We start from the raw sequence: 44,419 nt of genomic DNA on the forward strand, positions 1-44,419 counted from the left end.
AGATGCTCTGCAAGGCCATGCGCGAGCGCTGGGACCTGGTCGCCATCACCAACGACATTTACACCAAGGAAGATCAGCGACTGCTGACCGTCAGCGGCGCGCTGCCGGCCGAGCGCATCCTGGGCGTGGAGACCGGCGGCTGCCCGCATACGGCCATCCGTGAAGATTGCTCGATCAACCTCGAAGCGATTGACCGCATGCTGGCCGAGTTCCCGGATGCCGATGTCGTGTTCATCGAATCCGGCGGCGACAACCTGGCCGCCACCTTCAGCCCCGAGTTGAGCGATCTGACGATTTATGTGATCGACGTCGCGGCCGGTGAAAAGATCCCGCGCAAGGGCGGCCCCGGCATCACCAAGAGCGACCTGTTCGTCATCAACAAGACCGATCTGGCCCCCTATGTGGGCGCAAATCTGGACGTGATGGAGGCCGACACCAAGCGCATGCGCGCAGCCAAGCCCTATGTGATGACGAACCTGAAGACGCAAGCCGGCGTGGCCGAGGTGGTGGACTTCATCAAGCAGCGTGGCATGTTGGCCTGATCGCGCTGAACTTCATCGCTGTCCGAGCGCATCAGAGTTCCGGCAAACCGAAGCGGCCGGCGCAGTTTATTCGTCGGCCAGCCGAATGATCAGCTTGCCAAAGTTCTTGCCCTCCAGCAGGCCGATGAAGGCTTCGGGCGCATGCTCCAGACCGAAGACGATGTCCTCACGAACTTTGACCTTGCCTTCTTGCACCCATGCGCCCATGGCGCCGGCGAACTCGCTCCAGCGCGCGCCGTAGTCATCGAAGATGATGAAGCCCTGCATCTTGATGCGCTGGCGCAGCAGCGTGCCGACCAGCATACTCAAGCGGTCCGGGCCGGGCGGCAAGTCGGTGTTGTTGTAGGCCGCGATCAGCCCGCAGACCGGAATGCGGGCTTTGGCATTCAGCAGCGGCAGCACGGCGTCGAACACGGCACCACCAACGCTTTCGAAGTAGACGTCGATGCCGCTCGGGCAGGCGGCGGCCAGGTGGCCGGGCAGATCCTCGACGTGGTGGTCAACGCAGAAGTCAAAGCCCAGCTCCTCCATCACATAACGGCATTTATCCTTGCCGCCGGCAATGCCGATGACGGTGCAGCCCTTGAGCTTGGCGATCTGGCCGACCACGGAGCCCACGGCGCCGCTGGCTGCGGCAACGACAACGGTTTCGCCGGCGACGGGTTTGCCAATGTCCAGCAAGCCCATATAGGCGGTAAAGCCTGTCATACCCAGCACGCCCAGGGCCCGCGAGACATGGGGGTCGTCCGGATAGAGAGGGGTCAGACCGATGCCGTCGGACAGCGCATAGTCCTGCCAGCCGCTGTAGCCCAGCACCAGCGCGCCGACCTTGAAGTCGGGATGCTTAGACACCTCGACCCGCGAGACCGTGCCGCCGACCATCACCGCGCCTAGCTCCACCGGCGCGGCGTAGGACGGGCCCGCGCTCATGCGGCCGCGCATATAGGGGTCGAGCGACAGGTAGAGGGTGCGCAGCAGCAGCTGGCCGTGTTCGGCTTGCGGGACGGCACCTTGTTCGATGCGGAAGTCGTCGACGGTCGGCGCGCCAAGCGGCCTCGCGTTCAGGACGATGCGGCGATTGACGGTGGGGGATTGCGGCATGGTGCAGGTTCCTCGGCGACAAGTCAGCTGGTTTTCAACGCGGCCAGCAGGTCTGCCGGGCGCATCGGTAAGTGGCGCAGGCGCACGCCCACGGCGGCGAAGATCGCGTTGGCGATGGCCGGCGCAATGACGGTGGTGGCCGGTTCGCCCAAACCGGTGGGCGGCTCGGTGCTGGCAATGAACTCGATCTCCAGCGGCGGCACGTCGCGCATGCGCAGCGGCGTGTAGGTGTTGAGATTGCTGTCCCGCACCTGACCATTGACGAATTCTGTGCCCTCATGCAAGGCCATGCTCAGGCCCCACAGCGAGGCACCCTCGACTTGCGCGAGCGCGCCGTCCGGGTGAACGATGGTGCCGGCATCGACAACGACGGTGAGCTGCTCGACCTTGATGACACCGCTGCGGCGATCAACCCGCACGCGCGCCACGCAGGCGCACCAGGTCGGCATGTCGCGCTCCTGGCCAAAGCTGGTGGCCAGACCCAAGCCCGTGTCTGTCGGCATCTTGCTGCCCCAGCCGGCCTTGGCGGCGGCGCGCTGCAAGACTTGCGCTTGGCGTTGCGCACTGTCCACGCCATTCTTGTCGACGCCGTTCTTGCCCACGCTTTGACCATTGCCGGCGAGCAGGTGCAAGCGGAAGGCGAGCGGGTCCACGCCCGCCGCGCGGGCCGCTTCGTCCATGAAGGATTCCAGCGCCCAGTTGGTCCAGCCCGGCCCCACCGAGCGCAGCCAGCCGGGGCGGAACGTGCTGTTGGCCAGATCGTTGGAGACGGCCCGCACGCGCTGTGCGCCGACCGTGTACCAATGGTCCGCGCCGGAGATCGCGAAGGGGTCATAGGGCGCGCCATTCTTGCCTTTGGGCATGAAGGTCGGCACCATCACCTGCGTGGGCCAGCCAGCGCTGGCATGGTGCTGCATGCCGGTGACTTCGCCGACGGGGCCAAAGGCCATGCGCAGGCGCTGCATCGAGGGTGAGCGCGGCGAGTCGAAGCGCATATCATCGGCGCGTGTCCACACCAGCTTCACCGGGCGGCCCAGGGCCTGGGCAGCCAGCGCCGCCGGCACCGCGTAGTCACCGTTCAGGCGCCGCCCGAAGCCGCCGCCGATCAAATAGGTGCGCATCAGCACCTGCTTTTCCTCCACGCCCAGCGCCTTGGCCAGGGTCGGCAGGATCAGCGACTGCCATTGGTTGCCGGTGTGGATCTCCCAGCGCCCGTCTTTGTGCAGGGCCAGCGCGTTCAGCGGCTCAAGCTGGAAGTGCAGCACGGTGGCAGTCGTGTAGTCGCGCTCCAGCGTTGATGTGGCCGCCGTGAAGGCGGCATCGACACCCGCGTCCTCGACCACCAGCGATCCAGCGGCTTTGTCGGTAATCAGCTTGAGTCCATGGGCTTGGATGTCGGCTTCGGACACGCTGGCGGCGGCACTGCTGCTCCAAGTGACCTTGACCAGATCGGCGGCGCGGCTGGCGGCGACGAAGGACTCGGCACATACCACCACCCAACCCGGCACGGTGCCCGAGGGGTCCTTGAGCACCAGGCTTTTCAGGTAGCCAGGGATGGCGCGCGCCGCGCTGTCATCGATCGCCGTCACTGTGCAACCGTTGCGCGTCGGCGGCAGCTTGGGCCGCGCATAGACCATGCCCGGCACCTCGGCATCGAGACCATAGCGTGCCGCGCCAGTGGTCTTGGCCGGGATGTCGATGGCCGAGGTCGGCTGGCCGATCAAGCGCCGCTCGGCCGCCGGCTTGATGGGCATCGCCTTCAGTTCCTCGGCGCTGTAGCTGCGTGCGAGTTGGCCGCGCCGCACGATCTCGGCATAGCTGATTGAGCGGCCGCCACCGCTGACGACGCCCAGGCGCGCCGTGCACGCGGCCCGCCCGACGCGCAGCAACTTGGCGCCCTCATCGAGCAAGGCCATGCGCCCGGCCGCGCCGGCTTGGCTGAGATAAGGGAAGCTTTGCCATACCGACCAGCTGCCGCCGGTGACCATGGTGCCCCATTTGGGGTCGGTGTCGACATAGCGCAGCCGTACCGAGCCCCAATCAAGCTCCAACTCCTCGGCCACGATGCGCGCCAGCGCCGTGCCCACATGCTGCCCCATCTCGGCACGGATGATGTTGACGGTGACGATGCCTTCGCGGTCGATGTCATACCAGATGGTGGGCTCAAAGCCTGCCGCTGCGCCGTTTGCCGCGCCCTTCGCAGCGCCGTTCGCAGCGTCAGCTGCCAGCGCAGGCTCCGCCAACGTGTAGGCCATCGCGAAGCCGGCGCTGGTGGCGCTGATCAGAAAACCGCGCCTGGTCGGGCCTGGCGCGGGCGACGGTGCTGACGCTGTTGGAGCTTCACGCATGGGGCGCTCCCGCTTGCACTTCGGCCGCCGCAATCTTGATCGCCTGGCGGATGCGCACATAGGCCATGCAACGGCAGAGGTTGCCGTTCATCACCGAGTCAATGTCTGCGTCGCTGGGCTTGGGGAAGCGCCGGATCAAGGCCGCCGCCTGCATGATCTGGCCCGACTGGCAGTAGCCGCATTGCGGCGCTTGGGTCTGCACCCAGGCCTTTTGCAGCGGGTGCTGCCCGTCGGCTGACAGGCCTTCGATGGTGGTGATCTGGGCTCCGGCGACGGCGCTGATCGGGGTGATGCAGGAACGCACCGCGCGCCGGCCCATGTGCACCGTGCAGGCACCGCACAGGCCAATGCCGCAGCCGAACTTGGTGCCGGTCAGCTTGGCCATGTCGCGGATCACCCAGAGCAGCGGGGTGTCGGGGCTGACGTCGACGCTCAAGGCTTGACCGTTCAATTTGAAGCTTATGTTTGCTGTATTCATGGCGTCGTGGTGTTCGGTGGGCGGCGTGCCGCAATGGCTGCGGGCAGATTGGCCCAGGCGGGTTGGTCGCTGCGCGTGCGGCGCAGGTAAGTGGCCAGTTGGGCAATGTCGGCATCGGTGAGGGCCTGGGCAAAGCCGGGCATATAGGGCCCGGGCAAGCCGGTGCCACCAACGCCATGCATCACGGTCTGGATGAAGTTGCTCGGGTCGTCCGATGTGATGGCGGTGCTCAAGGCCAGGCTGCCCTGGACGGCCGGCGGCTGAGCGGCGGGGCTGTAGTGGCAGGCTGCACAGGCGGCCAGATAGAGATTGGCACCCGGCTCGGTCTCCCGGCCTGCGTCGACCAAGCGGCGCGACATCGCCAGGCTCAGGGCCGCCGCCGCAGTGGGCGCCCGGGCGGCCGAGCCGTTGTTGTCGGCAAAATAGGTCGCCAAGGCCTGTAGGTCGGCATCGGGCAACTTGGCCAGGCCGTCGTGCACGACGCTGGCCATCACGCCCGCCGCTACACCATGCGCCTCGGACTCGCCGCTGCGCAGATAGTCGTACAGATCCTGCTGTGTCCACGGCATCGGTGCCGGATTGGCCGCATTCAGCGGCGGCGCGAACCAGCCATCGAAAGGCGCGCCCGCATAGGCCGCCTTGGCTTGCTCGGCACCGAAGCGGTTGCGCGGCGTGTGGCAGGCCGCGCAATGGGTGATGCCTTCGGCAAGATAGGCGCCGCGGTTCCATGTGACGCTCTTGGCGGCGCCGGTTTGGTACACACCGGCGTCGAAGTACAGCAACTTCCAGCCGCCCTGCAAGGCGCGCACGTTGTAGGGGAAGCCTATCGTGTTCACCCGGTCCTCAGCGACCACGGCAGGGCGCGTCATGAAGAAGGCGTAGAGCGCGCGCACATCGTCGTCGCTCAGCTTGGTGAAGTGGGTGTAGGGGAAAACCGGCAGCAGGTGCGAGCCGTCGCGGGCCACGCCCTCGCGCATCGCACGGCTGAATGCAGCCTCCGACCAATTGCCTATGCCGGTTGCCGGATCCGGCGAAATATTCGTGCTGTAGGCCAGGCCGAAACCGGTCTCAAAGCCCAGACCGCCTCCGTAAGCCGGGCCACCCGGGGCGCTGTGGCAACTGGCGCAATTGCCGGCAGCGGCGAGTAGCGCGCCTTGCGCCACTTGCGTGGGCGTAAAGCTATCGGCCTTTGGCGGCGCGATCGGCGTCACGGCCGGCCGCCAGCTCAGGCCAAAGCAGCCCGCCAGCAGCAGCACGGCCAAGCCGATCAAGATACGTTTGATCATCAAGTGCCTTCTCCTGCTACTTCAAGGCCTTGACCAAGGCTTCGAACTGCGCATGCAGCGACTTGTCGTGCGGGGTCACGGCGGGAATCGGCTTGCTCAGGCCGAGCAACTGATAGACCGCCAACTGCGCGGCGCGCACCGAGAACTCCACCGTGAAAACGGTATCCTGCGGGATCTCGACGAACTGGCTGATGAAGGCGAAATGCTTGGTGTCGGGGGGCACCGGCAGCGGCCGATCACCGGGCGCACGCGGCATGAACATGCTGGTGATGTAAGGCATGCGGCAGGGGATGCAGTTGGCGCTGGCCACGCTCTCCGGGTCGAAGCGCAGATGGCCGCAAAGTTCTAGCAGCAGTTCCGCCCCGTTGCAATCGGCCATCGCCTTGGGCACGAAGTTGCCGATGCGGTCGGGGAACAGGCCGTAGCCCCAGAACACCTGCACATCGGCCGGCTGGTTGGCAAAGTGTGGCTGATGCGCCAAGACGATGGACATCAGCCAGTTCGAGTCCTTGAAGGTCACCAGCCCGCCGGTGCCGGCCTCGTTGCCGCTGAATTTCTCCATCAGGTCGAAGAAGAGCGGGTCCTTCAGCGTGACCGTGAACGAGGCCCAGTCCGATTGCGCGACGCAGCTGTTGAAGGCGCCCGGCTTGCCAAACGAGGGGCGCCCTTCAGCCAACTTCTCCCACAGCGTCCAGCTGCCATGGGCTGTCTTTTTCAACTTGGCCGGCGCCATGCTCATCGAGCCCAGGCTGGAGGCATCGGTCATCGAGCCGTTTTGCAGAAAGACCAGGTCGCCGTCTTCCAATTGCAGGATCTCGGCTTGCCCCTTGCGGGTGCAGTGCAGCGCGATCACTTCGAAAATGCCGTCCACGGTTTTGTGGTCGAGGTCGGTCACCGTGCAGTCGGTGAGCAGGCGAACGCCTTGCCCCTCCAACCAGCGCTGCAAGGGCACGACCAGCGAGTCGTACTGGTTCAGCACGGTGCGCTTGACGCCGGCCAGCGTTTCGATGCGCGAGAACTCCAGCATGAAGCGGTGCAGGTAACGCCTGAATTCGACGGCGCTGTGCCAGGGCTGGAAGGCAAAGGTGGTGACCCACATGAACCAGAACTCGGTCTGGAAGAAGGCCGGCGACAGGTGATCGGTGATGCAACTCGCGCCCAGCGTGTCCTCGTCGGCATTGGCGAGTTTGAGCAACTCCACCCGGTCATGCATGGTGAAGCCCATCGAGGCCACCGGCACCTTGGCGCGCCGGCTGTCGACCAGGCGTGCCATCGCCTTGGAGACATGCTTTTCGTTGAAGGCCAGCGTCTCCTCGAAGACGCTCAAGCCGGGCTGGGCCAGCGAGGGGATGGACTTGAACAGATCCCAGGTGCACTCGTAGTTGTCGGTGGTCAGCATGCGGCCACCGCGCATCGAATAGCCGCGCTCGGCATCCCCCGCGCCGTCCAGGCTGCCGCCCATCACCAGGCCCGCATCCAGGATGCTGATCTGGGCGCCGGGCATGCCACCATCGCGGATCAGGAAGGCGGCGCCGGCCAAAGAGCCTATGCCCCCGCCGATGAAATAGGCCTTGTGTGCTGAAGTCATATGGAAGCTTTCTGATGAGTTGCGCTCGCTGCTGAGGAACCCCCGATCACGTGAATGGCGACCGTGCATCGGCGGACTGATGCGTCGAAATTACGCGGAGGATGCTGTGCGGTCTGTGCGCTAGGCCACAGTGGGGCTTCACTCAAAGCCCGTGGCGATTGAATGGGGCTTCGGATGTGCGGCAGGAGACAGACAAGGCTGCTGCGAGCTGCCAGTCTCAAGGCTTGATCCAATCCCAGGAGCTCCTCATGTTTGCTCAAACGACCCAAGCGCGGCCCTCGGCCTTGGCCCCCTGCATCAGCACCGCTCAGGTGCCGAACTCTGCGGGCCAGGCCTTCCTCGCCATGCCCTTCGACGCCATGCGCTTTCACTACGCCAGCGTCGTTGCCGCGGGCTTGGCGCAGCGCTCCCTCCTCGCTTCGGGCCAGTTCGAGCGTGCGCTGGACACCTTGGAGAAACTCATCTTGGGGCCGCTGGCCCGCCAACGTTGACGCGTCCGGGGCGGCCGCTCGATGCAAGTTTTGAGTGCGCTATCCAACAGACGCGGCACACCCTGCCGCGCAGGCTCAGCGTTCGCGCAAATCAGGTCTTGCTGGCAGCGCCTTGTTCAAGCAAGCCGCAGCATTGCTTGTTTCCAATTTTCCAAAGGAAATCCCATGAATTCATCCCCTAGCAAATCCCTCATCACCGAGCCGCCGGTCTGGTTCATCACCGGTTGTTCCACCGGCTTTGGCCAAGAGCTCGCCAAGCAAGCCATCCAACACGGTTATCGCACGGTGGTGACCGCACGCGATCCGTCCAAGCTGGAAGGCTTCGGCGCGACCGACAATGTGCTGGTGCTCGAGCTCGACGTGACCCAGCCGGAGCAGGTCGGCGCTGCCGTCGAGGCGGCCGAGGCCCGCTTTGGTGGCATCGATGTGTTGGTCAACAACGCCGGCATCGGCTACTTTGCCGCCATTGAAGAAGGCGAAGTGGCCGAAGTACGCAAGATGTTCGAGGTCAATGTGTTTGGCCTCACGGCCATGATCCAGGCGGTGCTGCCGGGCATGCGCAAACGCCGCAGCGGCTGCATCGTCAACTTCGCCTCGCTGGCAGGCATTCGCGGCATGCCGGCGCTGGGCCAGTACAACGCCACCAAGTTTGCGGTCGAAGGGCTGTCGGAGGCTTTGTGGCGAGAGGTCGAGCCGCTGGGTCTGCGGGTGATGGTGGTCGAGCCCAGTGGCTTTCGCACCGATTGGGCCGGACGCTCAGCTCATGAGAGTGCAAAGCAGATCGACGACTACATGGCAAGCGCGGGCGCGGTGCGCAATGCGGTGCGGGCCTCGTCCGGCAAACAGCCGGGGGATCCCGTGCGTGCGGTCCAGGCCATCATCAAGGCCGTCGCGTCCGGCACCCCGCCGCATCACCTGCTGCTTGGCAACGATGCCTTCGAAGGTGCGATGGCCAAGCTGGAAGACTTGCGCCGGGACTTCACGGCGGCCGAAGCCGTCGCTCGCGGCGCTGATTTCCCCAAACCCTAGCCGACCCGCCCGTTGACAGGCAAATCCTAAGTTCGCTTTCGCACAGACCCTGCGACGGGCCATGACTCAAGATCAGCTCCAGCAATCGACCCACTTCAAGGACAAGACCATGACTTCATCACGACGCGGTATTCACAAGTTGCTGCTGGCGACGGCAGCGACATTGCTGCTTGGCGGCCTGGGCGGCCAGGCCAGCGCGGCGACTGCCGAAGACCTCGACCATGACGCTGCACAGGCCTTGCAGGCGCTGTACAAGCTCAACCCCACGGCCGAGCTGATCTCGAAGACAGCCAAGGCCATCCTTGTCTTCCCGCGGGTGGTGAAGGCCGGCTTGGTTTTCGGCGGCAGCTACGGGGAGGGTGTGCTGATGCGGGGGACCAAGGTCAGCGAGTATTACAACTCGGTGTCGGCCTCCTGGGGCTGGCAGGCGGGCGCGGAGAGCTACGCCTATGTCGTCTTCCTGATGAGCGACAAGGCCGTCAGCTACCTGGAAAAGTCCAAGGGCTGGGAATTCGGTGTCGGCCCGACCGTGGTCGCAGTCAACGAAGGCCTCGCCAAAAATCTGTCCACCTCCACGCTGAAGGACGATGCCTATGCCTTCATTACCGATCAGCAAGGTCTGATGGCCAGCCTGAGCATCGAGGGCACGAAGATCAGTCGTATCAAGCGATAAAGACGCCGGCTTGAGCTGAATGACGCCGCCAGCAACGCAGACTCTGTCTCTTCAACGCAGCATCGACCTCGCAAGGATCAAGCATGCCCATGCCGGCGCTCGAAGGCCCACTGCTGATTCAGCAGGCGATACAGCTGTCGGTGGCGCCTGTGTTTCTGTTGACGGGCATCGCCAGCCTGCTCGGCGTGATGGCGACCCGACTGGCCCGCATCATCGACCGGGCACGCGAGGTCGGCAGGGGCAGGGGAGCGTTGGATGCAGAAGCCGTCGCCTTGGCACGTTTGGAGCTCGCCGGCCTCGAACGCCGGCGCCACTTGGCCAGCTGGGCTATCAACTGCTGCGCCGGCGCCGCGCTGCTGGTCTGCACGGTCATCGTGACCTTGTTCATCGAGGAGTTCTTGGGCGCCGATCTGAAGTGGCTGGCCGGCGTGCTGTTCATCGCCACCATGATGTCGGTGATTGCCGGCCTGTCCTGCTTCTTGGCCGAGGTCTATATCGCCACGCACAGCTTGTTCATCGATGCTCAATCCTTCGATGGCCAGGCAGCGCAGCTGAGCATGTTCGGCACGCCACAGTCGAAGCTTGCGCGTCACGAGAAAATGCCCTGATGCAGATCCAAGCCCTGCGCAAGCTTCACCGTCCCAGCATGGCCCTCAGTGCGGTGCTGTTCTCAACCCTGATGCTGAGTACCTTTGCCATGCCCAGTCACGCCACCGAAGAGCCCGAGTACCAGGTCGTTCGCGAACTCGACGGTATCGAGTTGCGCCAGTACGCCGCCTATGCGGTGGCAGAAGTCATCGTCGCCGGCCCTGCCAGCGAGGCCGGCAACCAGGCCTTCCCGATTCTGGCGGGCTATATCTTTGGCAAGAACAAAGGCGAGCGCAAGTTCGCCATGACGGCCCCGGTGACGCAGGTTGCCGTGCCGGTGAAGCTGGAGATGAGCGCGCCGGTCACCCAGAGCGCCGCGCCTGGCGGCTTCCTGGTGCAATTCGTCTTGCCCAATGGCATCACGGCGGCCAGCGCGCCCGAACCACTGGACGCACGCGTGCAGGTTCGCGATTTGCCGCCCAGCCGGTTGGCCGTGATCCGCTACTCGGGCCTATGGTCAGAGTCGAACTACGCGGAGCATCTGGCGAAGCTGCAGGCAGCCTTGCTTGCCGCCCACTTGAAATGGGAGGGCGAAGCGGTGTATTCGCGCTACAACGCGCCCTACACGCCCTGGTTCATGCGGCGCAACGAGATCTGGTTGCGGCTGGTCAAGCAATCTTGAATCAGCATCACCGATAGACGCGGCATTGGGCCGCTGTGCTTGTGTACGGCAAGTAACAGACTCCAAAGGGCGCGCCGGCGCATATTGACCGATGAACTTGCGCCCGAGATTCAAAGTCTGCGCTGGTTTTCGACTGCGGCCCGCGCCGCAAAGATGCGGGCCACCCTATTCAATCTAAAAGAGGAGCCAGACCATGACTTACCAAGGTGAACGTGCTCGTTCGATGGAAAGCGAAAACGGCCGATTTTTCGAAGTCTCAAAGGTGCGCATCGGCCCCGACGGTCACGTCAGTGATGTGCTCTGGGGCGAAGTCAAGGCCGACGCGGACAAGGCGGTCGGCACGAGCGTGCTGGCAACGGCGCTTGAGGTGGTGGACGCGATCCATGCCGGAGCGCATGTGGCGGCGGTGTTCCCGTCCAAGGACAGGCGTGCAGAGCGCGCCTTGGTGGTTGTCGAGCATCTGGACGGCAGGCAATGCATCGCCTTTGACGGCCAGCCGTCACCGGGTCGAAACCTCAGCGATCTGGACCGCCTGGCTGATTGATTCATTGATTTTTTGAATTGGCCAGACTCTGGCTCGGTGCTTTCTCTGCGTGCTGCTTGCCGGCGCTACGCCAGCTTCTTGCTGTCGTAGCGTTGCTGCGCGCCAAGGCCATGTTTGTCGATGCGGGCCTCGGGCTTGCGTGCGCTATCGAACAGTCAAGCCTGCGGCTGAGGCCTACAACGAGGGGGTACAGACACCCGCCGCCACTGACTTGGCGGCACCACTTCCAAAGGATCCAAATCATGAAGCACAAGGCTCTTTCAAACCTGTCGGTCGCCGCCCTTATTCTGTTCGGCGCGCTGTGCAGCGCTGGCCCGGCGGCGGCCCAGATCGCTGGCGGCACCACCACCGTGGAAGCCAGCGTCACCGAATCCACGTTGCTGGCGATGGGCTGGAGCGTCAAGAAGACGCTGCTGGGCAAGACCATTTACAACGACGCCGGCCAAAAAGTGGGCAAGGTGGAAGACCTGATCATCTCCCCAGACAAGAACCTGTCCTACGTCATTGTCGGCGCCGGCGGCTTCGTCGGCATCGGCAGGCATGACGTGGCCATTGCGGTCAACCAGATCCAGGACAAGGGGGGCAAGCTGGTGATGGCAGGGGCGAGCAAGGAGATGATGAAAGCCATGCCCGAGTTCACCTACGCCACCGACACCAGCAAGCGCGATGCCTTCGTCGCCACGGCGGACGCGGACATCGCCAAGGGCAAAGTTGCGCTGGCCGGTCTGGAGAAGAAGGCCGGTGCTGCCGCTGCCGATGCCAAAGCCAAAATCGACGCCGACGTCACCACCCTGCGGTCGGACCTGAAATCGGCCGAGACCAAGCTGGCCGAGCTCAAGCAGGCCAGCGCCGCACGCTGGCGCGAGTTTGAGGGCGACGTCAGCTCGGCCACAGCGCGTCTGCGCAAGTCGGTCGAGAAGGCCGCCGGTTGAATCTGGGGTGGGGCCCGGCTACCGCCCAAGCCTGATGCGCCGCACACACTTATGGGTCAATTGCAGGCGCCGGGTGTTCCGCAGTCGATCCATGGGGCTGTGCATGAAGCAGGCCTATCGGATCGGCAAACATCGTCACGGATTGCCCCTTGGCCGCACCACCCAGCATGAGTAAGACCAGCAGTAGGGCACGGCACATCGAATCATTCGACCATAACTGCGCTAGTTCGCGCAAGCTTCCGGCGCCAAAGTCTGGCATCGAGCAAAGTCAGATATCCGCTCCAGTGAACTTGCAGCCCGCAGCCACAGTCGGGATCGTGCCCGAAGCCGAGTTTCGCGGGTTGGCCAAATTGCTGTCACGGGGGCAATGTGAAGTGGAACTTGGAGCCCTCGCCCAGCACACTGTTCAGGCTAATGCTGCCGTCGTGCGCTTCGATGAAGGACCTCACGATGGCCAAGCCCAGGCCAAGGCCAGATCCGGAATCGGCCTCGCCGCCGGATTCACCCTTGTCGAAGACCCTTTCAATCATGTCGGCGGCAATGCCTTGGCCGTTGTCGCTGACCCAGCATTCAACGATTCCCTGGCCCGCCGCGACCTGCGCGCCGACAATCACTTCGCCACCCGGCGAGAACTGGATCGCATTTGCGATCAGATTTTGAAACGCTCTCCTGAGCAATCTGGCGTCTGCAAACACGACCAGATCGACGGGCACCTGATTGACTAGCTTCGTATTTGCTTGGGCCGCTATCGTCCCAAGATCGTCGAGAAGGGACTCCACCAGCGGCCACAGGTCGAATCGGCGCCGTTCGACCTTGACGCCGACGACCTCGAGCAAATTCGTGTTCTCTTCGAGCACTCTGCCAATCAAGTCCTGGAGCTGCTGCACGTTGCGGCGCAACGATTGCAAGATACGCTGGGAATCAGCGCCGAGAACTTGCCCGGACAGACTCTTCTCGAGCGACCGACCCGTGAGCGAGATCGCAAACAGCGGCGTGCGCAGATCGTGCGCAACGAAGGAGAGGTACTCCTCCCTGCGCTGCTTCACCTCGAGTGCTTGCTGGGCTGCAAATGTCTGCACGGCTTGGCCGATTGCATGGTCGAAGATGCGATTGATCACATGGAATGGCCGGCCTTGAAGCGCAACGTCATGCTCGGTCGCCAGGTCGTGGATGCATCCACGCATGATGTTGTACTCTGCCACCACCTCCTCGATATCGAATTCATCCTTCAGCCGCTGCAGCCCGTGGGCCGCTGGGCTGGCCTCGGCAAGCGCCTCGGGAATCGTCTGTCGGGGATTGGTTTCGAGCGCTGCCGCCAACTCTTTGAGCAGATCCGGGATGTGGTCGTTGAGTACCGGTGTGGCGAGATGGCTCGCCGAAGGCAGATTCCTGACCTGCGTTCGCCAAGCAAGCAAAAGCACCTCGCCGTTCGCTCTGACCAGATTGGCCAGTAGCTGCAAATTACTCACTGTCATTTGATATGTCTCATCGTTTGTGTGCAAAACACGGCTGAGTTTGCAAAAGCGTGCGCCCGCTAGGCACGGTGACAGCCGCGAGTCGAGCATGGTGCTCTGCGCAGAGCCGGACGGTAGCATGGCCGCCGAGCGCCGATTCGATCACCAGGCAACTCGTGATGACACGTCATGAAGAGTCTCCCATCTGCGGGTTTGCTCTTCCCCAGTCGCATGCGTGACCCACCGCATTTTGGGACGCGCCAGTACGCCCGGATCCATGCGGGCTGGGTGGAGGAGTTTGGCCTTGACCCCGCCTATTGCGGTACGCACTCCATGCGACGCACCAAGGTAACGTTGATCTACAGGCGAACCAAGAACTTGCGTGCGGTGCAGCTGTTGCTTGGCCACGCCAAGTTGGAGGCGACAGTGCGCCACCTGGGTATCGAGGTAGAAGTTGCTTTGGAAATTGCGGAGCAAACTGAAGTCTGATCGATGTGAATGGCGCTTGGCGTCTGTCCAAGAGAAGGAGTTGTCGGGCGACGGTTCCAGCAATACAACTGGGACCGTCGTCATGCCGAGTCGATGCCGAGATCGACCGAGCGGCAACTTTATGGCAAAGGAGTGATCTCACGGTCGACGCCATGTTCTACATGTGCAGGGGCACATACGGCGAGTCGGGTCGGTGGCCGGAAAGTAAGTTCACCAAAATTCAGTTTTCGGCTGAGCTACAGACGCTCCTTTTCGCCTATCTAGTGCGGCAACATCAACATCAGCTTGTCATGCGCTCTGCCTACAGTCGCCTGTCCCTACCCATACTAGGAGTTGATCCATGACCGTCTACAAATATCAGGCGCTTGCCCTGGCCCTCGCCGCTTGCTTCGCACAACAGGCGGATGCGACCACCCTCAACACATTGAATGGGCAGGCCCCGCTGGTGATCGCCCACCGCGGCGCCAGTGGTTACCTACCCGAGCACACACTGGCGGGCTACGAGCTGGCGGTCAAATTGGGCGCCGACTACATCGAGCCCGACCTGCAATTGACCAAGGACGGTTTCCTGGTCGCGATGCATGACACCACGCTGAACCGCACGACCAACGTCGCTGCGGTGCTGGGCAAGCGCAACAACAGCTACAACGTCTCCGGCTACACGCTGGCCGAGATCAAGCAACTGACCGTGCTGCCCACCGGAACCGGCCAGACCAGCTACCCAGGCTTCACACCCTCGTCACCCAACGCGATGCGCGTGCCGACGTTCGACGAGGTCATCGCGCTAGCTCAGGCCCAAAGCGCACTGACCGGCCGCACAGTCGGCATCTACCCTGAGGCGAAGATCTCCGACCCGATGATGGAGGACAAGATACTTTCCACGTTGGCGGCGTTCGGCTACGGAAAGTCCAGCGACAAGGTCTTCATCCAGTCGTTCAGCCTAGACACGCTGAAAAGCATTCGCGACAAGCAGAACCTGCTGGGCATGACGATCCAAGAAGTGTTCCTGGGCAACTCGGCCGCAGGTTCGTTTGCCGATATTGCCAAGACCGTCAACGGCATCGGCCCGTCGATTTCTGGTGGCGGCGCCAATGCCGTGACTGCCGCGTACATCCAGGCCGCCCACACGGCCGGCCTGCTGGTCCACGGCTACACCTTCGCCCAACCGGACCCCGCGCTCGCTGCCGTCCAGTTCGACAAGTACTTTGGCTGGGGCATGGATGGTGTGTTCACCAACTACTCCGACCTGGGCGCGACCGCACGCGACGTTTTGATGGCCGCTGTTCCGGAACCGAGCAGCTATGCGCTGATGCTGGGTGGGCTGGCGCTGCTGGGCGGCCTGGCTCGCAAGCGTCGAGCTTGAACCGGGTGCGATGGCGCCGCTCACAGCAGCGCCATTCCCCGTTCCGCCTTTGAGAGTGAAGCAAACCGTGGGAGGGCAGTTTAGGCAACAATCGCTTCCCCCCCTCGCTCTTGTTTGCTCAGGCTGCTGCGCACGGTTTTACGGTCAATTGCCGTTCAGGTCGAAGGACTTCAAGCAAGCCAGTGCTTAGCTGAACATCACGCATCGCATCATGCGAGCCTACCGTCCACAAACGAACGGCAAGGCCGAGCGGCTCATGCAATCGACGCGGCGAGAGTGGGCGTACAGCCAGACCTACCAGCACTCCCGCGACAGAATCAGCGCGCTGGCGCGATGGATCCATCACTACAACTGGCATCGCATCGCGGCATCGGATGCCTCCCGCCCATATCCCGTCTTACTGAGTCAGGCAACAACGTCTTGACTCTTCACAACTAGGCAGCGGCTCTCGTCCGGCAGCAATATGCACCGCAACACGCAGCCCAGCATCAATGCGAGCCGGGTGGCGCGCTACTGAGTGCCCTTGCGGCACTTCCTCAACTCATTGACGGCAAGACGACTGGGTACGCAGTTACCATGCGGGCTGCCAATTCAGTCAAAAGCCGCCCATGAAAACAAGCCCCGCTTTCTGCCTCGCCTTGTCTGTCTTGCTTGGGGCGTTCGCGCCGGCCGGCTTCGCTCAGAGTCCGGGCTCCATGCTGCGCGTCGGCTGCGAAGGCGCTGATGCCGGGGCCGAGGTCTCCATCAACGGCAAGTTCAAGGGCGAATGCCCGCTCGATATCCAGGTTGAGGAAGGCAGCCTGCAGTTGCGCCTGGTGAAGGCGGTGGACGCGACGCACGAACGCATCTTCGAGCAAACCGTGCGCATTGGCGACGGTGTGGTGAAGCGGGTCGACGCGCGCCTGGGGCAGGCGCAGTTGACGCAGGCGGGCCGAGAGTTGGTAGCACAAGCCCAGGCGGCTGCCAAGCTGCGCGAAGAAGCTCGGCTGCGCGACCTCGCCTTGGCCGCTCAGCAAAAAGCAGCAGCCATCGCGTTCAGCCTGGCCGAACTGAAGGCACAAGGCTTTGTGCCGGGCGACGGCAAGTCCTTTCGCGACTGCCCGGACTGCCCCGAGATGGTGTGGGTGCCGCCGGGTCGTCCGCCGCAGCGCCCGGACGACAACAACATCGTCGGTTGGTTGAACCGCGTCCGCATCGACTACCCGTTCGCCGTCGGCAAATTTGAAGTTACTTTTGCAGAATGGGATCAATGTGTGGCCGAGGGCGGCTGCAGCAAAGGCCCCACCGGTAAGGGGCCGGCCGAGGGCGTCACCCCTGGCTTCATTGTCGACACCCCATGGGGCCGCGGCCGCCAACCGGTGATCAATGTCAATATGGTCGATGTAAAAGAATATCTGGCCTGGCTTTCCAAGAGGACAGGCCAGACCTACCGGCTGTTGTCGCTGGCCGAATTCACCTACGCGGCACGCGGCGGGCGAAGTTCCAAACTGCCTTGGGGCGACGAGGTGGGGCGCAACAACGCCAATTGCGCGAATTGCGGGTCCAGCGCGGACGGTAAGCAAGCCATGGTGGTGGGCAGCTTCAAGGCCAATGACTGGGGCCTGCACGATATGGTCGGCAATGTGGCGGAAATGGTCGCCGATTGCGCGGTCGACGCGCGCGCCCTGGGCGATGCGCCGACGGATGGCAGTCCGTTTACTCAAAAATGCCTGACCCCGCCGGCTGAATATCAAAACATCCTCGGCAACCAGCGCTACACCATGGGCGGCCATTGGTTAGGCGCCATCAACCCCGGGATCAACATCGACCCCTCTTGGGATCGCGCAGCCAGTTTCTTGATCGGCCTGCGCGTCGCCCGCCCTCTGACGCCGCGCGCAAGTGATGCCAGCGCCGCCAGCAACGCCAGCCCTGCGGCGAACTGATATGTCTCGACTGCTGAGCTTCTGGGTCTTGCTGCTCGCCCTGATAGCCCAGGCGCCGGCGCAGGCACAAAGCCCCAAGGACGGGCCGCCCACCCTGGGTTTCGCGCTACAGCCCAGCGGCCAGCTCTACATCAGCAGCCAGCATCAAGGCAAGGCCGTGCACTGGGTACGCGATGGCAGTCTGGGCAGCGGAAAGTGGACGCTGTTTGTCGGTGCGGCCAATGATCGCCTGCGGCTGATCTTCGACGACAAGCTCGGCCTGCAGGACATTCTTGCGATGGACAAAGGCCAACGCATCAGCGTGAACAAGGTGGGCCAAGAGCGCATCGAATATCGGCTGTACGGTCCCGATCGCAGCTTCATTCTTGGCTCAGTGCTGTACCTCAAGGACGGCCGCTGGCTGCAGGGTCTGATGCGGAGCGAAGCCTTTGCGGGCTATGCCGCGCTCAGCGACGTCGTCGACGTCAGCAGCAAATTCAGCGCGCAGGCGGGCGGCCCTGAGTCCTTCGGTCGCCAAACGCTGGCTTGGCTGCAGGCACGCTGGCAGGGCATCAGCCTGATCCCGGCCGCACAGGCACAGACCTCGGCCGGTGATGACATCGTCAAGAGTTTTTTTGGCCGCCCGGCGCAGGAACTGCAAGGCTTTTTTGGTGCGCCCCTGCATGAAATGTGGAAAGGCGCGCTGGTCGGCGCCGCCGCGTTCACCGTCACCCTGGCATCGCAGACCTTTGTTGCCGGCGAAACCGTCGTTATCGGCACGGCCTTGACCGCCGCGGCCCCGTTTCTCGTTGCCGCCGGAGCCGGTGTGGCGGTCGGCGTCGCCGCCGAACGAAGCTATGAATGGGCACGCGCCAAGAATCTAGGCGGCAGCCAGTCGATGCGGGACTTGTTCAACCGCCTACAGGCAGACACCCGCTACAGCCAGGAGCCCGCACCGGTGGCGCCAGCCCCTCTGTTCGCCCCGGCCGCTAGACCGAATCCGTCATCGCGCGGTTTGCTCGACATGGCCGACAAACTGGACCGCCTAGATCAGCAGGATGTCTCTATCGCAATTGAACGTGCCGACCAATGCACGCGAAAACGCGATTTTGATTGCAGCAATGCCCAGCTTGCCAAAGCGGCCAAGCTGGTCACCGGCAAGGACGACAAACTGGCACTCGCGAACTCGCAGCAAAACATGGCGGACGAAAAGTCGCGCATGGCCGAAGAAGCGCGCCGCGCCGCCGCAGAGGCGCAAGCTCTGGCATTGGCCCGCCAGCAAGAACAGGCACGACTCGCCCAGGCCGAGCAGCGGCGCGAAGCGGAGGGCGGTTTTCAATGGGGCAAGGCGCTCGCCATGGGCGGCGGCGCCCTGCTCGGTGGTGTGGGCAAACTGAGCGCCGAGATGCAAGGAAAGATTTTGACCGGCATCGTCAAGGACAGCCTTGAAGGCCAATCCGGTGTCTCCAATTTCCAGGCCAGCGTCAACAGCCCAAAGAACGCTGGTGCTGGCCCTGGTGCAGGTACTGCGGGCAACGGCAATGCGGGTTCGACTGCTGGCGGCGCAGTCTCCAAGGCCGCCTTTAACGCCGGAGAACTCGCTTGCCAGCAAGAAGCGGATCGCGACGGCCGGCCCTACCAGGAGGCCCAGCTCGACACCTTCTGTGTCCTGGCCAGCAGCAATGCCTGTGTGAAGCGCAAATTCGGCTTCAACGGCTATGAGGCTGAGCGGATCGAATCCTGTGTGCGGATGAAACAATCGGCGCGGGCCTTGAAGCTGAATCCCGAGCTCTGCGGAGCCTGCCAATAAGCAACGGGGAACATGCCGTACTGCCTTCCCCCAGCAGGTGTTGGCGATTGCATCGAACTGACCCACCGCGATCACGCAATACTGACCCACTGCTAGACGCTATCGATACGTTCGGATTTCAAGACTCGACCGGTTCCTACTAACCGCGCAGAAACACCCTTTGTGTGGACGTGCAATTTGAGGGGTAGGAAAGCCGTCGCGGCTTTAACCTGAAGCCACTAATTTTTCCGAACTCTATTCTTTTCGTCAGGTCAGAATTGCCTCAATTTTTCCGAACTCTATTCCATGTTTCCGAACTCTATTCCGTCGTACCAAGTCCAGCCGCAGGCCTTCATCATCGATCTTGATGGCACCATGGTGGACACCCTGGGTGACTTTGTGGCGGTGCTGGAGCGAGTCTTGACTGGCTTGGGTTTGCCCAGGGTCGACCGCGCTTTTGTGGAAAAGACGGTGGGTCGAGGCAGCGAGCATTTGATCCGCAGTTGCTTGGCAAAGGTGGGCGGCGACGCGGCTTTGTATGAGCAGGCCTGGCAGCAGTATCAGCAGCAGTACCGAGCCCTCAACGGCCAATTCTCTGCGGTCTACCCGGGCGTGCGCGAGGGCTTGCAGCGGCTGCGAGCGCTGGGCATGCCGATGGCCTGCCTGACCAATAAACCGGGCTCGTTTGCGCGCGAGTTGCTGGCACTCAAGGGCTTGGCTGGCTATTTCGACAAGGTCTTCGGCGGTGATGACTTCGAACGCAAAAAGCCCGATCCTTTGCCGCTGCTGAAGACTTGCGAGGCGCTGGGCTCTGAGCCCGCCCGGACCTGGATGATTGGCGACTCCAGCAATGATGCGCAAGCGGCGCATGCGGCCGGCTGTCCCGTCGTTCTGGTCAGTTATGGCTACAACCATGGTGAGCCGATCCGCAATGTGCCGGCTATGCAATATGTGGATAGCTTGGACCGGATCAGCCTGAGCAATGAAGATTGATGCAGTGCGCACTTTGGGACGCGCTTAAGTCCGTCCTCGTTGCTCTTTGGCGATGCCCAGTAGCGCGTCCTTGAGTTGTTCATCGGCTGGAGATTTGCCCAACCAGATGCGCAACAGCGCCGAGTAGAACTCGGGCTCCTTGATCGGCGTGCCTTGTGGCTTGCCGTTCAGCAGCACGACCGAGCCGGTGCCGGGGATGAAATCGATAGAGAAATGCTCTCCGGCCGTCAGGCTCTTGCGGCTGGAGAAGATTTCGGCCACGCGCAGCACACCGTTGATGGCCTTGCTGAACTCCTCGCGCGAAGCGTTCTGCTCGATGCCCTTGGTGAACAGGCGGCCGAGCTCATTGCCGTCAACTTCTCGCAGCATCACGATGTGCAGGCGCTTCGGGCCGGCGGCGCTCAGCACAGCCTCGGGCGTAGAGGCCTTGGCGCTCAGGTAAAGCCCAGCTGTGTAGACCTGGAAGACGGCCTTGTAGCGTGTGCCGGCACCATTGAGCAGCAGCGGCTGTCCGCCGAGATTGAGAGTTTGCTCATACTTGACACCGGAGACTTCGATTGTCTGAGCTTGGGCGGGCAGCGGCTGGTGCAGGGCCAGGGTCAGGGCCAAGAGTGCCGTATAAAAGAATCCTCGCATTGAATTGCTCCGTTCTTGTCGTCATTGAAGGTGCCCAGATTCAAGGCAGGGCGGAACCAGTATGCCGCGAAGGCGTGAGTCTGTCCGTCTGCGCGGCACGTCACATTGGGCTGATACACTGAAACCATCATGTTCATCACGCGCAACTTCATCAAGGGGTCTCACGACCGGGGAGCCTGGCCCTGGCGTCGCCGGCCTGTGTTCGTTTGATGACGCTTGTTGCTGTGCCTTTGATCGCTCGATAGACAGATAGTTAGGTCGAGCCCGGTCAGCCCAAGCGAGCTGTTTCTGCGGCGTGCCCAAAATAGACGGCGCGCTTTTGCAAGGGTTTGACTTGATGATTACCGAACTTGAATTCAAGAGCCTGGCTGCCCTGGGCTTTAACCGCATCCCCTTGATCAGCGAAGCCTTCGCTGATCTGGAAACCCCGCTCTCGCTCTACCTCAAACTCTGCTCGGGCTCAGGCGCCTACGGGGGCAAAGGCGGCAGCAACAGCTTTTTGCTGGAGTCGGTGGTCGGTGGTGAGCGCTTTGGGCGTTACTCCTATATCGGTCTGCCGGCCCGCACCGTGCTCAAGAGCCGCGGCCTGCTGACCGAAGTGATCTGCGACGGCCAAGTGGTCGAAAGCCATAACGGCAACCCGCTCGATTTCATCGCCGCCTATCAGCAGCGTTTCAAGGTGGCGCTGCGCCCCGGCATGCCAAGGTTTTGCGGTGGCCTGGCCGGCTACTTCGGCTATGACGCGGTGCGCTATATCGAGCCCAAGCTGGCTCAAACAGAGATGCCCGGCGGCGTCGACACGCCCGATGTGATGCTCTTGCAGTGCGAGGAGCTGGCGGTCATCGACAACCTCAGCGGCAAGCTCTATTTGATTGTCTATGCCGACCCGAGCCAACCCGAGGCCTTTTTCAAGGCTCAAAAGCGCCTGACCGAATTGCGCGACAAGCTGGCCTATAGCGTCTCGGCGCCCGTGGTCAAGCGCGGTCAGGCGCATCCAGTCGAGCGCGAATTCGCCAAGGCCGACTATCTGAGCGCGGTCTTGCGGGCCAAGGAGTACATCGCTGCCGGCGACATGATGCAGGTGCAGATCGGCCAGCGCCTGCGCAAGCGTTACACCGAATCGCCACTGAGCCTGTACCGGGCGCTGCGTTCGCTGAACCCCAGTCCGTATATGTATTTCTACGATATGGGCGACTTCCAGATCGTCGGTGCCTCGCCCGAGATTCTGGTCCGCCAGGAGCATTCGGCCGAGGGCGATAAGGTCACTATCCGCCCCTTGGCCGGCACTCGTCCGCGCGGTGGCACCACGGAGCAAGACCTGGCCCTGGAGCGCGAACTGAAGGCCGACCCCAAGGAGTTGGCCGAGCATCTGATGCTGATCGACCTGGCCCGCAATGACATCGGCCGTATCGTCAAGACCGGTTCGGTCAAGGTGACCGATGCTTTTGTGGTCGAGCGCTACTCGCATGTGATGCATCTGGTCAGCAATGTCGAAGGGCTGCTGAAAGACGGCATGAGCAATCTGGACGTGTTCCGCGCCAGCTTCCCGGCAGGCACGCTGAGCGGCGCGCCAAAGATTCGTGCGATGCAAATCATCGATGAGCTGGAGCCCGTCAAGCGCGGTATCTATGGTGGCGCGGTCGGTTGTCTGAGCTTTGCCGGCGATATGGATCTGGCCATCGCCATCCGCACCGGCATCATCAAGGACGAAACGCTTTACGTGCAGGCAGCGGCCGGCGTGGTGGCCGACTCGGTGCCGGAGTTGGAATGGGCCGAAACGGAAGCCAAGGCCAGAGCCTTGATCCGTGCGGCTGAACTGGTTGAAGAGGGGTTCTGATCATGTTGTTAATGATTGATAACTACGACAGCTTCACCTTCAACTTGGTGCAGTATTTTGGGGAACTGGGCGCCGAGGTGCGCGTGGCCCGTAACGACGAGATCACGCTGGCCGAGATCGAGGCGATGAAGCCCGATCATCTGGTGCTGTCACCCGGCCCTTGTTCGCCGGCCGAGGCCGGCATCTGCGTCAGTGCGATCCAGGCCTTCATGGGCAAGCTGCCGATTCTGGGCGTTTGTCTGGGGCACCAGAGCATGGGCGCGGCGGTGGGCGGCAAGATCATCCGCGCGCAGCGCCAGATGCATGGCAAGGCCAGCACGATCACGACGGATCAAAAGGGCGTGTTCAAGGGATTGCCCAAGGACTTCAGCGTCATCCGTTATCACTCGCTGGTGATTGAAGAGGCCAGCATGCCCGAGGTGCTGGAGATCAGCGCGCGCAGCGAAGACGGCGAGATCATGGGTGTGCGCCACCGCGAACTGGCCGGTACGGCAACACCATTGGAAGGCGTGCAGTTCCACCCGGAATCGATACTCAGCGAGCATGGCCACGCGATGCTGAAGAACTTTTTGACGCTGGCGCTGTAGCTCATGAAAGTTGTAGATTTCCGTAGCGATACGGTGACGCAGCCGACGCCGGCCATGCGTGAGGCGATGGCTGCGGCCAAGCTGGGCGACGATGTGTTTGGCGATGACCCCAGCGTCAATGCATTGCAGCAGGCAGTTGCCGAGCGGCTGGGCTTTGAGGCGGCGCTCTTTATGCCCACCGGCACGCAGAGCAATCTGGCCGCGCTGCTCAGCCATTGCCAACGCGGGGATGAATACATCGTCGGCCAGTTTGCGCACACCTTCCGCTGGGAGGGTGGTGGCGCGGCCGTGCTGGGCTCGATCCAGCCGCAGCCGCTGAATCATCAGCCCGATGGCACTTTGTCGCTGGCCGAGGTCGAAGCGAATATCAAACCCGACGATGTGCATTTCGCCCGCACCAAGCTGCTGACGCTAGAAAACACCATCGGCGGCAAGGTGCTGCCTTTGGCTTACCTGGCGCAAGCGTCGGCTTTGGCCTTGAAACATGGGCTGGCGCGCCATCTGGACGGCGCTCGGCTGTTCAACGCTGCGATGGCGGCTGGTGGTGAACCCTATGCCGCCGCCCGCGAGATAACGCAGCATTTCGACAGCGTCTCGGTCTGCTTCTCGAAAGGCTTGGGCGCCCCTGTCGGCTCGGTCTTGTGCGGCTCGGCAGGCTTCATCCAGCAGGCCAAGCGTTGGCGCAAGATGCTGGGCGGCGGTATGCGCCAGGGCGGCATCTTGGCGTCTGCCGCACATTACGCCCTGGACCATCATGTCGCTCGCTTGGCCGACGATCATGCCTTGGCCCGTCGGCTGGCGGTCGGCTTGCAAGGCCTTGACGGGGTGACGGTGGAGGCGCCGCAGACCAATATCGTGTTTGTCGATGTGGCTGGACCCCAGGCCGTCGGCGTGCTGGCCCATCTCAAGTCGCGTGGGGTGCTGGCGACCGGGCTCTACAAGCTGCGCTTTGTCACTCATCTCGATGTGAGCGAAGCGGATGTGGATCAGGCCATTGCCGCAATGCGCGAATTTTTCGCTGGATAACAGGATTGGAATCGTGATGCCTTTTACCGACCAAGAAGCGCTGACCCGCGTCATCGAACACCGCGAAATCTTCCACGACGAAATGCTGACGCTGATGCGCCGCATCATGGCCGGCGAGATGTCGCCGGTGATGGCTGCGGCCTTGCTGACCGGCCTGCGCGTCAAGAAGGAAACCATCGGCGAGATCACCGCCGCCGCGCAGGTGATGCGTGAGTTGTCGACCAAAGTGCCTTTGGAGGCGGCGGCCCACCCCCATCTGGTGGACGTGGTCGGCACCGGCGGCGACGGTGCGCACACCTTCAATATCTCGACCTGCTCGATGTTTGTGGCCGCTGCGGCCGGCGCACAGGTCGCCAAGCACGGCAATCGCAGCGTTTCCAGCAAGACCGGCAGCGCCGATGTCTTGGAGGCACTCGGCGCCAACATCATGCTGACGCCGGCTCAGGTGGCGGCCTCGGTGGCGCAGATCGGCATCGGCTTTATGTTCGCGCCCAATCATCACCCGGCGATGAAAAACATCGCGCCGGTGCGGCGTGAATTGGGCGTGCGCACCATCTTCAACATCCTGGGCCCACTGACCAACCCGGCCGGCGCACCGAACATCCTGATGGGCGTGTTTCACCCCGATTTGGTCGGTATTCAGGTGCGCGTGATGCAGCGCCTGGGTGCCGAACATGCACTGGTCGTTTACGGCAAGGACGGCATGGATGAAATCTCGCTTGGCGCCGCGACCTTGGTCGGCGAATTGAAAAACGGCGAGGTGCGCGAATACGAGATTCACCCCGAGGATTTCGGCATGGCGATGGCCTCGAACCGCACGCTCAAGGTGGCCGGCCCGGAGGACTCGCGGCTGATGTTGATTGGCGCTTTGAACAACGAAGAAGGCCCCGCGCGCGATATCGTGATCCTGAACGCTGGTGCAACGCTGTACGCTGCCAATGTGGCCGATTCGATTGCCGCAGGCATTCAACTGGCTCGCGCGGCGATCGCTTCAGGCGCTGCGCGCGCGAAGCTGGATCAATTCGTCAGCAGCACGCAAACCCTGGGTCGAGGCTGATATGTCCGATATCCTGCGCCGCATCGTCGCGGTCAAACATGAAGAGTTGTTACGCGCTCGCAAGCAGCGTTCGCTGATCAGCTTGCGCGAAGAGGCTGAGGCAAGGCAGGACCGGCGTGGCTTCGCGGCCGCACTGCGCGCCAAAGTGGCGGCGGGCCAAAGCGCGGTGATCGCCGAGATCAAAAAGGCCTCGCCCAGCAAAGGTGTGTTGCGCGCCGATTTTCAACCCGCTGCGATCGCCGAGAGTTATGCCAAACACGGCGCGGCTTGCTTGAGTGTGCTGACCGACGAGCAGTTTTTTCAAGGCTCGGTCGCTTACCTGCAACAGGCGCGGGCGGCCTGCGACTTGCCGGTCTTGCGCAAGGATTTCATGGTCGATGAGTACCAAGTTTTCGAGGCTGGCGCGATGGGCGCTGATTGCATCTTGCTGATCGCCGCCTGCCTGGATGATGCACAAATGGCGGACCTCGAGGCGGTGGCACTCAGCCTCAATCTTGACGTGCTGGTGGAAGTGCATGACGGCGCGGAGCTTGAGCGTGCGCTGCGTTTGAAGACGCCGCTGGTCGGCATCAATAACCGCAATCTGCGCACCTTCGATGTGACCTTGGACACCACGCTGGGCTTGCTGGACCGGGTGCCGGCGGATCGCTTGTTGGTGACCGAGTCTGGCATCCTGGGCGCTGCCGATGTGCAGCGCATGCGGGCCGCGAATGTGCATGCTTTCTTGGTCGGAGAGGCCTTTATGCGGGCGCCGGACCCGGGTGCGGCCTTGGCGGCTGTGTTCGCCTGAGATGGACTTTTCAAGGCTTGACAGGGACTGGCGGCTGGTTGTCGAGGCCTGGGCCCTGAGTCCGGCCGGCCAGCAGCTACAAGCGTTTTGGGCGCGGCGCCGCGCCGCTGGCGCGGTTATTTTTCCGCCGGAGCCCATGCGGGCCTTGCGCCTAACGCCACTTTCACAGACCCGCGTGGTGATTCTCGGCCAAGACCCCTATCACGCTGCGGGCCAGGCCGAGGGCTTGGCGTTTTCGGTCCCGGAGGGCGTCAAAGCGCCGCCCAGCCTGCGCAATATTTTCAAGGAGCTGCAGCGCGACCTGGGCCAGCAGCCGCCGATGTCGGCCAGCCTTCTGCCTTGGGCTGAGCGCGGCGTTTTGCTGCTGAACTCGGTCTTGACGGTGGAAGAGGGCGCGCCGGCCAGTCATGCCGGTCAAGGCTGGGAAGCGCTCACCGATGCCTTGATCGCGGCGGCCGCCGAAGCCGCCGCGCCCAAGGTTTTCATGCTCTGGGGCGCCTATGCGCAGGCCAAGGCGGCGCTGATCGCTGCTGCCGGCCCGCAACACTTGATTCTGCGGGCCAATCACCCTTCGCCCTTGTCGGCGCTGCGACCGCCAGTCCCCTTCATGGGTTGCGGGCATTTTTCGCAGGCGGCAGCCTGGTTGGCCGCGCGGGAGCGGGCGATCGACTGGACGCTGTGATCAGGCCAGGGCCAACTCGAACAGCCGTGCCAAATGGCTGGCCTGCAACTGATCCTGGCGGCTCCATAAATGCTTTTGCTGGCAATGCGCCAGCCACAAGACGGCCACCATTTCGCCCTTGACGTACAGCGGCAGTTCGATGCGGGACAGCGTGCCTGCCGCTTCGGGCAGCGCGCTGAGTTCGGCTTTGAAGGGATGGTTGCTGACGGTACCCAAGGCTTGCGGCTTGCCCGCGGCGTTGAGCCAATCCAGGTACTGGCTTTGTTCGGCCTGGCGCAAACTTGGGAAGCCGCCCGCTTGGGCGGCCGGCTTGGCCCCGACCCACCAGAATTGCACCCGGCCGAGGCGCAGAATCTGCTGCGCCTCGGCGCACAGCTGCGCAAGCGCGTTCAGTCTGTCGCCCTGGTGGTTGATCTTCCAGCGCCGGTTCGACAGACTCAGCAGCTGGGCTTCGGCGGCTTGCCGGGCGGGGTCGAAAAAGCTTGCCAGCCCGGGGCGCACCGGGCTGCTCAGGCGTTCGATCTCGGCCTGCAAATTCAAATGTTGCCAAAGATGCGGAATAGCGGCGTCTTTATCGCCTTGTTGATCATGCAATTTGGCCAAGAGCAGATGGGCCTGGCTTTGCTGTGGGCGCGAGTGAATGCGATTGGCCAGCAGCAGGCCATGCTCGGTGCTGCGGATGGCGCCGGCGCGGTCGCCGCGCGCCAGGGAGATATCGGTCCAGGTGCGGCTGGCGGCGGCCTCGAGCCAGCTGTGGCCGAGCTTGGCGGCAATGCTCAAGGCCAGCCGGCAGTCCACCGTCGCCCAATCAAGCCGGCCGCGCGCGAGTGCCGCGCGCGCCAATTGCCAATGCGCCTCGGCTTCGTATTCCCGATGTTGGCCGCGCCGCGCTGCAGCCAGGCCGTGGCTGAAATGGCGTTCGGCGTCGTCGAGCTGATGGGTTTCGAAATGGCCGACACCGATATTCAAGGCCAGCTTGGCCGCCAGATAGCTGTCATCGGCTGCGCCCAGTAGTTGGGCGGCCTCGCCATGCACCTCGCGCCCACGTGCCCAGGCGCCGAAAGCGTAATGAATTTGACCCAGCCCGATTCGCGCCGCGGCCCCGGCACGTGCGTCGGGCACGGCGGCGGCCAATTCGGCCGACTGATTCCAGTGCTCGGTGGCTTCGAAGTACTCGCCTTGCTGGTAGGCGATGCGGCCCAAGGCCTCGTGCAAGCGCGCCCCTTGCAAGGGATGGGCGTCCACGTCCAAGTCGGCCTGAGCCTGCAGCAGCGCCGCTTGCAACTCCAAAGCGCGCCCGCGATGTTCAAGCAGATAGAAGTGTGCGTACAGCGCATCGCTGGCTGCTGCGTGTTGGCCCGCAGTCTTGGCCGAATGCTCAAGTGCCGCCAGGCGCAGCAAGGCGCTGTTGGGGTGGCGCTGCGCTACCCTTGAGAGGCGCTTCAGGACTTCGGGGGGCAGGGCGTCGGCTTCGGTCACGGCTGGCTAAATCAAGGCTTGGGGGGTGTAGGTGCAGGCTTTGCGGCTGGCGCGGCTCGGCCCAAAACCGCAAGGATAGCCGCTGCGCTCAGCGGCCTCGGCAAAACCCGACGAGGCAGCATTTGGCAAGCGCCCAAAAGGAGCCGGCGCGCGGGCTTGAACGAAGGTTCACCTAAGGTAAACACCAATGCCAGTTTCATTGACTGGCATTATTTTTGGTATTAGACTGGTATCGCTATGACATCCAAGCCCGACTCTTCTCGCACCCACATTCTCGTCCAGCCTGACAGCGCTGCGCGCTTTCTGATTGGCGTTGACGGCGGCGGCACTGGCACGCGGGTCAGACTGACTGATTTGCAGGGACGGGTGCTGGGTCAAGGCGATGCCGGCCCGTCTGCTTTGGGGCAGGGTGCCGAGCAGGCTTGGTTGCATATTCAACAGGCCGTGGCGGTGGCGGCGGCACAGGCGGGTTTGGTGAATTTGGCGCCCGCCGACTGTGCCATCGGACTTGGTTTGTCTGGCGCCGGCGTGCCAACGCAGGCGGCCGAATTTTTGGCGCGCCAGCCCGGCTATGCCGCGCTGGCGCTGGATAACGACGGGTTCACCACCGTTTTGGGCGCGCATGCCGGCCAGCCGGGTGCGGTGGTGGCCTCGGGCACCGGCTCGGTCGGCGAGGTCTTGCGCCGTGACGGCTCGCGCGGCTTGGCCGGCGGTTGGGGCTGGATCGCCGGCGACGAAGGCAGCGGCGCCTGGTTGGGCTTGAAGGCCATGCGCCATGCCTGTCAGGCGCTGGACGGCCGCGTGCCGGTCGGCCCCCTGGCGCAGGCGATTTGGGCTGTGGCGGGGTCGCACACCGAGGCGATGCTCGCCTGGGGTGCCGTGGCTGGGCAACATGCCTATGCCAGCTTGGCGCCCTTGGTGTTTGATTGCGCGGGCAGTGACCCCGTGGCGGCGGGCTTTGTGGCCGAGGCGGTGTTGGAGCTGGAAAAGCTGGCGCATGCCTTGGACCCCGACGCAAGCCTGCCCTTGGCCCTGTGCGGCAGTGTTGCGCTGCGCTTGGCTCCCGACTTCTCTGCCGCCCTGCGCGCCCGTTGTGTGCCCCCCCAGGGTGACTCGGCCGACGGCGGCGTGCATCTGGTGCGCGGCGCACTCCAACAACAGTAGAGCCCAGCGATATGACCTTCCAATTCAAAGCCGACCCGGACGCCGCGTCGCCGCTGTACATGCAGTTGGCGCACAAGCTGGCGCAGGCGATTCGCCAGGGCGAGTACCACGCCGAAGAGGCGCTGCCGTCCGAGCGGGTGTTGGCGGAATCGCTGGAGTTGTCGCGCGTCACCGCGCGCAAGGCGATCGACCGTTTGGTCGAGCAGGGCCTGATCATTCGCAAGCGCGGTTCGGGCAACTACATTGCACCCAAGCTTGAGCAGCCACTGTCGCGGCTGACCAGTTTCTCTGAAGAGTTGCACCAGCGCGGCTTCAAGCCCAGTTCGCGTTGGTTGGCGCGCAGCTTCACGCCGGCCGCGCCCGATGAGCAGCTCAGCTTGGGGTTGGGTACCGGCGAACGCGTGGCGCGCCTGGAGCGCTTGCGCTTGGCCGATGCGGTGGTGATGAATTACGAAGTCACGGTGATGCCGGAGGCGGTCTTGCCCGATCCGATGGCGGTGCAGGCCTCGCTGTACGAGCATCTGGCCACCTTGGGTGTGGCGCCGGTGCGGGCTCTGCAACATATCCGTGCCATCAACGCCGACGCGAAATTGGCCGGCTTGCTGGAAGTGCCGGTCGGGCAGGCGGTCTTGTTCATCACGCGGGTCGGCTATCTGGAGTCGGGTTTGGCTGTCGAGCTGACGCATTCGTATTGCCGCAGCGACTACTACGATTTTGTTGCCGAGATGCGGCGCGAGGGGTAAAGCTTTGGCTCAGCTAATAGACGGCTACGTGCTGACACCGCAGGGCTTTGTGCGCGGTTTTATCGAGATCAGCGAAGGTCGCATCATCCGCATTGAGGGCGAGGCCGTCACTGAAGCCCAAGTCCGCCACGACAAGCTGGCCTTGCCCATCGTGCTGCCGGGTTTCATCGACGTGCATGTGCACGGCGGCGGTGGCCATGACACGATGGAAGGCGGCGACGCCGCGCTGCAGATGTCGCGCCTGCATGTCAAGCATGGCACGACGGCGATGCTGGCCACCACCATGACCGCACCGCTGGCCGATATCGAAGCGGCCTTGACGGCCTTGGGTCCGGTTTGTCGTGCGCGTGCGCCCAATGCGGCCCGCATCCTGGGCGTGCATCTCGAAGGCCCCTACATCAACCCCGGCAAGCTGGGCGCACAGCCCGACTTCGCCAAGCCGGCCAGCATGGCCGAAATCCAGGCGCTGAATGCGCTGGCACCGATCAAGCTGATCACCTTGGCGCCCGAGATGGCCGGCACGCTGGAACTGATTGGCGAGTTGCGCGCGGCCGGCTTCCAGGTGCAGATCGGCCACACCGCCGGCACCTATGAAGACGGCGTGGCGGCGATCAATAAAGGCGCCGGTGGTTTCACGCATTTGTTCAATGCGATGACCGGCCTGCACCACCGCGAGCCCGGCATGGTCGGCGCGGCCTTGGCCCATGCCCGTTACGCCGAAATCATCCCCGACCTGCTGCATGTGCATCCGGGCGCGATCCGGGTTGCGATGCGCTCGATTCCCTGCACCTTTTGCGTTACCGATTCGACCGCCGCGGCCGGCATGCCCGATGGCGACTACAAACTCGGCAGCCACACCGTCACCAAGTGCATGGGCGGCGTGCGTCTGCCCGATGGCACCTTGGCCGGCAGTACGCTGACCATGGACCAAGCGCTGCGCAATCTGGTCTGGTTGGGCCTGGAGATCGAAGACGCGTCCAAACGCGTCTCGACCTATGCGGCTGACTACCTGGGCTTGAGTGACCGAGGTCAGTTGACGGTCGGTGCCTGGGCTGATGTGGTCGTGCTGGACCGTCAGCTGCAATTGCAGCGCGTGTTTGTCGAGGGGGAAGAAATTGAACTCGCGTGAGTGCTTGCCGGCGCGCGTTTACGCCTCCCGCATGCAAGAAGAGGCGCTGGGCGCCCCGGCCGCCGTGGCGTACCAGCTGGCTCATGACCGCAACGCCTATGCCGAACTCGGCGAGGCACTGCGCGAGCAGCCTCCCAGCAGCTTGTTGACCGTGGCGCGCGGCAGCTCCGACCATGCGGCGCATTACATGGCCTATCTGATGATGGCGCGCATGGGTCGGCTGGTGACTTCGCTGCCGATGTCGCTGGTGACGCTGTACCAAAGCAAGATCCGCTGCGAGGGACTGGTGTCGTTCGCATTTTCGCAGTCGGGCCAAAGCCCGGATCTGATCGCGCCGACCGGGTTCTTCCGCGCCGGCGGTGCTCGCACGGTGGCTTTTGTCAACGCCGAGGGCTCGCCGCTGGCCGAAGCCGCGCAGTTCGTCTTCCCGCTGCACAGCGGCCCCGAGCTGAGCGTGGCCGCGACCAAGAGCTATATCTGCCAGCTGGTGGCCGGCGCCCGTGTGGTGGCTGCCTGGAGCGCTGATGATGATTTGCAGGCCGCGCTGGAACAGTTGCCGGCTGCTTTGGAGCAAGCCGCGCAGCAGCGCTGGGATGTGGCCGTCGAGGTTTTGAAGGATGTCGACAAGCTGTTGGTCATTGGCCGCGGCACCGGCTACGCCGTGGCGATGGAAGCGGCGCTGAAATTCAAGGAAACCTGCGGCATCCAGGCCGAGGCTTTCTCCGGCGCCGAGGTCAAGCATGGCCCGATGGCGCTGATTGAAGAGGGCTATCCGATGCTGGTATTCGCGCCGCGCGGCCCAGCTCAAGCCGGCTTGCTGGCCTTGGCCGAGGAGATGCGCGGCCGGGGTGCGCGCGTGCTGCTGGCCGCACCTGCGGGTACGCCGGGCGCTGAACTCACTTTGAGCTGCACCGGCAATGAGGACCTGGATCCGATCGCCGTGGTGCAGAGTTTCTATCCAATGGTGGAAGCGCTGGCTCGCGCACGCGGCCGCAATCCCGACTCGCCGCCGCATCTGGCCAAAGTCACCAAGACCAACTGATCGCCCCCGTTATGACTGCATTCCACCCCGGCCAACTCGTGATGGTCGACATCCAGGGCAAGACACTGGACGCCGCCACCGCCGCCTTTTTGCGTGACAACCAGGTACGGGCCGTGTGCCTGTTTCGTAAAAACCTCGGCACCGAAGCCGAAGTGCGCCAACTGACCCGCGATTTGCGCGCAGTGATGGGCCCGACCGCCTTGATCGGCCTCGATCAAGAAGGTGGTTCGGTGGTGCGCGCGACCTTCTTGCCACAAGCCCCTTCGGCGATGGCCTTGGGCGCGGCCGATGATGCGAGCTTGGCCGAGCAGGTTGGCGCGGGCGTTGCGCGCGGCTTGGCCAGCATCGGCGTGAACTGGAACTTCGCGCCGGTTCTGGACATCAATAACAACCCGGCCAATCCGGTCATCGCCGAGCGCAGCTTCTCCGAAGATGCCGATGATGTGACCCGTTTGGCCGGCGCCTGGATGCGCGGCTCGCTCAAGGAAGGCGTGGCCTGCTGCGTCAAGCATTTCCCAGGTCACGGCGACACCCATGTGGATTCGCACCTCGCCCTGCCGACCGTGGACAAGAGCCGCGCCGAGCTGGACGCGCTGGAGTTGCGCCCCTTCAAGGCCTTGCGTGATGAAGCGCCGGCAGTGATGACGGCTCACATCGTCTACCCGCAGATCGATCCCGAGCATCCGGCCACGCTGTCGACCAAGATTTTGCGCGACATCTTGCGCGTCGAATGGGGTTACGACGGTGTCGTGATCACCGATGCCTTGATGATGAAGGCGATCTTCGAGCGCTATGGCTATGCGCGTGCGGCGGTGATGGCCATCCAAGCCGGCGCCGACATGATCCTGGCCCAGGGCGATCTGGAAGAGCAGGGCAAGTCGATTCAAGCGCTGGTGGATGCCTTCGCCAGCGGCGAGTTGACGGCCGAGCAAGGCCGCATTGCTTGCGCCCGCTTGGACAAGCTGGCGCTGGCCTACCCGGTGCGCCATGACGATTACCTTGGTGCGCCGCGCGAGGCCGATGATGTCTTGATGCGCAAGGCCTGGGCCGCTGGCCTGACCGCGCTGCGTGGCGCCGCGCCGCCGGCACTGAATGCGGCCTTGCGTGTGTTCGTGCAGCCCGAAGTGCCGACCGACGGCGTGTCGGAAGCCGGCCCGCTGGGCCAGCAGATCGTGGAGCTGTTCAGCGCCTTTCCGAATGCACAGATTCAGTATGTCGACGACATCCTCAATCTGGACTGGGCCGAGGTGCCGCAGGACGGGCGCCTCAATATCGTCGCCTCCACGCATCGCATGCGTTATGGCGCAAATGCACAGACTTGGCGGCCCGATCTGCATCTGGTGCTGTGGAACCCGTTCCAGGCCCACGATGTACCCGCGCCAACCGTTGTGACCTGGGGTTATGCCGATGGCGCCCTGGCGGGCTTGAAGGCCTGGCTGGAAGGGCGCGCCAGCGCCACGGCAACATCGCCCGTCAACTTGGACTGAACCCGGACACCCCATGAGCTCATCCACCCTGACCGCCAAGACCTCATTGAATCCGGCTGCTACACAAGCGCGCACCCCGGCGACCTGGGTATTGAGCCTGTACTTTCTGCAGGGCCTGCCATTTTTCATGGTGAATGTGGTGGCCGGGCTGATGCTCAAAAGCCTGGGGGTCTCTAACGAGGACATCACCCGTTGGACCGGCCTGCTGGGCTTGGCGTGGGTGTTCAAGCCGCTGTGGAGCCCCTTGCTGGAATTGGCGCCGAGCAAGAAGTGGATGGTGATTGTGTTTCAGGCCGTCGGCGCGGTCGCGCTCGGCTTGATTGCCTTGTCATTGAATTTACCGAACTTTTTCGTGCTGTGTATCGCGATGTTGGCCGTGGCCTCGATCGCCTCGGCCTCACATGACATCGTCTGCGACGGCCTCTACATCGCCACCCTGAATGGCAAACAGCGCGCCGTCTGGGCCGGTTGGCTGGGTACTTGCTTCAACGGCTCCAAGCTGTTTGCGATGGGCGGCTTGGTGATTTTGGCCGGACATCTGGAGAAGACAGCCGGCCCGGTGGTCGCGTGGGCGACGGTGTTCGCGATTGCCGCGCTGACCATGGCGGTGCTGGCCGGCTATCACGTCTGGGCCTTGCCGGACACGCGCAAGAGCGTCGCGGTCGACGCAGCCGGCGAGGTCGCAGGCACCTTGGGCGATGTGATCCGCAGCTTCTTTCAGTTGAAGGGCGTTTGGACGGCGATCGCTTTTATTCTGCTGTTTCGCGCCGGTGAGTCGCAGGTGCAGGCCTTGGGGCCGCTGTTCATGAAGGATGCGCGCGAGCTGGGTGGTCTGGGCATGGCGACCACCGATGTGGGCCTGTCCTACGGCACGGCCGGCACCTTGGCTTTCCTGGCGGGCAGTATTGCTTCGGGCTACTTCACTGCCTGGTTGGGCCTGCGCCGAGCGATGTTGTGGCTGCTGCTGGCGATGAATCTGCCGAACCTGGCCTTCTACCTGTTGGCGATGTTCCAGCCTACTGATCTGTGGGCGATTTCGCTGGCGGTGAGCCTGGAGACTTTTGGCTATGGCTTTGGCTTCGTTGCGGTGATTCTGTTCATGATGCAGTTCGTCGCCAAGAGCAAATACCAGACGGCGCATTACGCGATTGCGACCGGTTTCATGGCCTTGGGTTATGTGATCTTCAAATCGGTCAGCGGTGATATTCAGAAGTTCCTGGGCTATCAAAACTTCTTCCTGTGGGTCTTACTCTCGGCTGTGCCGGTATTCTTGATGATGCGTATCCTGCCCATCCGCGAGGATGAAGAGGCGCAAGAAGGCAAGTCAGCAGCATGAACCGGCACGTGGTCAAGACCTTGCTGAGTTTGCTGACGCTCTGGGCTTCGGCTGTGCCTGCTGCTGCGCCTGAGCGCTTCTTTGATGACTTCAGCTATGCGGACGCAGCCGCGATGGCGGCCAAGGGTTGGACGCCGCGCGAAAAGGCGGGCCACCCCGGCGTCGAGGGTGCGACCTGGAGCGCCTCTCAGTTCCGCCTGCTGGATGATCCGCTGAGCCAGGGCAATCGGATCTTGCGCCTAACAGCCAGCACCGACGGTACGGGAGTCGGCACCACACAGACCCAGCTTTGCCACGCCCGCAAGTATCTCGAAGGCACCTACGCCGCCCGCATCCGCTTCAGCGATCAACCGGTGGCCGGCGTTGATGGCGACCCGGTGATCCAGACTTTTTATGCGGTCACGCCGCTCAAGCATGACTTCGACCCTGATTTTTCAGAGATGGACTGGGAGTATTTGCCCAATGGCGGTTGGGGCAGCGAGAAGACGCGGCTCTACGGCATCGCTTGGCAGACTGTGCAGCTCAACCCCTGGCAGGCGCATAACCAGCAGCACGAGGAATTCGGCAGTTTGGACGGTTGGCATCAGCTGATGATGCAGGTCAGCGAAGGCAAGGTAAAGCTGTTCCTGGATGGGCGTCAAATCGCCACACATGGCGGGAGAACCTATCCGGTCTCGCCGATGTCGATCAACTTCAATCTCTGGTTCTCCCCGGGCGGGCTTTTGGCCAAGACCGAGCAGGCACGCCGTTACGAGCAGGATGTTGATTGGGTCTTCCATGCCCGCAACGAAGTGCTGAGCCCGGCGCAGGTGAATGCCGAGGTGGCCAAGTTCAGGACTGCCGGTATCGCCCAAACCGATAACGTGCCTGCAGCCACGCCGGCCTTGAGCAGTCTTTGCGACTTCTGATTCGTCCACAGAAAACTTTGAGATGAGCGCCAACAAACGTTTTGCGTCGGTTGACGCGCTGCGCGGTCTGACGGTCGCGGCCATGCTGTTGGTCAACAATCCCGGCAGCTGGAGTTTTGTCTATGCGCCGCTGGAGCATTCTGAGTGGCATGGCTGCACGCCCACCGACCTGATATTTCCCTTCTTCTTGTTCATCGTTGGCGTGTCGATTGCGTTGGCTTTTGGCGGCAGGATTGAGGCCGGAGCGCCGACAGCGCCGATGGTGCGGACTGTTTTCAAGCGCGCCTTGCGCATCATCGGGCTCGGCTTGATCCTGCATGCGCTGGCTTGGTGGCTGATGAGTAAACCCGAGTACCGTATTCCTGGCGTCTTGCAACGAATCGGTCTTTGTTTTGCCTTTGTCGGACTGGTCGCCATTTATCTGCGGGCTCGCGCGCAATGGCTGCTGCTGGCGGCGCTGTTGATCGGCTATGCCGGCCTGCTGACTTGGGGTGGTTCGCTCGAGAAAGCTGGCAATATTGCCTCGCGCTGGGATGCCTTGCTGCTGGGCCGTTTTGGCTACGAATGGGTGGCCGCGACGGGGATCGGGCATGATCCGGAAGGCTTGGTCAGCACGCTCGGCGCTATGTCAACAGCCTTGCTGGGCTTGTTGGCGGGCCAGTACCTGCGTCGCGCTCAGATCCTCAACTTGCTCGCACTTGGCTTGGGTTGTGCGATGTTGGGCCTGATCTGGGCCGAATGGTTGCCGCTGAATAAGCAGTTATGGACCTCCAGCTTTGTGCTTTGGACCGGCGGTCTTGGCGCCCTGGCCTTGGCGCTGGCGCACCAGTTGATTGACAAAGCCGGCTGGCCGCCGATCGGGCGCAGCTTTGGCGTCAACGCCATTGCAGCTTACGCCGGTGCCTGGATGTGCACGGTCATATTGGAAGGCTTTGGCCTGATGAAGCCGCTTTATGCCGGCGCGTTTGGCTGGCTTGAGCCGCTGGTCGGGCCGTTCGGGCAGTCCTTGGCGTTTGCGCTTGCCTTTGTGGGCGTTTGGGCGCTGATCGTGCGGGCGCTGGACCGGCGCAAGATCTACTTCAAGGTGTGAAGGCAAGACCAGGCCGCTTTTGTTTTCACCAGTTTGTCCAAAGCAGGGAGTGCAGCCATGAAGCAGCAAGCCAACAATATTCGTGAGATCGTCATCGTCGGCGGCGGGACCGCCGGCTGGATGGCTGCGGCCTACTTGGCCAAGATGGTCGCAGGGGCAAAGATCAGTTTGGTCGAGTCCGAGGAGATCGGCACGGTCGGTGTTGGCGAGGCCACCATTCCCTACTTGAAGGCCTTTCACGTAGAACTCGGCATTGACGAGAACGAGTTCATGAGTGCCACCAATGCGACTTTCAAACTGGGCATTGACTTCGTCAACTGGGGGCAAATAGGAGAGTCCTATATCCACGGCTTTGGCGGGATAGGCCAGGATGTGGGCAATATCAAGTTCAGCCAGTATTGGTTGCGCCAAAAGCAGCTGGGCCGCGCGTCGAACTTGGAAAACTATGCGATCAATCTGGCCGCTTCGCGGGCGGACAAATTTGTCCGTGCGCGAGTCGATATGCCGGATTCACCGCTAGGCAAGATTGCTCATGCCTTTCATTTTGACGCCATGCTGTACGCGAAGTTCTTGCGCAAATATGCGGAACAAATGGGTGTGCAGCGGATCGAAGGAAGAGTCGTCGGCGCGACACAAAGGCCGGCCGATGGTTTTGTCGACGAACTGGTTTTTGAAGACGGGCGTCGCGTCGCGGGCGATCTCTTCATCGATTGCTCGGGTTTTCGCGGCCTCTTGATCGAGGAGGTTTTGAAAACCGGCTATGAAGATTGGAGTCACTGGTTGCCCATGGACCGAGCTTGGGCTGTGCCATGCGAATCGGCCGGTGCACTTTTGCCCTATACGAGATCAACCGCCCATGAGGCGGGTTGGCAGTGGCGCATTCCTTTGCAGAGTCGCATCGGCAATGGTCATGTCTTCAGTTCGCGCTTTATCTCGGAGTCAGCGGCGGCCGAAACCCTGATGGGCAATCTGGACGGCAAGGCCTTGGCGGAGCCGCGGCTGTTGAAGTTCATTACCGGCAAGCGCAAGAAGGTGTGGAACAAGAATGTGGTGAGTTTGGGTTTGGCCAGCGGTTTCATGGAGCCGTTGGAGTCGACCAGTATTCACTTGGTGGAATCGACCCTGGTGCGCTTGATCAGCCTGTTCCCTGACCAAGAATTTAGCCAAATCGACACCGATGAATTCAACGCCCAAGCTGATTTCGACTATGTCTCGATCCGCGACTTCTTGATCGCGCATTACAAAATTACGCGGCGCAATGACAGCGAGTTCTGGAATTATGTCCGTACGATGGATGTGCCTGACTCGCTGCAGGCTCGAATGGACTTGTTCGCCAGCAAGGGGCGCTTCTTCAAGAATGGCACCGAGCTGTTCAGCGATGACAGCTGGTTTGCCGTCATGTATGGGCAGGGCTTGCACCCCAATGGCTATCACCCCTTGCTTGATTCGATCGGCGATGAGCGCATTGATGGGTTTTTGGCCCACGTTGAGCGCATCACCAAGAAATGCGTGGAAGCGATGCCCCTGCATTCGGACTATGTGTCCGCCACTTGCCCTGCCAAGCCGATGTAGAAATCAGCCTGGCTTGGGGCGACGCTTTCAAAGCGATCTGGCGACGCGCAGACCGAAGAAGACGTAGCCTTCGTCCGGCGCATTGGGATTGCGCTTGCTGACGCTGAGGTCTTTGGCGTTGTTGTACCAGGAGCCGCCGCGCAGCACCCGCAGGTCCTTGTTTCCAGCTTCTTGTGGCGGCTTGCCGTCTGCACTGGCCCGGTTGTAGTCCTCATGGAAAGCATCTTCGACCCATTCCCAGACATTGCCATGCATATCGTGCAGGCCAAAGGGATTGGCTTGTTTGAGCCCAACCGGATGAACGCCGCCCTTGCTGTTGTCGTTGAACCAGGCGTACTGACCGAGCTTGCCCGCATCGTTCCCGAAGCTCCAGGCTGATCGGCTGCCGGCACGTGCCGCATATTCCCACTCGGCTTCCGTTGGCAGGCGGTAATGTTTGCCGGTGCGTTCGCTGAGTTTCTTGACGAATGCTTGGGCGTCGTGCCAATTGATGCGGTCGACCGGACATTCGGCGCCGCAGGTCTTGCTGGCGCTCGGGTTGCTGCCCATGATTGCTATCCACTCAGCCTGTGTGACTTCGAACCGGCCCAGGAAAAATCCATTCAGCGAGACCCGGTGCGAAGGCTGTTCTTCTGGGGCGTTTGCGCCCCCCATCGTGAAGCTTCCCGGCGCTATCATCACCAAGGCAGGGCAAAGCTCGCAGTCTTTGAGCCATTGGCCCGGGCGCGCGGTGCTTTCATCGCTTGCCCGTTCGCTGGCCAGCAACGCCGCCCGTTCCCGCCGTTGCCCTTTGGCGTTGACATCGCCGACCACCAAATCTGCGGCGCTATCCGCGAATTCAGCATCTGAAACACGTGATGGCGGCACATAGTGCATCGCCAGCATGCAGGCATGAAAGGCCTCGGCTCGGGGCTTTATATTGGCGTCAGCCTCGGTCGCTGGAATGGTGAAGCCGGGTGTCTGAGCGCATTCCATGCGCTCGCCTCGTTGCTGGCAGTCGACCTTGCCGGGGACGGTCTTGGCGGGTATCTTCACCCACATCAGCGGGGGGACATTGGCCAGCGCGATGGCCTCGCAATGTTCCTTGTCATGCTTCATTTGAGCGGAATTTGTGCCTTGCCGGCTCCAGTCCTGGGCGCAAGCACTGAGCAGCAAAGCTGCCAGTACTACGGCCACGCGTTGAATTGTCGACATGCTTCCCCCGAAGAAACTGATAAGCAGAAATACCTGCTTGAGTAACGAATTATGCAAACGAATTATTTCGGCATTTTATGCCAGGCACAAGCTTTTGAGGCCTGCCACAAGTCAGCTTGCTACCAACCCAAAACGCAAAAAAAGGGGCCCTTTCACAAGGACCCCTTTGGTGAGATAGAGGCAAGAGACAGCGTTCGTCATCTCTTGCTCAAACTAGCCCAATCTCAGTACTTCAGGCGTGCTGTCAGATAGTACTGACGGCCGTTCGTGTAGATCGAACGTGGCTGATCTTCCGACGCACCGCGGTACTTCAGGGTCGGGTTGTTCAAGTTCTGAGCGTCGAAGCTGAACGCGATGTTGTCGCTCAACTTGTAGCCCAAGGAAGCCGACACCGTTGCACCAGGCAGTTGGTAGAAAGGCTGGCCGCGATCCAAACCGATGTACATCTCCGAGCGATAGCCGTAGTTCAGACGTGCGCTGAATGTGTCATTCTCGAAGAAGCCGCCCAGATTGAAGGTGTGCTTGGAGGCACCTGTCATAGGACGACCGGTTGAGTCTGTCGAGTCGGAGTAGGTGTAGTTCGAATTCACACCGAAGTTGCCGGCGACTGGCACTTCACCAGCAAGCTCGATACCCTTGGCCTTGGCCGAGAGGTTCACCGGAGCGTTCAACAAGTAAGTCGCCAAATAGGTTTCTTGCGAGTTTGGCTTGGTGGTGATGTACTGAGCCTTCACTTGACCTGTGGCCACATAGGTGCCGATGTCCATATAGAACACGCCGGCCGATGCGAACGCACGTGGAGCGAAGTACCACTCGTAGTTCAGGTCGAAGTTATTGGAGCGAACTGGGTTCAGGTAAGGATTGCCCGACTCGCCGCTACCGACTTCACCCACGACCTTCGGTGGAACCAGGCTGACTTGACCGGCCAAAGCCGTGTAGTCAGCGCGGGTCATGGTCTTGGACACCGATGTACGCAGCACCATGTCGCGGTTCAGATCGAAACGTACGCTGGCGCTTGGCAGGTAGTCGGTGTAAGTACGGTCTACAGTCGTTGGCACAAACGGTCCGAACGCCGAAGTGTCAATCACGCCAGGCGCGTTTGCTGGTGCTGGCACGTTGAAGCCGGCTGTCGACTTGGTACGGACAGCACGCAGGCCGACGTTACCGGACCAACCTTGGCCTTCCAGTTGACCTTGCAAGTAGCCGGCGGTCGTGTCTTCCTTAACCGAATACTCGGAAGTCCAGTCGCGGCGGCCAGGCAGATCGCGGCGGGTGAATTTGGCGTTGTGTTCAGCCAGCTGGGCTGGTGTGAACATGGCCAGACCAGTCGGGAAACCCGAGCCCAGACCGGACGCGAAGTTGCTTGGGTAAGCCGCGCCGAAGCCTGGCAGGTTGGCTGGGTTCCACGGAGATGCAGCACCGTTCTTGCAGTTGTAACCTGGCGCGTTGCCATCACCAGCCCAATCGACCACATGGGTATCCGAGCAAGCAGGACCTTGGCCAATGTTTTGGCCGGTGTAGCGCTTGTGGTTGGCTTGACGCACGCCGAACTTCAGCGCTTGCAGCACGCCCATGTCCATCACGTACTCGCCGTCCAGATTCAGCCAATCTTCCTTGTCCGTCACGACAATGCCTTGACCGCCCCATGACCAGCCGTATACCCAACCCTTGTTCTGGTCGCTGCCCTTAGGCCCAATGCTGAACGCTGGTGCGTTGCCGGTGCCGTTGAAGGTGTAGGAGCCGCCCTGGCCGGGTTTGTCCAATTGCAACACGTCCTGGCTCAGGGTCTTGCCCTTGCCGGTCGAGGTGCCGATTTGGCCCAACAGGTTCAGCTTGTCGCTGACTTTCCAGCTACCTTCGAAGTTGACGAACTGAGTTTCAGCGGAGGAGCCGGGGCGTGAAATTGGATCGGTTTCGCCGGAGGCGATGTCCTTGTTAGGCGCGAAGGTGGCTGAAGTCAGCGTCTTGATGCCATTCTTGGTGCCGATGGTGTAGCCGGGTTCTGGCGCTTGGCCGCCGGCAATGATGCGGTCACCGACCATCAACAATACGTTGTTGTTGTAGTTGACAGCGTCCATCTTGGACTTGAAGCCGGTCAGGACCAGATCGATGTCCTTGGTGGGCTTGAATTCAGCAGAGATCAGGCCGCCTTCGCGCTTGCGCTCTTGCGTAAACAAAGCGGCACCGATCGACTTTGGAACGTAAACGCCGGCCAAGGCCGGGTCTTTCTTGGCCACGGCGCTGTCTGCAGCGATCTGAGAGTAGCTCAGTGTTTCAATACCGTCCCGACGCAAGTGACGCTTTTCAGAGAACGCTTGCACCATCACGCCGAAGGTGTTGTCGTCGCTGCGGTAGTTGAACAAGGCGCTCAGCTGCGGGTCAGTCTTTTCAGCCAAGTCAGAGTAGACGGCGCCAATGCCGGCTTCGGCAGTGATGCCCTTCTTGAATTCCAGGGGCTTGCGGGTGTTGATGTCCACCGAGCCAGCAGTACCGCCTTCAGGCAGGGAGGCTTCCGAGCTCTTGCGCACGACAACCTTGCCGACCACTTCGGAGGGCAGCAGCGAGAAGCTGACGCTGCGGCCAACGCCGGCGCCGGTCTGGCTCAAAACAAACCAGTCACCATTGGCGATGGTGTGGCCATTGACCAGAGTTTGGGTCAGGCTTGGGTTGGTGCCGCGCAGACCAACACGGTCGCGCTCGTCAAAACCGCCTTCGCCGGCCACGGCATTGCTGGCATTGACGCCAGGGATGCGCGCCAAGGAGTCGGCAACGTTCTTGTCGGGCATCTTGCCGATGTCTTCGGCCGAGATCACGTCAACGTGGGCGTCGGAATTGCGCTTGACGCTCAAAGATTTTTCTTGCGAGGCGCGAATACCAGTCACAACCACTTGTTCGAGTTGAGCGGTGTCCTGTTTAGCGGCTGGCTTTGTTTCCGCCTGCTGCGCCTGTGCCGCCAAGGTAACGCTCAGCAGCGTCATGGTGACGGCAGCTGCGATAGGGCTCTGTTTGACCTTCATTTCTTTTCCTTAAATTGGCCAAGAGACAATTTATTACTCGGCCTGTTTCCACTTGGCGCTCAATCCATGCGGCCCTGGCTGGGGCTTTGATGAACCGGGCACCGCTTAAGACATACGAATGCAACCAATGCCATGCCACTATACGGCGCGCTAGTGCCACTTTGCTACCACTTTTATGTCCGTGTTTTCCCTGCTGTGGCGGCGCCACCACCGAAAAATTTTCAACTTGCATCAGCGGCTTGGTCGCCCTTGGTTCGGAGTCTGCTTGCTATTGCTGGACCGGCAAAGATCAAGGGGAGAGGGTCCAGTGTTGAGCGAGGCGCCCTGTTCATGCGGTGTGTCGAGCGCTCACGCCAGGGTAAATACTGCTCCGCTGTGAGGCAATTTGAAAGCGAGTGGATGCGGAAATTGGACTGTCGCCGCCGTTTTGTAGCCTTCCTGCGACGGCCTCTCGATCGCGGCTTGCTGCTCGAAATGAATTTGCTGGGCTTGTGTTAGGTAGTTGATTGGTATCCGGCGTGGAGTAAGGTGGTACTGATTGGTGATCGGGCATGAATCGAGTTGAGGGGGTGGGCGTGCGATGCTTGGCAGGAGGAGGCCTTCGCGAGAATTAAAGAAAGTTGTTTGCGGCAAGAAAATGCTGTGCTATAGTTGCGGGCTTGCCTCGGAGGGGTGGCCGAGTGGTTAAAGGCAGCAGACTGTAAATCTGCCCGCTAACGCGTACGCTGGTTCGAATCCAGCCTCCTCCACCAAGGCAAACGCTTTTCTTGATTCGAGTCGCTGGCCGGTCCGGCGACTCGATCCCAGGAGGGCTGTTAGAAGTAGGGCAAGCAAGGCTCCCGGGCGGGAGTAGTTCAATGGTAGAACTCCAGCCTTCCAAGCTGATCACGCGGGTTCGATTCCCGTCTCCCGCTCCAGTGTTGTTGGTGTCGGTTTGTGTTGTTTGTAAGTCGTCGATACTGGTTTGCGGTTTTGAGTCAAGTCTCCAAACCTGTGTCGATGCCCATGTGGCTCAGTGGTAGAGCACTCCCTTGGTAAGGGAGAGGTCACGCGTTCGATCCGCGTCATGGGCACCACCTGTTTTCTTCTTCTAGTCTGTACTGATACTCTCTCGGAGCGCAGAAATGGCAAAAAGCAAATTTGAACGTACCAAGCCGCACGTCAATGTGGGCACGATCGGTCACGTTGACCATGGCAAGACCACGCTGACGGCTGCGATCGCAACCGTGCTGTCGAAGAAGTTCGGCGGCGAGGCCAAGGCTTACGACCAGATCGATGCAGCACCGGAAGAAAAAGCCCGCGGCATCACGATCAACACCGCTCACGTTGAGTACGAGACGGCTGGCCGTCACTACGCTCACGTGGACTGCCC

The 44,419-nt window shown here is 62.2% G+C and carries 38 protein-coding genes, 3 tRNA genes and 2 pseudogenes (1 of these 43 only partly in view); 33 read left to right on the top strand and 10 right to left on the bottom strand.

What is annotated here, in order from left to right; all coding sequences use genetic code 11:
- Positions 1 to 542, top strand: partial view of an urease accessory protein UreG gene (gene ureG, locus LNV09_RS03830; protein ID WP_263555730.1) — the 3' portion only. The gene continues 103 nt to the left of window position 1, outside the view; the window shows 542 of its 645 coding nt (coding positions 104–645); its start codon lies off the left edge, out of view; the stop codon is at positions 540 to 542.
- 66 nt (positions 543 to 608) lie between these two features.
- On the opposite strand, the gene curA is transcribed toward ureG, so the two are convergent.
- The 5 genes from curA to LNV09_RS03855 are packed head-to-tail and all read right to left on the bottom strand — an operon-like array spanning position 609 to position 7,343.
- A complete protein-coding gene (gene curA / locus LNV09_RS03835; RefSeq protein WP_263555731.1) occupies positions 609 to 1,643 on the bottom strand; it encodes an NADPH-dependent curcumin/dihydrocurcumin reductase in 1,035 nt (344 codons plus the stop codon).
- Positions 1,644 to 1,666: 23 nt separating this feature from the next.
- Positions 1,667 to 3,991, bottom strand: coding sequence for a xanthine dehydrogenase family protein molybdopterin-binding subunit (locus LNV09_RS03840; RefSeq protein ID WP_263555732.1), 2,325 nt, complete (start codon positions 3,989 to 3,991; stop codon positions 1,667 to 1,669).
- Entirely contained in the window at positions 3,984 to 4,469 is a 486-nt protein-coding gene (locus tag LNV09_RS03845; RefSeq protein ID WP_263555733.1) for a (2Fe-2S)-binding protein, read from the bottom strand. The genes LNV09_RS03840 and LNV09_RS03845 overlap by 8 nt, the downstream gene beginning before the upstream one ends.
- Positions 4,466 to 5,755: a cytochrome c gene (locus LNV09_RS03850; RefSeq protein ID WP_263555734.1), complete on the bottom strand. Its 1,290-nt coding sequence runs from the start codon at positions 5,753 to 5,755 to the stop codon at positions 4,466 to 4,468. Before LNV09_RS03850 ends, LNV09_RS03845 begins: the two co-directional genes overlap by 4 nt.
- Before the next feature lie 16 nt (positions 5,756 to 5,771).
- Positions 5,772 to 7,343 carry an oleate hydratase gene (locus LNV09_RS03855; RefSeq protein ID WP_263555735.1) on the bottom strand — a complete coding sequence of 524 codons (1,572 nt, stop codon included), beginning with the start codon at positions 7,341 to 7,343 and terminating at the stop codon, positions 5,772 to 5,774.
- Between the two features lie 248 nt (positions 7,344 to 7,591).
- Between LNV09_RS03855 and LNV09_RS03860 the strand changes: the two genes are divergently transcribed.
- The 7 genes from LNV09_RS03860 to LNV09_RS03890 all read left to right on the top strand — a co-directional run bounded on the left by LNV09_RS03860 (position 7,592) and on the right by LNV09_RS03890 (position 12,282).
- Positions 7,592 to 7,834, top strand: coding sequence for a hypothetical protein (locus LNV09_RS03860; RefSeq protein WP_263555736.1), 243 nt, complete (start codon positions 7,592 to 7,594; stop codon positions 7,832 to 7,834).
- Between the two features lie 165 nt (positions 7,835 to 7,999).
- Positions 8,000 to 8,863 (top strand): oxidoreductase, encoded by an 864-nt coding sequence (locus LNV09_RS03865; RefSeq protein WP_263555737.1) that lies wholly within the window; start codon positions 8,000 to 8,002, stop codon positions 8,861 to 8,863.
- Between the two features lie 109 nt (positions 8,864 to 8,972).
- On the top strand, positions 8,973 to 9,536 hold the full coding sequence (locus tag LNV09_RS03870; protein ID WP_263555738.1) for a lipid-binding SYLF domain-containing protein: 564 nt from the start codon (positions 8,973 to 8,975) through the stop codon (positions 9,534 to 9,536).
- A gap of 83 nt (positions 9,537 to 9,619) precedes the next feature.
- Positions 9,620 to 10,144 carry a DUF2721 domain-containing protein gene (locus LNV09_RS03875; RefSeq protein WP_263555739.1) on the top strand — a complete coding sequence of 175 codons (525 nt, stop codon included), beginning with the start codon at positions 9,620 to 9,622 and terminating at the stop codon, positions 10,142 to 10,144.
- On the top strand, positions 10,144 to 10,806 hold the full coding sequence (locus tag LNV09_RS03880; RefSeq protein ID WP_263555740.1) for an SOUL family heme-binding protein: 663 nt from the start codon (positions 10,144 to 10,146) through the stop codon (positions 10,804 to 10,806). The genes LNV09_RS03875 and LNV09_RS03880 overlap by 1 nt, the downstream gene beginning before the upstream one ends.
- Before the next feature lie 193 nt (positions 10,807 to 10,999).
- Entirely contained in the window at positions 11,000 to 11,350 is a 351-nt protein-coding gene (locus LNV09_RS03885) for a hypothetical protein (RefSeq protein ID WP_263555741.1), read from the top strand.
- A gap of 242 nt (positions 11,351 to 11,592) precedes the next feature.
- Positions 11,593 to 12,282, top strand: a complete 690-nt coding sequence (locus LNV09_RS03890; RefSeq protein WP_263555742.1) for a PRC-barrel domain-containing protein — start codon at positions 11,593 to 11,595, stop codon at positions 12,280 to 12,282.
- 356 nt (positions 12,283 to 12,638) lie between these two features.
- Here LNV09_RS03890 and LNV09_RS03895 read toward each other — a convergent pair whose 3' ends face one another.
- Positions 12,639 to 13,757, bottom strand: a complete 1,119-nt coding sequence (locus LNV09_RS03895; RefSeq protein ID WP_263555743.1) for a sensor histidine kinase — start codon at positions 13,755 to 13,757, stop codon at positions 12,639 to 12,641.
- Between the two features lie 177 nt (positions 13,758 to 13,934).
- On the opposite strand from LNV09_RS03895, the pseudogene LNV09_RS03900 reads away from it, so the two are divergent.
- From LNV09_RS03900 to gph, 6 genes and pseudogenes are all read left to right on the top strand, one after another.
- Positions 13,935 to 14,225, top strand: a pseudogene (locus tag LNV09_RS03900) (tyrosine-type recombinase/integrase); the annotation flags it as partial.
- Positions 14,226 to 14,565: 340 nt separating this feature from the next.
- Positions 14,566 to 15,588, top strand: a complete 1,023-nt coding sequence (locus LNV09_RS03905; RefSeq protein ID WP_263555744.1) for a glycerophosphodiester phosphodiesterase family protein — start codon at positions 14,566 to 14,568, stop codon at positions 15,586 to 15,588.
- Positions 15,589 to 15,742: 154 nt separating this feature from the next.
- Positions 15,743 to 16,026: pseudogene (locus tag LNV09_RS03910) on the top strand (integrase core domain-containing protein); the annotation flags it as partial.
- Between the two features lie 170 nt (positions 16,027 to 16,196).
- The gene (locus LNV09_RS03915; protein WP_263555745.1) at positions 16,197 to 17,510 is read left to right on the top strand and encodes an SUMF1/EgtB/PvdO family nonheme iron enzyme; all 1,314 of its coding nucleotides are present in this window, start codon (positions 16,197 to 16,199) and stop codon (positions 17,508 to 17,510) included.
- A 1-nt stretch (position 17,511) separates the two neighbouring features.
- The gene (locus tag LNV09_RS03920; protein ID WP_263555746.1) at positions 17,512 to 19,299 is read left to right on the top strand and encodes a hypothetical protein; all 1,788 of its coding nucleotides are present in this window, start codon (positions 17,512 to 17,514) and stop codon (positions 19,297 to 19,299) included.
- Positions 19,300 to 19,584: 285 nt separating this feature from the next.
- Entirely contained in the window at positions 19,585 to 20,271 is a 687-nt protein-coding gene (gph, locus tag LNV09_RS03925; protein ID WP_263555747.1) for a phosphoglycolate phosphatase, read from the top strand.
- A 24-nt stretch (positions 20,272 to 20,295) separates the two neighbouring features.
- On the opposite strand, the gene LNV09_RS03930 is transcribed toward gph, so the two are convergent.
- On the bottom strand, positions 20,296 to 20,907 hold the full coding sequence (locus tag LNV09_RS03930) for a chalcone isomerase family protein (RefSeq protein ID WP_263555748.1): 612 nt from the start codon (positions 20,905 to 20,907) through the stop codon (positions 20,296 to 20,298).
- 337 nt (positions 20,908 to 21,244) lie between these two features.
- On the opposite strand from LNV09_RS03930, the gene trpE reads away from it, so the two are divergent.
- From trpE to LNV09_RS03960, 6 genes are read left to right on the top strand one after another with little or no spacing between them, the layout of a single operon-like run.
- Positions 21,245 to 22,744 carry an anthranilate synthase component I gene (gene trpE, locus LNV09_RS03935; RefSeq protein ID WP_263555749.1) on the top strand — a complete coding sequence of 500 codons (1,500 nt, stop codon included), beginning with the start codon at positions 21,245 to 21,247 and terminating at the stop codon, positions 22,742 to 22,744.
- Positions 22,745 to 22,746: 2 nt separating this feature from the next.
- Complete coding sequence (locus tag LNV09_RS03940) at positions 22,747 to 23,331, top strand: anthranilate synthase component II (RefSeq protein ID WP_263555750.1); 585 nt, start codon at positions 22,747 to 22,749, stop codon at positions 23,329 to 23,331.
- A gap of 3 nt (positions 23,332 to 23,334) precedes the next feature.
- On the top strand, positions 23,335 to 24,357 hold the full coding sequence (ltaE, locus tag LNV09_RS03945) for a low-specificity L-threonine aldolase (RefSeq protein WP_263555751.1): 1,023 nt from the start codon (positions 23,335 to 23,337) through the stop codon (positions 24,355 to 24,357).
- Between the two features lie 16 nt (positions 24,358 to 24,373).
- Entirely contained in the window at positions 24,374 to 25,414 is a 1,041-nt protein-coding gene (gene trpD / locus LNV09_RS03950; protein ID WP_263555752.1) for an anthranilate phosphoribosyltransferase, read from the top strand.
- Between the two features lies 1 nt (position 25,415).
- Positions 25,416 to 26,204 (top strand): indole-3-glycerol phosphate synthase TrpC, encoded by a 789-nt coding sequence (trpC, locus tag LNV09_RS03955; protein WP_263555753.1) that lies wholly within the window; start codon positions 25,416 to 25,418, stop codon positions 26,202 to 26,204.
- Between the two features lies 1 nt (position 26,205).
- Positions 26,206 to 26,886 (top strand): uracil-DNA glycosylase, encoded by a 681-nt coding sequence (locus LNV09_RS03960; RefSeq protein WP_263555754.1) that lies wholly within the window; start codon positions 26,206 to 26,208, stop codon positions 26,884 to 26,886.
- Here LNV09_RS03960 and LNV09_RS03965 read toward each other — a convergent pair whose 3' ends face one another.
- A complete protein-coding gene (locus LNV09_RS03965) occupies positions 26,887 to 28,365 on the bottom strand; it encodes a GAF domain-containing protein (protein ID WP_263555755.1) in 1,479 nt (492 codons plus the stop codon). It abuts the gene before it with no gap.
- 237 nt (positions 28,366 to 28,602) lie between these two features.
- Between LNV09_RS03965 and LNV09_RS03970 the strand changes: the two genes are divergently transcribed.
- Genes LNV09_RS03970 through LNV09_RS04010 form a run of 9 tightly spaced genes read left to right on the top strand, consistent with a single transcriptional unit; the run spans position 28,603 to position 38,836 of the window.
- Positions 28,603 to 29,529 (top strand): glucosamine kinase nucleotide-binding domain-containing protein, encoded by a 927-nt coding sequence (locus LNV09_RS03970; RefSeq protein WP_263555756.1) that lies wholly within the window; start codon positions 28,603 to 28,605, stop codon positions 29,527 to 29,529.
- Between the two features lie 11 nt (positions 29,530 to 29,540).
- Positions 29,541 to 30,272: a GntR family transcriptional regulator gene (locus LNV09_RS03975; protein ID WP_263555757.1), complete on the top strand. Its 732-nt coding sequence runs from the start codon at positions 29,541 to 29,543 to the stop codon at positions 30,270 to 30,272.
- Positions 30,273 to 30,276: 4 nt separating this feature from the next.
- Complete coding sequence (gene nagA, locus LNV09_RS03980; RefSeq protein ID WP_263555758.1) at positions 30,277 to 31,401, top strand: N-acetylglucosamine-6-phosphate deacetylase; 1,125 nt, start codon at positions 30,277 to 30,279, stop codon at positions 31,399 to 31,401.
- 31 nt (positions 31,402 to 31,432) lie between these two features.
- On the top strand, positions 31,433 to 32,443 hold the full coding sequence (locus tag LNV09_RS03985) for an SIS domain-containing protein (RefSeq protein WP_263555797.1): 1,011 nt from the start codon (positions 31,433 to 31,435) through the stop codon (positions 32,441 to 32,443).
- 11 nt (positions 32,444 to 32,454) lie between these two features.
- The gene (nagZ, locus tag LNV09_RS03990) at positions 32,455 to 33,930 is read left to right on the top strand and encodes a beta-N-acetylhexosaminidase (RefSeq protein WP_263555759.1); all 1,476 of its coding nucleotides are present in this window, start codon (positions 32,455 to 32,457) and stop codon (positions 33,928 to 33,930) included.
- Between the two features lie 13 nt (positions 33,931 to 33,943).
- Positions 33,944 to 35,266 carry an MFS transporter gene (locus LNV09_RS03995; RefSeq protein WP_263555760.1) on the top strand — a complete coding sequence of 441 codons (1,323 nt, stop codon included), beginning with the start codon at positions 33,944 to 33,946 and terminating at the stop codon, positions 35,264 to 35,266.
- Positions 35,263 to 36,174: a glycoside hydrolase family 16 protein gene (locus LNV09_RS04000; RefSeq protein WP_263555761.1), complete on the top strand. Its 912-nt coding sequence runs from the start codon at positions 35,263 to 35,265 to the stop codon at positions 36,172 to 36,174. The genes LNV09_RS03995 and LNV09_RS04000 overlap by 4 nt, the downstream gene beginning before the upstream one ends.
- A 22-nt stretch (positions 36,175 to 36,196) precedes the next feature.
- Entirely contained in the window at positions 36,197 to 37,264 is a 1,068-nt protein-coding gene (locus tag LNV09_RS04005) for an acyltransferase family protein (protein WP_263555762.1), read from the top strand.
- 57 nt (positions 37,265 to 37,321) lie between these two features.
- Positions 37,322 to 38,836, top strand: coding sequence for a tryptophan halogenase family protein (locus LNV09_RS04010; protein ID WP_263555763.1), 1,515 nt, complete (start codon positions 37,322 to 37,324; stop codon positions 38,834 to 38,836).
- 27 nt (positions 38,837 to 38,863) lie between these two features.
- Here the strand turns inward: LNV09_RS04010 and LNV09_RS04015 are convergent, their stop codons facing one another.
- Both LNV09_RS04015 and LNV09_RS04020 read right to left on the bottom strand, forming a co-directional pair.
- Positions 38,864 to 40,030, bottom strand: coding sequence for a formylglycine-generating enzyme family protein (locus LNV09_RS04015; RefSeq protein ID WP_263555764.1), 1,167 nt, complete (start codon positions 40,028 to 40,030; stop codon positions 38,864 to 38,866).
- Between the two features lie 224 nt (positions 40,031 to 40,254).
- Positions 40,255 to 43,047 (bottom strand): TonB-dependent receptor, encoded by a 2,793-nt coding sequence (locus LNV09_RS04020; protein ID WP_263555765.1) that lies wholly within the window; start codon positions 43,045 to 43,047, stop codon positions 40,255 to 40,257.
- A gap of 666 nt (positions 43,048 to 43,713) precedes the next feature.
- Here LNV09_RS04020 and LNV09_RS04025 point away from each other — a divergent pair.
- The 4 genes from LNV09_RS04025 to LNV09_RS04040 form a co-directional block, all read left to right on the top strand.
- Positions 43,714 to 43,799: transfer RNA gene (locus LNV09_RS04025), tRNA-Tyr, on the top strand.
- Positions 43,800 to 43,890: 91 nt separating this feature from the next.
- Positions 43,891 to 43,964: transfer RNA gene (locus LNV09_RS04030), tRNA-Gly, on the top strand.
- Between the two features lie 84 nt (positions 43,965 to 44,048).
- A tRNA-Thr gene (locus tag LNV09_RS04035) sits at positions 44,049 to 44,123 on the top strand.
- 48 nt (positions 44,124 to 44,171) lie between these two features.
- A partial coding sequence (locus LNV09_RS04040) for a GTP-binding protein (protein WP_263555766.1) occupies positions 44,172 to 44,419 on the top strand: 248 nt, incomplete at its 3' end.

This window comes from Paucibacter sp. B2R-40, from assembly GCF_025717555.1.
Lineage (GTDB): Bacteria > Pseudomonadota > Gammaproteobacteria > Burkholderiales > Burkholderiaceae_C > Paucibacter_A.

Coding starts and splice junctions, on each gene's coding strand:
- curA (WP_263555731.1), bottom strand. CDS start 1,643: ATGCCGCAATCCCCCACCGTCAATCGCCGCATCGTCCTGAACGCGAGG.
- LNV09_RS03840 (WP_263555732.1), bottom strand. CDS start 3,991: ATGCGTGAAGCTCCAACAGCGTCAGCACCGTCGCCCGCGCCAGGCCCG.
- LNV09_RS03845 (WP_263555733.1), bottom strand. CDS start 4,469: ATGAATACAGCAAACATAAGCTTCAAATTGAACGGTCAAGCCTTGAGC.
- LNV09_RS03850 (WP_263555734.1), bottom strand. CDS start 5,755: ATGATCAAACGTATCTTGATCGGCTTGGCCGTGCTGCTGCTGGCGGGC.
- LNV09_RS03855 (WP_263555735.1), bottom strand. CDS start 7,343: ATGACTTCAGCACACAAGGCCTATTTCATCGGCGGGGGCATAGGCTCT.
- LNV09_RS03860 (WP_263555736.1), top strand. CDS start 7,592: ATGTTTGCTCAAACGACCCAAGCGCGGCCCTCGGCCTTGGCCCCCTGC.
- LNV09_RS03865 (WP_263555737.1), top strand. CDS start 8,000: ATGAATTCATCCCCTAGCAAATCCCTCATCACCGAGCCGCCGGTCTGG.
- LNV09_RS03870 (WP_263555738.1), top strand. CDS start 8,973: ATGACTTCATCACGACGCGGTATTCACAAGTTGCTGCTGGCGACGGCA.
- LNV09_RS03875 (WP_263555739.1), top strand. CDS start 9,620: ATGCCCATGCCGGCGCTCGAAGGCCCACTGCTGATTCAGCAGGCGATA.
- LNV09_RS03880 (WP_263555740.1), top strand. CDS start 10,144: ATGCAGATCCAAGCCCTGCGCAAGCTTCACCGTCCCAGCATGGCCCTC.
- LNV09_RS03885 (WP_263555741.1), top strand. CDS start 11,000: ATGACTTACCAAGGTGAACGTGCTCGTTCGATGGAAAGCGAAAACGGC.
- LNV09_RS03890 (WP_263555742.1), top strand. CDS start 11,593: ATGAAGCACAAGGCTCTTTCAAACCTGTCGGTCGCCGCCCTTATTCTG.
- LNV09_RS03895 (WP_263555743.1), bottom strand. CDS start 13,757: ATGACAGTGAGTAATTTGCAGCTACTGGCCAATCTGGTCAGAGCGAAC.
- LNV09_RS03905 (WP_263555744.1), top strand. CDS start 14,566: ATGACCGTCTACAAATATCAGGCGCTTGCCCTGGCCCTCGCCGCTTGC.
- LNV09_RS03915 (WP_263555745.1), top strand. CDS start 16,197: ATGAAAACAAGCCCCGCTTTCTGCCTCGCCTTGTCTGTCTTGCTTGGG.
- LNV09_RS03920 (WP_263555746.1), top strand. CDS start 17,512: ATGTCTCGACTGCTGAGCTTCTGGGTCTTGCTGCTCGCCCTGATAGCC.
- gph (WP_263555747.1), top strand. CDS start 19,585: ATGTTTCCGAACTCTATTCCGTCGTACCAAGTCCAGCCGCAGGCCTTC.
- LNV09_RS03930 (WP_263555748.1), bottom strand. CDS start 20,907: ATGCGAGGATTCTTTTATACGGCACTCTTGGCCCTGACCCTGGCCCTG.
- trpE (WP_263555749.1), top strand. CDS start 21,245: ATGATTACCGAACTTGAATTCAAGAGCCTGGCTGCCCTGGGCTTTAAC.
- LNV09_RS03940 (WP_263555750.1), top strand. CDS start 22,747: ATGTTGTTAATGATTGATAACTACGACAGCTTCACCTTCAACTTGGTG.
- ltaE (WP_263555751.1), top strand. CDS start 23,335: ATGAAAGTTGTAGATTTCCGTAGCGATACGGTGACGCAGCCGACGCCG.
- trpD (WP_263555752.1), top strand. CDS start 24,374: ATGCCTTTTACCGACCAAGAAGCGCTGACCCGCGTCATCGAACACCGC.
- trpC (WP_263555753.1), top strand. CDS start 25,416: ATGTCCGATATCCTGCGCCGCATCGTCGCGGTCAAACATGAAGAGTTG.
- LNV09_RS03960 (WP_263555754.1), top strand. CDS start 26,206: ATGGACTTTTCAAGGCTTGACAGGGACTGGCGGCTGGTTGTCGAGGCC.
- LNV09_RS03970 (WP_263555756.1), top strand. CDS start 28,603: ATGACATCCAAGCCCGACTCTTCTCGCACCCACATTCTCGTCCAGCCT.
- LNV09_RS03975 (WP_263555757.1), top strand. CDS start 29,541: ATGACCTTCCAATTCAAAGCCGACCCGGACGCCGCGTCGCCGCTGTAC.
- LNV09_RS03985 (WP_263555797.1), top strand. CDS start 31,433: ATGCAAGAAGAGGCGCTGGGCGCCCCGGCCGCCGTGGCGTACCAGCTG.
- nagZ (WP_263555759.1), top strand. CDS start 32,455: ATGACTGCATTCCACCCCGGCCAACTCGTGATGGTCGACATCCAGGGC.
- LNV09_RS03995 (WP_263555760.1), top strand. CDS start 33,944: ATGAGCTCATCCACCCTGACCGCCAAGACCTCATTGAATCCGGCTGCT.
- LNV09_RS04000 (WP_263555761.1), top strand. CDS start 35,263: ATGAACCGGCACGTGGTCAAGACCTTGCTGAGTTTGCTGACGCTCTGG.
- LNV09_RS04005 (WP_263555762.1), top strand. CDS start 36,197: ATGAGCGCCAACAAACGTTTTGCGTCGGTTGACGCGCTGCGCGGTCTG.
- LNV09_RS04010 (WP_263555763.1), top strand. CDS start 37,322: ATGAAGCAGCAAGCCAACAATATTCGTGAGATCGTCATCGTCGGCGGC.
- LNV09_RS04015 (WP_263555764.1), bottom strand. CDS start 40,030: ATGTCGACAATTCAACGCGTGGCCGTAGTACTGGCAGCTTTGCTGCTC.
- LNV09_RS04020 (WP_263555765.1), bottom strand. CDS start 43,047: ATGAAGGTCAAACAGAGCCCTATCGCAGCTGCCGTCACCATGACGCTG.